The sequence below is a fragment of the Candidatus Omnitrophota bacterium genome, from assembly GCA_028716565.1.
GTDB lineage: Bacteria > Omnitrophota > Gorgyraeia > Pluralincolimonadales > Pluralincolimonadaceae > Pluralincolimonas.
In genome coordinates, this window is record JAQUPL010000001.1 from 286342 (window position 1) to 344012 (window position 57671).

At 52.5% G+C, this 57671-nt stretch carries 54 protein-coding genes, 2 tRNA genes and 1 riboswitch (2 of these 57 only partly in view); of the genes, 4 read left to right on the forward strand and 52 right to left on the reverse strand.

Annotation, left to right across the window (positions count from 1 at the left end):
* The 6 genes from alaS to PHO67_01560 all read right to left on the reverse strand — a co-directional run.
* Positions 1-1700 carry the 5' portion of an alanine--tRNA ligase gene (alaS, locus tag PHO67_01535; protein ID MDD5545829.1) on the reverse strand. It extends 964 nt beyond the left edge of the window, so 1700 of the gene's 2664 nt are visible here — the first part of the coding sequence; the start codon lies at positions 1698-1700; the stop codon falls past the left edge of the window.
* Positions 1675-2244, reverse strand: a complete 570-nt coding sequence (locus PHO67_01540; protein ID MDD5545830.1) for a regulatory protein RecX — start codon at positions 2242-2244, stop codon at positions 1675-1677. The genes alaS and PHO67_01540 overlap by 26 nt, the downstream gene beginning before the upstream one ends.
* Complete coding sequence (locus tag PHO67_01545; protein ID MDD5545831.1) at positions 2168-3604, reverse strand: Do family serine endopeptidase; 1437 nt, start codon at positions 3602-3604, stop codon at positions 2168-2170. The genes PHO67_01540 and PHO67_01545 overlap by 77 nt, the downstream gene beginning before the upstream one ends.
* A 24-nt stretch (positions 3605-3628) precedes the next feature.
* Positions 3629-4669 carry a recombinase RecA gene (gene recA, locus PHO67_01550; protein ID MDD5545832.1) on the reverse strand — a complete coding sequence of 347 codons (1041 nt, stop codon included), beginning with the start codon at positions 4667-4669 and terminating at the stop codon, positions 3629-3631.
* A gap of 127 nt (positions 4670-4796) precedes the next feature.
* A complete protein-coding gene (locus tag PHO67_01555) occupies positions 4797-5588 on the reverse strand; it encodes an amidohydrolase family protein (GenBank protein ID MDD5545833.1) in 792 nt (263 codons plus the stop codon).
* Positions 5585-8815, reverse strand: a complete 3231-nt coding sequence (locus PHO67_01560) for a discoidin domain-containing protein (GenBank protein MDD5545834.1) — start codon at positions 8813-8815, stop codon at positions 5585-5587. The genes PHO67_01555 and PHO67_01560 overlap by 4 nt, the downstream gene beginning before the upstream one ends.
* Before the next feature lie 91 nt (positions 8816-8906).
* Here PHO67_01560 and pabB point away from each other — a divergent pair, with 91 nt between their 5' ends.
* Both pabB and PHO67_01570 read left to right on the forward strand, forming a co-directional pair.
* Positions 8907-10784: an aminodeoxychorismate synthase component I gene (gene pabB / locus PHO67_01565; GenBank protein MDD5545835.1), complete on the forward strand. Its 1878-nt coding sequence runs from the start codon at positions 8907-8909 to the stop codon at positions 10782-10784.
* Between the two features lie 16 nt (positions 10785-10800).
* Entirely contained in the window at positions 10801-12033 is a 1233-nt protein-coding gene (locus tag PHO67_01570; protein MDD5545836.1) for a competence/damage-inducible protein A, read from the forward strand.
* On the opposite strand, the gene PHO67_01575 is transcribed toward PHO67_01570, so the two are convergent.
* Positions 12017-13543, reverse strand: a complete 1527-nt coding sequence (locus PHO67_01575) for a sensor domain-containing diguanylate cyclase (protein ID MDD5545837.1) — start codon at positions 13541-13543, stop codon at positions 12017-12019. The two genes, PHO67_01570 and PHO67_01575, sit on opposite strands and share 17 nt — an antisense overlap.
* Before the next feature lie 10 nt (positions 13544-13553).
* Positions 13554-14810 (reverse strand): extracellular solute-binding protein, encoded by a 1257-nt coding sequence (locus PHO67_01580; protein ID MDD5545838.1) that lies wholly within the window; start codon positions 14808-14810, stop codon positions 13554-13556.
* 59 nt (positions 14811-14869) lie between these two features.
* Between PHO67_01580 and thpR the strand changes: the two genes are divergently transcribed.
* Positions 14870-15463: an RNA 2',3'-cyclic phosphodiesterase gene (gene thpR / locus PHO67_01585; GenBank protein ID MDD5545839.1), complete on the forward strand. Its 594-nt coding sequence runs from the start codon at positions 14870-14872 to the stop codon at positions 15461-15463.
* On the opposite strand, the gene PHO67_01590 is transcribed toward thpR, so the two are convergent.
* From PHO67_01590 to PHO67_01725, 28 genes are all read right to left on the reverse strand, one after another.
* The gene (locus PHO67_01590; protein ID MDD5545840.1) at positions 15406-15864 is read right to left on the reverse strand and encodes a phosphatidylglycerophosphatase A; all 459 of its coding nucleotides are present in this window, start codon (positions 15862-15864) and stop codon (positions 15406-15408) included. The genes thpR and PHO67_01590 overlap by 58 nt on opposite strands.
* Entirely contained in the window at positions 15861-16433 is a 573-nt protein-coding gene (pgsA, locus tag PHO67_01595) for a CDP-diacylglycerol--glycerol-3-phosphate 3-phosphatidyltransferase (protein MDD5545841.1), read from the reverse strand. The genes PHO67_01590 and pgsA overlap by 4 nt, the downstream gene beginning before the upstream one ends.
* Positions 16430-17770: a 30S ribosomal protein S12 methylthiotransferase RimO gene (gene rimO, locus PHO67_01600; protein ID MDD5545842.1), complete on the reverse strand. Its 1341-nt coding sequence runs from the start codon at positions 17768-17770 to the stop codon at positions 16430-16432. Before rimO ends, pgsA begins: the two co-directional genes overlap by 4 nt.
* 11 nt (positions 17771-17781) lie before the next feature.
* A complete protein-coding gene (locus tag PHO67_01605; protein ID MDD5545843.1) occupies positions 17782-18531 on the reverse strand; it encodes a DUF4115 domain-containing protein in 750 nt (249 codons plus the stop codon).
* The gene (locus PHO67_01610; protein ID MDD5545844.1) at positions 18507-20798 is read right to left on the reverse strand and encodes a DNA translocase FtsK; all 2292 of its coding nucleotides are present in this window, start codon (positions 20796-20798) and stop codon (positions 18507-18509) included. The genes PHO67_01605 and PHO67_01610 overlap by 25 nt, the downstream gene beginning before the upstream one ends.
* Positions 20795-22981, reverse strand: a complete 2187-nt coding sequence (gene pnp, locus PHO67_01615) for a polyribonucleotide nucleotidyltransferase (protein ID MDD5545845.1) — start codon at positions 22979-22981, stop codon at positions 20795-20797. Before pnp ends, PHO67_01610 begins: the two co-directional genes overlap by 4 nt.
* Before the next feature lie 99 nt (positions 22982-23080).
* Positions 23081-23350, reverse strand: a complete 270-nt coding sequence (gene rpsO / locus PHO67_01620; protein ID MDD5545846.1) for a 30S ribosomal protein S15 — start codon at positions 23348-23350, stop codon at positions 23081-23083.
* A gap of 62 nt (positions 23351-23412) precedes the next feature.
* Positions 23413-24300: a bifunctional riboflavin kinase/FAD synthetase gene (locus tag PHO67_01625; protein ID MDD5545847.1), complete on the reverse strand. Its 888-nt coding sequence runs from the start codon at positions 24298-24300 to the stop codon at positions 23413-23415.
* Entirely contained in the window at positions 24297-24983 is a 687-nt protein-coding gene (gene truB / locus PHO67_01630) for a tRNA pseudouridine(55) synthase TruB (protein MDD5545848.1), read from the reverse strand. The genes PHO67_01625 and truB overlap by 4 nt, the downstream gene beginning before the upstream one ends.
* Positions 24976-25947, reverse strand: coding sequence for a bifunctional oligoribonuclease/PAP phosphatase NrnA (locus PHO67_01635; GenBank protein MDD5545849.1), 972 nt, complete (start codon positions 25945-25947; stop codon positions 24976-24978). Before PHO67_01635 ends, truB begins: the two co-directional genes overlap by 8 nt.
* A complete protein-coding gene (rbfA, locus tag PHO67_01640) occupies positions 25934-26299 on the reverse strand; it encodes a 30S ribosome-binding factor RbfA (GenBank protein MDD5545850.1) in 366 nt (121 codons plus the stop codon). Before rbfA ends, PHO67_01635 begins: the two co-directional genes overlap by 14 nt.
* Positions 26300-26333: 34 nt before the next feature.
* Positions 26334-29000, reverse strand: a complete 2667-nt coding sequence (locus PHO67_01645; protein ID MDD5545851.1) for a CBS domain-containing protein — start codon at positions 28998-29000, stop codon at positions 26334-26336.
* Positions 28997-29596 carry an acyloxyacyl hydrolase gene (locus PHO67_01650; protein ID MDD5545852.1) on the reverse strand — a complete coding sequence of 200 codons (600 nt, stop codon included), beginning with the start codon at positions 29594-29596 and terminating at the stop codon, positions 28997-28999. Before PHO67_01650 ends, PHO67_01645 begins: the two co-directional genes overlap by 4 nt.
* Positions 29597-29614: 18 nt before the next feature.
* The gene (locus PHO67_01655; protein ID MDD5545853.1) at positions 29615-29977 is read right to left on the reverse strand and encodes a TSUP family transporter; all 363 of its coding nucleotides are present in this window, start codon (positions 29975-29977) and stop codon (positions 29615-29617) included.
* Between the two features lie 49 nt (positions 29978-30026).
* A tRNA-Arg gene (locus PHO67_01660) sits at positions 30027-30103 on the reverse strand.
* A 207-nt stretch (positions 30104-30310) separates the two neighbouring features.
* Positions 30311-31198, reverse strand: coding sequence for a site-specific tyrosine recombinase XerD (xerD, locus tag PHO67_01665; GenBank protein ID MDD5545854.1), 888 nt, complete (start codon positions 31196-31198; stop codon positions 30311-30313).
* A gap of 3 nt (positions 31199-31201) precedes the next feature.
* A complete protein-coding gene (locus tag PHO67_01670; GenBank protein MDD5545855.1) occupies positions 31202-31819 on the reverse strand; it encodes an MBL fold metallo-hydrolase in 618 nt (205 codons plus the stop codon).
* On the reverse strand, positions 31816-32367 hold the full coding sequence (locus PHO67_01675; GenBank protein ID MDD5545856.1) for a hypothetical protein: 552 nt from the start codon (positions 32365-32367) through the stop codon (positions 31816-31818). The genes PHO67_01670 and PHO67_01675 overlap by 4 nt, the downstream gene beginning before the upstream one ends.
* A gap of 62 nt (positions 32368-32429) precedes the next feature.
* Positions 32430-34436: an NAD-dependent DNA ligase LigA gene (gene ligA / locus PHO67_01680; GenBank protein MDD5545857.1), complete on the reverse strand. Its 2007-nt coding sequence runs from the start codon at positions 34434-34436 to the stop codon at positions 32430-32432.
* 7 nt (positions 34437-34443) lie between these two features.
* The gene (locus PHO67_01685; GenBank protein MDD5545858.1) at positions 34444-34725 is read right to left on the reverse strand and encodes an acylphosphatase; all 282 of its coding nucleotides are present in this window, start codon (positions 34723-34725) and stop codon (positions 34444-34446) included.
* Positions 34726-34746: 21 nt separating this feature from the next.
* Positions 34747-34823: transfer RNA gene (locus PHO67_01690), tRNA-Pro, on the reverse strand.
* A complete protein-coding gene (locus PHO67_01695) occupies positions 34801-35304 on the reverse strand; it encodes a thermonuclease family protein (GenBank protein ID MDD5545859.1) in 504 nt (167 codons plus the stop codon). The genes PHO67_01690 and PHO67_01695 overlap by 23 nt, the downstream gene beginning before the upstream one ends.
* A 50-nt stretch (positions 35305-35354) precedes the next feature.
* A complete protein-coding gene (locus PHO67_01700; protein ID MDD5545860.1) occupies positions 35355-35993 on the reverse strand; it encodes a riboflavin synthase in 639 nt (212 codons plus the stop codon).
* Position 35994: 1 nt separating this feature from the next.
* Positions 35995-37032: a bifunctional diaminohydroxyphosphoribosylaminopyrimidine deaminase/5-amino-6-(5-phosphoribosylamino)uracil reductase RibD gene (gene ribD / locus PHO67_01705; GenBank protein MDD5545861.1), complete on the reverse strand. Its 1038-nt coding sequence runs from the start codon at positions 37030-37032 to the stop codon at positions 35995-35997.
* Positions 37005-37838: a PHP domain-containing protein gene (locus PHO67_01710; protein MDD5545862.1), complete on the reverse strand. Its 834-nt coding sequence runs from the start codon at positions 37836-37838 to the stop codon at positions 37005-37007. The genes ribD and PHO67_01710 overlap by 28 nt, the downstream gene beginning before the upstream one ends.
* Entirely contained in the window at positions 37822-38244 is a 423-nt protein-coding gene (gene nusB / locus PHO67_01715; protein MDD5545863.1) for a transcription antitermination factor NusB, read from the reverse strand. Before nusB ends, PHO67_01710 begins: the two co-directional genes overlap by 17 nt.
* A gap of 1 nt (position 38245) precedes the next feature.
* Positions 38246-38710, reverse strand: coding sequence for a 6,7-dimethyl-8-ribityllumazine synthase (gene ribE, locus PHO67_01720; GenBank protein ID MDD5545864.1), 465 nt, complete (start codon positions 38708-38710; stop codon positions 38246-38248).
* A gap of 18 nt (positions 38711-38728) precedes the next feature.
* Positions 38729-39928, reverse strand: a complete 1200-nt coding sequence (locus PHO67_01725; protein MDD5545865.1) for a bifunctional 3,4-dihydroxy-2-butanone-4-phosphate synthase/GTP cyclohydrolase II — start codon at positions 39926-39928, stop codon at positions 38729-38731.
* 113 nt (positions 39929-40041) lie between these two features.
* Positions 40042-40177, reverse strand: a riboswitch (FMN riboswitch).
* A 172-nt stretch (positions 40178-40349) separates the two neighbouring features.
* Here PHO67_01725 and PHO67_01730 point away from each other — a divergent pair.
* Entirely contained in the window at positions 40350-41519 is a 1170-nt protein-coding gene (locus PHO67_01730) for a sensor domain-containing diguanylate cyclase (GenBank protein ID MDD5545866.1), read from the forward strand.
* 2 nt (positions 41520-41521) lie between these two features.
* Here PHO67_01730 and smc read toward each other — a convergent pair whose 3' ends face one another.
* The 16 genes from smc to amrB form a co-directional block, all read right to left on the reverse strand.
* Positions 41522-45064, reverse strand: a complete 3543-nt coding sequence (gene smc / locus PHO67_01735; protein MDD5545867.1) for a chromosome segregation protein SMC — start codon at positions 45062-45064, stop codon at positions 41522-41524.
* Positions 45065-45196: 132 nt separating this feature from the next.
* Positions 45197-46996, reverse strand: a complete 1800-nt coding sequence (locus PHO67_01740) for a secretin N-terminal domain-containing protein (GenBank protein MDD5545868.1) — start codon at positions 46994-46996, stop codon at positions 45197-45199.
* A 12-nt stretch (positions 46997-47008) separates the two neighbouring features.
* On the reverse strand, positions 47009-47683 hold the full coding sequence (locus PHO67_01745; GenBank protein ID MDD5545869.1) for a type II secretion system protein N: 675 nt from the start codon (positions 47681-47683) through the stop codon (positions 47009-47011).
* The gene (locus PHO67_01750) at positions 47683-48498 is read right to left on the reverse strand and encodes an AAA family ATPase (protein MDD5545870.1); all 816 of its coding nucleotides are present in this window, start codon (positions 48496-48498) and stop codon (positions 47683-47685) included. Before PHO67_01750 ends, PHO67_01745 begins: the two co-directional genes overlap by 1 nt.
* Positions 48495-48740, reverse strand: coding sequence for a MerR family transcriptional regulator (locus tag PHO67_01755; GenBank protein ID MDD5545871.1), 246 nt, complete (start codon positions 48738-48740; stop codon positions 48495-48497). The genes PHO67_01750 and PHO67_01755 overlap by 4 nt, the downstream gene beginning before the upstream one ends.
* 71 nt (positions 48741-48811) lie before the next feature.
* The gene (gene pilO, locus PHO67_01760; protein ID MDD5545872.1) at positions 48812-49345 is read right to left on the reverse strand and encodes a type 4a pilus biogenesis protein PilO; all 534 of its coding nucleotides are present in this window, start codon (positions 49343-49345) and stop codon (positions 48812-48814) included.
* A complete protein-coding gene (pilM, locus tag PHO67_01765) occupies positions 49342-50775 on the reverse strand; it encodes a pilus assembly protein PilM (GenBank protein MDD5545873.1) in 1434 nt (477 codons plus the stop codon). The genes pilO and pilM overlap by 4 nt, the downstream gene beginning before the upstream one ends.
* Positions 50776-50778: 3 nt before the next feature.
* Positions 50779-51669: a type II secretion system protein GspK gene (locus tag PHO67_01770; protein MDD5545874.1), complete on the reverse strand. Its 891-nt coding sequence runs from the start codon at positions 51667-51669 to the stop codon at positions 50779-50781.
* 77 nt (positions 51670-51746) lie between these two features.
* Entirely contained in the window at positions 51747-52337 is a 591-nt protein-coding gene (locus tag PHO67_01775; protein MDD5545875.1) for a prepilin-type N-terminal cleavage/methylation domain-containing protein, read from the reverse strand.
* Positions 52334-52726 (reverse strand): type II secretion system protein, encoded by a 393-nt coding sequence (locus PHO67_01780; GenBank protein ID MDD5545876.1) that lies wholly within the window; start codon positions 52724-52726, stop codon positions 52334-52336. Before PHO67_01780 ends, PHO67_01775 begins: the two co-directional genes overlap by 4 nt.
* Positions 52707-53192 carry a prepilin-type N-terminal cleavage/methylation domain-containing protein gene (locus PHO67_01785; GenBank protein ID MDD5545877.1) on the reverse strand — a complete coding sequence of 162 codons (486 nt, stop codon included), beginning with the start codon at positions 53190-53192 and terminating at the stop codon, positions 52707-52709. The genes PHO67_01780 and PHO67_01785 overlap by 20 nt, the downstream gene beginning before the upstream one ends.
* Positions 53193-53202: 10 nt before the next feature.
* Entirely contained in the window at positions 53203-53610 is a 408-nt protein-coding gene (gene gspG / locus PHO67_01790) for a type II secretion system major pseudopilin GspG (GenBank protein ID MDD5545878.1), read from the reverse strand.
* A gap of 10 nt (positions 53611-53620) precedes the next feature.
* Positions 53621-54829: a type II secretion system F family protein gene (locus tag PHO67_01795; GenBank protein ID MDD5545879.1), complete on the reverse strand. Its 1209-nt coding sequence runs from the start codon at positions 54827-54829 to the stop codon at positions 53621-53623.
* Positions 54830-54848: 19 nt separating this feature from the next.
* A complete protein-coding gene (locus PHO67_01800) occupies positions 54849-56552 on the reverse strand; it encodes a GspE/PulE family protein (protein ID MDD5545880.1) in 1704 nt (567 codons plus the stop codon).
* Positions 56553-57281, reverse strand: coding sequence for a 16S rRNA (uracil(1498)-N(3))-methyltransferase (locus PHO67_01805; protein ID MDD5545881.1), 729 nt, complete (start codon positions 57279-57281; stop codon positions 56553-56555).
* Positions 57282-57283: 2 nt separating this feature from the next.
* Positions 57284-57671, reverse strand: partial view of an AmmeMemoRadiSam system protein B gene (gene amrB / locus PHO67_01810; GenBank protein ID MDD5545882.1) — the final stretch only. 1043 nt of this gene lie beyond the right edge of the window; only the last 388 of its 1431 coding nucleotides appear in the window; its start codon lies beyond the right edge, outside the window; its stop codon occupies positions 57284-57286.

Genomic DNA, 57671 nt, shown 5'->3' on the forward strand with positions numbered 1-57671 from the left:
GCCATCCGGCGGTGGATGTCGACCTTCGCATTTACCTTGTCGCCCGTCTTTGCACGCCCTTTTTCGAGCCTGCAGATATGCACCGGTATCTTTTCTATCAGTTTTGTATCTAAAACATCGGCCTTAAAATCATTGTTTTCGAGTACCCCTGTGTCTCCGACCTGGCCGCCGGTCTCACCGTAAAAAGGCGTAACATCGAGTATGACAGCGAACTCCGAAGGACCGGTCACTTCATTGGCCGGTTTATTATCTATTATTATGGCTTTTATGGCCGCGCTGGATTCTAATTTATCATATCCTATGAATTCAGACCTTACGCCGGAGCCCAAGACCGCGGCTGTCAGCGTCTCCGCGAATATATCTCCGGAGAGTTTTGTCGCGCCGCGGGATTTCTTGCGCTGCTCTTCCATTAACTTCTCATAACCTTCTAAGTCCAGTTTAAGCTGCCAATCTGCAGCATATTCTTTCATTAACTCGATTGATAATCCCTTTGTATCATGAAAATAAAAAATCATATCGCCAGGAATAGTATCTTTACAGTTTTTCTTTAGGATCGTTGCCTGTATCTTTAAATGTTCCCATAATTCATTACTTATTACATAAAACTTTTCTTCTTCTGATTTTATAATTAAACTGATATTTTCCCTACGCGATTCTATTTCAGAATAACCGCCTTTCATCACTCTTACAACAGGATCAACTAATTTATACAAAAAGGGCTTGTTAATATCAAAAAATTTCCCATGCACTAGAGACCGTCTTATAAGGTGCTTAACAACATAACCTCTTCCTGTATTAGATGGTAAAACGCCATCAGCAATACAGAATACTGTCGCCCTAATGTGATCGGCAATTGCATTTATGTGTTTTTTACCATCTTCATCCAATGCATATAATTTCCGATCATCGTCTTCTATCAATTCTAATATTGCTTTTATTATTGGCATGAAAATATCTGTTTCAAAATTCGTCTCGACGCCTTGTATGACAGAAGCTAGGCGCTCAAGCCCCATGCCTGTGTCTATATTTTTACTGGGCAGCGGCTCGAGCTTGTTCACCCCTACGCGGTTGAACTGCGTGAAGACGAGGTTCCATACCTCCACGTATCTCTTGCACTTGCCGCAGCCCGGCCCGCATTTGGGATCCCCGCAGCCGTACTTCTCGCCCCGGTCGACATATATCTCGGAACATGGGCCGCACGGCCCGTTCGGCCCGTCCTCAGGCGCGTTCGCCGGCCAGAAATTATCATGCGCGCCGAATCTTGTGATTTTTTCCTTAGGGACTTTTATCCTCTCCGACCATATCTTATAGGCCTCGTCGTCATCCTTATAGACCGAGACCCAAAGGTCCTTCTCTTTCATCCCGAGCTCTTTTGTAAGGAATTCCCAGGCCCAGGCGATCGCCTCTTCCTTGAAGTAATCGCCGAAAGAGAAATTGCCGAGCATCTCGAAGAAGGAATGGTGCGACGGGGTCTTGCCGACATTATCGAGGTCGCCGGTCCTCATGCACTTCTGGCAGCTCGCCGCCCGTTTCATATCCTTGCGCTTGCCGAGGAAATAATCCTTGAGCTGGTTCATCCCGGCGCCGGTAAATAGCAGCGACGGGTCGTCCTTCGGGACTAACGAGTCTGACGGGATGACAGGATGGCCTTTCGAGGCGAAAAATGAGAGGAATTTACTCCTCAGTTGGTCCGTAGTCATAATTTTCTTTGATTATCTTCCATATCGTGTTATAGGAGAACCCGCGCCTGCCCAGGAAATCGAGGAGCTTCTTCTTCGCCTTTTCTTTTTCGATCCCTTTCATGTGCGCCATCTTCCCGCGCACCAAAGGCATCGCTATCTCATATTCGTTGAACGAGCCGTTTAGTTCGCCGAATGCCGCGCATATGGTCTCGTCATCCACGCCCTTGGCTTTAAGCTCTCTGGTGATGAGGTTCCTGCCGGCCGGCTTGATATGCATCCTGTCGCCGATCCAAAGCCTGCAGAAGACCCTGTCGTCCAGAGACTTTTTTTCTATCAACTCGTCTATGACCCGGGCTATCATAAAGCCGCGATGGCCCTTCTGCTTGAGCCGCTGGGCCATCTCCTTGACGCTGCGGGGACGGAACCTTAATAACCTTAAGGCATCCGCCTTCGCCTTCTGCAATGCCTCTTCGTCCGCCTCGACTTTATTTTTGTCCGTTTTCTTTATGTTCCTCTTTCGCTTCTTCTTTGACCACGGCGTATCCGCGCGAGGTAAGGACAAGCGCATCGCCCTTTACCGATTTTACCGCGTCATCGTAGTCTTTAATGTTCTTTATAGGTTTTTTATTTATTTCCAGGATAACGTCGCCGCGCCTAAGGCCGGCTTCGTCCGACGGGCTGCCCGGCTCTACATTCGTCACTACGACGCCCTTCTCGGAAACCTTATATTTCTGTGAGCTCGCGGGCGTCAACTCCTGGGCTTCCAGTCCGCGCCAGTTACCCAATTCTGCTTCGGCATATTCTTTAAGCTCTTCCGGCCTCTGCGCGATCTCAATATCAAGCGCGACATCTCTCTTGTCCCTGAGGACGACGACCTTTACCTTCTTTCCTATCGGGGCCCTTCCTACGAGCTTCAATAACTCGCGGACATTCTCGACCGGTTTGCCGTCGAACGTCTTAATGATATCCCCGTTCTTCATCTTGCCTTTCTCTGCCGGGCTGCCGGGAAGTATCCTGGCAATCAGGACGCCCTTTGTTTCAGTAAGGCCGAATTGTTTCGCGAGGTCCTCATCGAGGTCCTGCACGTTCACGCCGAGCCAGCCGTAAAGGACTTTCCTGCCCGAGATGAGGTCGCTTAACACGCGTTTCGCAGTATTTATCGGGATGGCGAACCCTATGCCCTGGTAACCTCCTGTCGTGGATATTATCGCCACATTGATCCCTATGACCTTCCCTTCGATATCTACCAACGGGCCGCCGCTGTTTCCCGGGTTTATCGCCGCGTCGGTCTGTATGAGGTCGGAATAATCCTTATCTCCGTGCGTTCTTGGAAGGGAACGGTTGAGCGCGCTTATCACTCCTACCGTAAGCGTCGGCTTACCTGCTATGCCGAACGGATTGCCGACCGCTATCGCGAATTGGCCGATCCTCACGTTGTCTGAATCGTCCAACTCGAGGGCCTTGAGGTTCTTGGCGTTTATCTTCAATACCGCGAGGTCGGCCCTCTGGTCCTGGCCTTTTACCTTTGCGGGAAATTTCCTGCCGTCTGATAAAGTGACCTCGATCTTATCGGCGCCGGAGATGACATGCTGGTTAGTGAGGATATAACCGTCAGCGTCGATCACGAATCCGGAACCGAGCCCGCGCTGCTGGAACTCGCGCTCCGGGATATCCCCGAAGAAGTCCTTGAAGAACTGGCGGAACATCTCGTCGTTGCCCATCGGGCCCTGTCCGCCGCCCATCTTTGCCATATGGACAGTCGAGATGGAGACGACGGCCACGCCGGCCTTATCCGCCACTTCGGAGAAAGTATTCTCGAGCGATTTCGCGACGCTTAAGTCCTGGGGGTTTGCCGGGGCCTGCCCATTCAAGCCAAATGCCGAAACCGCAAATACTAATACAAACACAAACCGCTTAAACATTTGAATTCCCCCCTTCCTCATTGTTTATGCGATAGTTTTTTCTTTTATCTTTTTTTCCAGTTCGTGAAGGACTTTCGGGTTTTCCTTAAGGAATACCTTGGCGTTTTCCCTGCCCTGACCGAGCTTCTCGCCGTTGTAAATAATCCAGGAGCCTGATTTCTCGACGACGCCGAGGTTCGCGGCGAGGTCAATAATATCGCCGGTCCTTGAGATCCCTTCGTTATAGATTATGTCAAACTCGGCCTGGCGGAACGGCGGGGCGACCTTGTTCTTGACGACCTTGACCCTGACGTGGCTGCCGACAGACTGGTCGTTGATCTTTATGTTTTCGATGCGCCTAATATCGAGCCTGACCGACGCGTAAAATTTGAGCGCGCGCCCGCCTGGCGTCGTCTCGGGATTGCCGAACATCACGCCTATCTTCTCGCGGATCTGGTTGATGAATATGACCGAGGTCTTGGACTTGCTTATCGAAGATGTCAGTTTGCGCAGCGCCTGAGACATCAGCCTCGCTTGGAGCCCTACGTGCGAATCGCCCATCTCGCCTTCTATTTCGGCGCGGGGAACTAACGCCGCTACAGAATCGATAACGACCACGTCCACGGCACTGGACTTTACCAGCGTTTCACAGATCTCAAGCGCCTGCTCTCCGGAATCCGGCTGGGAAATGAGGAGGTCGTCGAGGTTTACGCCGAGTTTCTTGGCATATGTGGAATCGAATGCGTGTTCTGCGTCAATGAAAGCGGCGGTCCCGCCTTTCTTCTGCGCTTCGGCGATCACGCTCAATGAAAGCGTAGTCTTTCCGGATGATTCAGGGCCGTATATCTCGACAACTCGGCCCCTGGGTATGCCGCCTACGCCTATCGCCAGGTCAAGGGAAAGCGCGCCTGTCGGGATAGACTCTACCGCCGCGTGCGTCTCCTGGCCCAGCTTCATTATCGAACCTTTGCCGAACTGCTTCTCGATGTGCGCCAGCGCCAATTCGAGCGCCTTTGTGCGCTCGCCCTGCTCCTTCTGCGCCTCTTTTTCTTCCCTTTTTACTTCCTTTTCGTCCTTCTTTACCATATCCTTCTCTCCTCTATGTTGAAATGTGGTTAAGGTACTTCGCCTATAGTAATAGACGAAGCCTTGAGTGATTTTCTTTCAAAAATCTTTCGGTTGGCATCAAATTATTAGATTAATTATACTTTTTTCAGGCAGGTTTGTAAAGCAAAAGTTGAGCGTTCCGGAAAAGGATTTTTTCTTTAAGTTCTTCGGATATATCGAGTTCCCGCAAGAAGGCCATGTCCTTCTTCTGCTCGACAATCGGGAAATCAGTCCCGAAAATGAGCCGGTCCGGGCGATGTTTCAAAAGAAGCTGTTTTGCCTCAACGTCCGGCAGGAATCCGAAGAAGAAAGACGTATCGAGGTAGATATCCTTGCCCAAGAGGTGCTCTTTGACCTCATCCCACAGCCGGAACCCGCCGAAGTGCGCGCCGATGATCTTAAGACGCGGGAACCTCTCTTTGACCTTAGAGATCCGGGAAGGCGACGAGCGAACCTTCATTGTGCCTGAGAGTTCCTCTCCGCAATGGAATAGGACAGGTATACCGAGTTTCTCCATTTCTCCGTAGATAGGCAAGAGATGCTCATCATCGACGTAGAAATCCTGGAATTCCGGCTGGAACTTGATCCCGTCGCCCTTCTCGTTGATCCTTTTGAGCTCGTCTTTCCAGTTATCATACGCCGGGTGCATCGCGCAAAAGACCTTAAGCCTCTCGCTCCTGGTCTCAAAAAGCCAGTCGTTGATGGCGATGACTTGAGTCGGGCGGGTCGCCACGGCGCATATGACGCTTACGTCTACGCCGTTCTTATCCATATACTTTAGGAGGTTCCCGACGGTGGGATCGCAAACCATCTTCACCCCGAAAAGCCGCTCGAGGCTATCCCTTGCTTTCGCCGATACCTTCTCCGGCCAGGCGTGGGTGTGAAAATCGATTATCACTGCTTCGCTTTCATCTCCTCGATCTTGAGGTCCTTGAACTCTTTCGGCAAGACGAATTTTACGCCCTTAGGCGGTTTGGCGGTGCCGTAGATGAAGTATTTGATGGTGTCGCCCTCTTTCTTTATCACGTAGCAGATCTTGCCGTAGGGCGTAGGCAGGTCCTTGACCTCGATACCCTGGTCAAACCATTCCGGGGCCAGGCCTTCGCCGAGGATAAGTTTGCCGTTATCATCATAGACGAACATCGTCCGGACCGCGTCGATATAACCCGACCCGACCCATGTATGCGGCATGTCGCCGATATACGAAGGCGTGCGCGGTTTGGCGTATACGACCTCAGCCATATGGTTCCAAGCGTATGGCCTGGTCGAGTCTTTGGTGAAATACCTTAGCATGGTGAGACCGCGTTCGCGCTGGTCCATCCTGAAATAGGCGTTCGCCGAGCGGACCTCGTAAGGAGTGAATGTCCTCTCGTGGCCCGGCTCCATGCCTTTGCTAACGTCGTTATAATACCTGTCGAAAGTATTTTTCAGCAGGTCCTTCGGCATATATTCCAGTTCACCTGCCGCCACGATAGCGATGGCCGTCGAGGTCGAGTCGAAGTCGCCCTTCTCGACACATCCCGCGATATAATTAATCTTGTCGCGCCCAGCGACCAGTTTTATCGAATCGTAAAGGCACTTGCGGAAATCGTCGACTTCCTTCTGCATCCATTCAGCGCTTACCGTATCTCCCATCATGTTCGCGAGATAGACCCCGTCCTTGAAGCCTTTAAGCGCAAAGAAATCATCCCAGTAGCTTGTCATCGCGGGATAATAACCTTCGTGGCTGTTGGATTTGGGAAGTATCCCGTAATACGGCTGCTTCTTCGGGTCCTTCTTGAAATCGTCGCCCATAGTGCGGCGGCGCAGGCTGCGGGTAAATTCCAGGACCTTCACGACTTTCGGATAGACCTTCGGCAGGTATTCCTTGTCTCCCGAATAGTCCACATAGTTGCGGACCGCGAAGACGTACTCGCCTTGCGCGTCCCACTCGACGCCCTCGCCCGAGCCGTTATCATTATTGCCTACGGCATTATCTCCCTCGAAAATAATATACGGGACAAAACCGTTATCCGTAACTTTTGAGGAGAACGCGTCGAGCCATTCTTTTACCGGCTCAACAACGCCCACCTTCAGGAGCGCCGAGCTCGTCAAACAGCCGTCGCGCATCCATGAATGGCTGTAATTGCGCGAGCCGGGCTTTATCCACGGCCCGTCTTTATTTATGAGGATGTAGGCGATATTGGTCTTCATGACATCGATCAGGCGTTTCTCGGGAATATTGATAGTGAAGCGGTTTTCAAACCCGGCCCACATGGCCGCCTGTTTCTGGAGCTCGGTATCGAAATCCGCGATCGTCCCGTCACCCGGGAACCGGATGATGAAATCCTTTGCCTCTCCCGGTGCGGCTTTGAGCCCATAAGAAAACCCGGCCGAAGCTGTCCCTTCGCTGCTTTGCGCGGACGAGGAATCAGGCAATCCGCCCTTTTCCATGAAATCGATTATATCCCCTGAAGAATAAGGCACCGCCGCCATCTTTACTCCTGCCGTGCCCGAGGCCAATTTGGCCTGTCCGTTTATCAGCAGTCTGGGAGGCACGCATTCCGCTTTGTTGATCGGGCTGAATCCGCCGTATTGCCATATGGGGTTCAACTGCACCGGGCGCACCGCGAGGTCGAATAACCCGCTGAACGCCTTGTTCCCGGTATTCTTGAACCTGTACCTGACCTCCATCGTAGACCCGCCGGCCGAGATCGCCGTGACTTCAAGCGTCCAATCAGCGTGGTCCCACTTTACCGTCGGTATCGGCAGGTAATCTTCAAGCAGGCTCTGGGTTACTTTGCAATCATTAGCGGTGTAAAGTTTCTTGCCGTCGTAGATAAAGGGCATGACCGAGAAACCGCCCTTATATGGCTCAAAACTACCCGTCTCGCTCAAAAGTCCTTCGTCATTAGAATCCGGCGCGCCGACAACCGTCCAGAACTCCTGGATCCTGCGCAGCCACATCGGATAATAACCTGCCGGGGATTGTTTCGCGAGCGACTGGTAGATCTTTATCGGCGTCGCCTGCTCTTCTCCGCTCTTCGGCTCGAAACTCTTTAGGACGCATTCCTTCCCGGTCGCCGATGCGAGGCAGTTCACCCTGAATTCCCTGACAGGGCCGGCCTTAAAATAGATCCAGTTGTCTTTTGACGTATTCTTGTCAGTCTTGAATACTTCATTCCAGGCCTGTCCGTCAGCCGAGGCCTCAACGGTAAAGGATTTAGGGTAGTTCTCGTCCCATCTCAGGATGATACCGCCCAGGTTTATTTTTGCAGGCAGTTTTATATTGGTCTGTGCGCCGTTCCTGGAGACTACCGGCGGCTTATCCCCGTCGAGGAAAGTCACTTCCCAGAGGGAATTGCCCCAGCCGGTGCCGCGCTGGATGCAGTTAATCTTGAGCGCCGTCGCTACAACCGGGTCAAAATAGATTATGTCGGTGTTACCGTCGCCCTCGGTGGTCTCGTATACTTTCTTCCAGTTGCCTGAGGTGCCCTTAACTTCTATATTATATATCTCGGTAAAAGCATTCTCCCATTTAAGGACGACACCGCAAATGTTGTGGGGGGTGTCGAACTCGGCCTGCCACCACTGGTTGTCCTCGAAATTGCTCGACCAGCGCGACTGCATATTCCCGTCTATGGCCTTGTCGGCGCTGTAATCGTCCTGGCCGGACGATGAAGTCGCCTTTGCCTTTATCGGGTCAGGCGCGTTAAATTCTACCTCAAAAAAGGAGAAACCCCATTTGGTCGCCCGCTTGATAAGGTCAAGCTTCACGTAACGGGCTTTGACCGGAGTAAGCTTTATGATCTCGGTCCCGCCGGAACCGTTCTTCTTTTCATAGACTTTTTTCCATGAGGTCTTATCGTTGGAGACGAGGATGTCATAATCGCTCCCGTAGGCGGCTTCCCAGGTGAGAGTTATCTTCTTTATTTCGGTAGGTTGGCCGAGGTCGATGATCAACCATTGGTTATCTTCGAACGTGCTGGACCAACGTGTAGACGGGTCGCTGTCTATGGCGAACTGTGGATTGAGATTCTCTCCGCTTGAAGATGCGGATGCCTTCCATTCCGCGGCGTGGGAAAACTGGCTGAAACAGGCAAGAACCGACAAAACCAGGACAAAACCGAGCTTTTTACCGGACATCTTCCCTCCTAAAGTTGCATCCCCCTGAATGTTATACAATAATACATTAACATATCTCCCAATGCAAGCCATTTTGTGTTATCATTGCCCTATGGAAAAAACTCCCCTCAGGCTTTCTCTTTTGGATGAAGATTTCCTGGAAGAACGGGAATGTTTCATGCTCTTCGAGACGAGCCTTTTTGACGGCGAAAATTCGAAAAGCTACATCCTCTTCGACCCGGTCGATACCATAAAGGTTGACAGGTTCAGTAATGTCAAACGGGCGTTCGAGCGCATAGAGGAGTATTCGAAGGGACACTTTCTTGCCGGATATTTTTCGTATGAACTGGGATATTATTTCGAGAAAGCGTCTTTCGCCCCGAAAGATCCCTCTTCACGTCCGCTGATCCACCTGTGTATATTCAAAAATATGATGACCTTCGACCACAGAACAGGAATGTTATCGCCCCGTATGCCCGGCCTTTTCACGGAAGAGGCCGGCCGGCGCGATTTTCGCGTCGATAATCCGAGGTTCAACCTTACGAAGCATGCATACTTCCGTAAGATATCACGGATAAAAAAACATATTAAAAACGGCGACACCTACCAGGTCAATCTTACCGGGAAATACTCCTTCGGTTTCTCGGGCAGCGCCTTTTCTTTCTACCGGGACCTCAAGGAAAAACAGAACGTGCCGTATGGCGCCTTCTGCAAACTGGGCGGGGGATATCTCCTCTCGCTATCCCCCGAACTCTTCTTCAGGAGAGACGGCAATACCATATACTCCAGGCCGATGAAAGGGACGATCGGACGAGGCGCGAATATGAAGGAGGACCGCAGCAGGATATCGGAGCTTAAACACAACGCCAAGGAAGTCGCGGGAAACCTGATGATCGTCGACCTGATACGAAACGACCTGGGAAAGATCTCAAAGGCCGGCAGCGTCAAGGTATCTTCGCTCTTCGACGTAGAAAAATACAATACCCTTTTCCAGATGACCTCTACCATAAAAAGCGTTTTAAGGGACGACGTGACCTATTTCGATATATTCAGGAGCCTCTTTCCGGGGGGGTCTGTTACCGGCGCCCCCAAAATAAGGACGATGCAGATAATAAAGGATCTCGAGAAAGCCGACAGGAAGGTCTACTGCGGCGCGCTCGGCATCATCTTTCCAGGAAATAAAGCGGTCTTTAACCTGCCTATCAGGACGATATCCATATCGCGCGGGAAAGGCAGGGTCCTGAGCAAAGCGAAGGGCGAGATGGGCGTCGGCGGAGGGATAACAGTCGATTCCGACCCGGAGGAGGAATACCGCGAATGCGTCCTAAAGGCCAGGTTCCTCACGGAAAGGCACAGCCCTTTCTCTCTTATCGAGACGATGCTGTGGGACGGGAAATTCAAGTTCCTGGACCGGCATCTCGGAAGGATGCGCGATTCGGCCGCGTATTTCGGGTTCGTTTTTGACCGCGCGAAGATAACCGGTAAATTGAAAAGCGCCCGGAAGGCCTTTAAAAGGGGTTTTCAATACAGGGTGCGGGTCTTGATGCCTAAAGACGGCGAAGCAACTATAGAAGCCTCGAAGATCGAACGGAACCCGGGGCGCTCCGCAGCGCCTGTCGCGGTCTCGGGATCAAGGACTGATCCCGGCAACTTATTCCTCTACCACAAAACGACAAACAGGGGACTTTACGACGCTGAATATAAGCGTCATCGTGCGAAAGGATATTTCGACGTCATATTTCTTAATACGCAAGATGAAGTGACCGAGGGCGCCATAACAAACATTGTGGTAAAGAAAAACGGGAGATTTTACACTCCCCCTCTCTCCTCCGGCCTTCTGCCCGGCGTCTTCAGGGCATATTTGATAAAAACCGGCCGGGTGAAGGAGAAGAGGATATTTTTGGATGACCTGCGTAAAGCCGATAAGGTATTTCTTTGTAATTCGGTCCGGGGGCTCGTTGAAGTCAAATTGACTTCTCCCTGTCCTTAACCTATAATAGACCATTATGATAGCCGAAATAATCTCTATAGGCACCGAGATTCTCCTTGGGCAGATACTGAACACTAACCAACAGTGGCTCTCTTTGAAACTCGCCGAACTGGGGATAGATGTCTATCACCAGTCTACCGTAGGGGATAACCCGGAACGTTTGGGCCGCGCGATACGGCAGGGGATGCTCCGCTCGGATATCGTGATAACTACCGGCGGACTGGGCCCTACCGTAGACGATATCACCCTCGAGGCGATATCGCGCGCGATGCCGAAAAAACTCATCTTTCACAGTGCGATAGCCTCTAAAATAAAAGCTCATTTCGGGAGCCAATGCCTGAATATGCCTTCCGGAAACCTCAGGCAGGCGCACATCCCCGAAGGAGCGAAGATCTTCGGGAACGATGTCGGCACCGCCCCGGGCTTCCTCGTCGAACAGGACGGAAAAATGCTGATAGCCCTTCCCGGGCCGCCGCGCGAATTAAACCCGATGTTCGAAAGATACGCAATGCCTTACCTGAAAAAGAAAGCCGGACCTGGCCGGGTAATGAAGATCCGCACGATAAACATAACCGGCCTGGGCGAAGAGGCCGTAGACCTTAAAGTAAAAGACCTGTTAAAAAGCCCGCCGCCGGCCACTGTAGGCATTTACGCCAAACCGGCTTTGATAGAATTAAAGATAACGGCGAAGGCGAAAAATGAAAAAGCCGCGAAGACCCTGATAGACAGGATCGACAAAAAGATCTCCGCGCGGCTGAAAGGTTATGTATTCGGCCGCGATAATGAGACCCTAGAGGGCGCAGTGGGAAAGATCCTGGCCGCAAATGCAAAAACGCTCGCAATAGCCGAATCCTGCACCGGCGGGCTTATCTCGACCAGGATCACCGATATCCCTGGAAGCTCGAGATATTTCAGGATGGGGGTCGTCGCTTACTCGAACGACGCGAAGATATCCCAACTATGCGTCTCGCCCGGCACAATTTCAAAATATGGGGCAGTGAGCCGCCAAACTGCCATAGAAATGGCAAAAAACATCAGGGATATCTCAGGGGCGGATATCGGACTTTCTGTCACAGGGATCGCCGGGCCCGGCGGCGCCACAAAGGCAAAACCGGTCGGGCTTGTCTATATAACTCTCGCCATGCCGGGAAAGACTATCTGCAAGGTATTCCGTTTCAGGGGCGACCGGGAAATGATCAAATTCAGGAGTTCGCAGGCGGCGCTCGATCTTCTCAGAAGATATCTGTAGAGCCCTTCTTCCCTATATCCTTCACAAGGCAGACTTGGTCCTTCCCGTGTTGTTTTGCCCAGTATAAGGCGTCGTCCGCCTTCTTGAACAGCTGCTGCTGTGTTGTGCCGTCATCCGGATAGACGGCGATGCCCATACTTATGGTGAAAGAGATGGATTTACCGTCGACCTTTATCTCTTTGGCCTTGACCGCTTCCCTCAGCCTTTTTCCTACGGTGACGGCATTGCCTGTATCGGACCTGGCTAGAAGGACGACAAACTCATCCCCGCCGTACCTGCCTATCGCGTCCACGGGCCGGCCTTTGACATCGAAATTACGTATATGCACCTTTAGGATGTCCGCCAGCGAGGTTATTATCATGTCGCCCGCCTGATGGCCATAGAGGTCGTTATACCTCTTAAACCCGTCGATATCGATTATGATAAGGGCGAATTTCTCTTTGGACCTTACGGCCCTCTTTACTTCTTCATCGAGGCGAGCGAGAAAAAAATTATGCACATAGAGGCCGGTGAGGCTGTCGCGGATGGAAAGCTCTTTCACCTCTTCGTATAATCTAGCTTTTTCTATCGTGATCGCCGCCTGGTTCGCTAGTATATCGATACTCTCCCGCTCGTCTTTTGTTATCGGCTGCTGGCTGAAGATATTATCTACCACAAGCACGCCTATCCTGGCGTTCTTCACCATCATCGGGACGTAAAGGAACATGCCTTCTGTCCCCTGCGCCCCGGGAACCGGGGGTGGCCCTTCATCGAACAGGCTGTCAACTATCGTGTTAACGCCTCTTTCGATCCGGTAATGTTCCATTTCTATAGGCCTGGCGACTTTCCTGATATCGGCGCTGGCGACTCCTTTCAAGATATTCTCTTCCTTATCAATTAAATAGAGTTTTGCCCTGTCGAAATGCAGCACCTCGACAGCGCTCTTGAGGATTATCGAAAGCACGTGACTTAATTCCAGGGTGCTGGCCATGGCCTCGCTTATCTTGGAGAGGGCCAGGAGCATGCTTATCTTCCGCAGATTGGCGTGAAACACCTTTATGTGCCTTATACCCCTGCTGAATTCCCTGGCGTAGTCGCTTAGCATATTTTTTTCTTCGGGTGTTATCTTCTTCTTGCTGGCCAGTTTATCCGCCATAAGGAACCCAAGTTTATAATCCGCGGTAATCAGCGGCAGGCATATCTGCAGACCGTCGTCCCATATTGCGGAATCGCTCTTTCCGAGGAATACATCGACCAGCATCCCGCCGCCATCGTCCTTTACGGGTATCCTGCTCTCTCCGGCTATTATCCCCTTTCCCCTCATCCGTGCCTGATAGCATTCCAGCGAGTTTGTCGTCTCCTCGTAGAGGAATATATAGACGGCGTCGAAACCGATATCTTCGAGAATAGACTTAAGCCCCGCCTTGAGGGTTTGGTCCAGCCCGGTCTCAAGCTGGAAGAATACCCTTACCGAATCCTGCAGGATCCTGAGGTGATCTTGTAATTTTTCTCTTCCGATCTTCTCTTCCACCGAGCCCGTCCTATAATGATAAGATATAATTTACCTGGTCGGCGTATCTGCGCGCCTCGGAAGCCAGGTACTTTTCGTTATACTTCCGGGTTTTTATCGCGTCGATGAGGTTCCCGAAAAACTCGGTTATAATGAATTCGACCCCGCCCCAGAAATCTATCTGCCTGTAGCTCCTGCCGTATTCGCTGTAAGTCTGTTTCAGGACCTTCTCCTGATCGGTCTCCCCGCGGAAGATCTCGGAGAATGGCTCGATGCCCGCGGGCAGTGTGCCTATAGACTTATACAGGTTGACCTGCGATTCATTCGAGGTAAGGAATTTCATGAAGAGCCAGGCCTCATGTTTATTCGCCGAATAGTTCGATATCGCCAGGTTGCTTCCTCCCGCGAAACTGAAACGTCCGGCCGGCCCGGAAGGGAGAAAAGCCACCCCGAACTTATCGATTATCTCCGGCGACGCGCGATTTGAGGACGTCCCGAAGAAACCGGGGATGTAATCTGCGGCGACGAACGCGCCGGCTATGCACATGGCGTATTTTCCGGTAATAAAAAAATCATGCCCCGGATATGCCGGGACTTTCCTTTCCCGGACCGGCGCGTAATCCCTGTTCATCAGGTCGAAGTAGAACTTTATCCCCCTCAGGGCCTCTTCCTTGTCAAAGGCCGCGGCAAGGCCGTCTTTTGAGAGGTAATCCCCTCCTGACGACCATATCCAGGGGACGGTATCATGGACAAGCCCCTGGTCTTTTATGTCAGAAACGCCGAGGACCCCAATAGGCCCGTTGCCGTGGTCATACCCCTTGAGGACCGAGCATGTCTTTTCGAAAAGTTCCCATGTTGAGATATCGCCGGCTGAAAGATTGAACTTCTTGAACATATCTTTCCTGTAGAAGAGCATCCTGGTCTCGGCGCCCCACGGGATGGCGTGTATCAGCCTTGTCGTTTCGTCCTCACAGGTAGCCCACGAGACGGGATGGAATTTGTTCTTCAGCCTCTCTTCAGAGGCCTCTGAAGTAAGGTCAGCTAATGAGCCTACGGATGCGAGGGTCTTCGTCCAGGTATTCCCTATCTGGAAGATATCCGGCAGCTGCTTGGTCTTGGCCGCGAAAATTATTCTTTTCCACGCCTGGGTCCAGGGGATTATCGAGAGGTCTATCTTTATTCCGGGGTGGGTCCTCTCAAATTCTTCTATCTCTTTGTCCATCATCGGGCCCGTGTCGACGCCGCCTATGGGCATGACCCAGAATTTGAGAGATACGGGATTTTTCATATTTAAAATTATACCACCAGGTTGATTAAAGTCAACGCGTAATGTATAATCTCAGTCAAATGGGTGAGACTATAAGGGTTTTCATAGCGATAGAGATTCCTCCAGAGGCGCGCGATGAACTCATCTCAGTCCAGGCAACGCTCAAAAGATCCGGCGCCGATGTTAAGTGGGTCGAACCGGAGAATATCCACCTCTCACTCCGGTTCATCGGGGACGTAGGGCCGGATAAGGCGGAGGAGATAAAAAACCAGCTTGCCGTCGTCGCTTCCGCTTCCAAAGCATTTGAACTCACGATAAAAGGCATAGGAGCATTCCCCGACCTTGACCATCCCGGGGTCATATGGGCAGGCGTGGACCGGGGGGCCGCCGAATCGGCGCGGATCGCGGATGACCTGGAGGCTAAATTACGCGCCATAGGCATCGCCGGGGAAGAGAGGGAATTTCATCCTCACATAACGCTTGGGAGGGTCCGTAGCGGGAGGAACGGCGACAAATTGCGCGGGCTTGTCGAAACGGTCGGGTTTGAGGCTGGCCCGGCGATAAAAGCGGAATACCTTACGCTCTTCATGAGCCGGCTGACGCCACAGGGCTCTGTTTATACCGCGCTTTTGAAGGCCAAGATGGCTATAAGCCGGACCGAGAGGTTCGCGTAGGCAGCCGCAACCACATCATCCAGCACCACTCCCCACGGGCTCTCCATTTTTTCTATCCGTTTGATCGGGAAGGGTTTCGTTATGTCGAATACCCTGAACAATACGAAAGCAAGGGCGATCAACTCCGGCCTCATCGGTATGAACAGGAGCGCTATCATCATCCCTATCGCCTCGTCAATTACTATCCTCCTCGAATCCTTTTTTCCGAAGAGCTCCTCCGCGCCCCTTATAACCAGAAGCGCCGCCGCCGTCAATACCGATAAGGTTATGAACGTGACCGGAAGGCTGTAATTCACAAGAAGGAAAAGCAGCAGGCCGCACACAGAACCGGCCGTACCGGATACCTTGGGGATATAGCCCGCGTAGAAACACGTGCTCACAAGCCTGATGACGGTCTTCAATTGAACAGCTTCCTGTTCTTTATGAAAAAGGATATCCCGGACGTAAGCGTAAGCGCGACGGTAATGAGCATGACGAAGAATATCAGGTTAAGGAGCCACTTCTCGGTATCGACATTCCAGAAAGCGAGGGAAGTTCCGGCGTCCTTGAACATCAAGAATATGAGTATCATCGATACGGCTATCATCTGCGAGACGGTCTTGTGCTTTCCCGCTTCTTCCGCCTCGATGACTTTCCCCCTTGTAAGTGCGGCGATCCTCAACCCGGTGACCGTAACTTCCCTTGCCATTATTACCACTACCGTCCACGCCGGGATGAGCTCAAGCTCGACGAAAGCCAGGAAAGCCGACAGGACGAGGATCTTGTCGGCTATCGGGTCCATCAATTTCCCGAAATCGGTTATCTTGTTTTCTTTCCGGGCAAAATACCCGTCGAAATAATCGGTAAGGGATGCAGCCGCGAAGGTAAAGAATGCGAAATATTTCGCGCCCTGCCATTTGGCAAAAAGGAAATACATAAGGACGAAAGCCAGGAATATCCTGGAGATAGTTAGTTTGTTCGAAAGGTTCATTTAGCCAGTTCTTTCTCGCTGATCAGATCATATTCCAGAGCGCCCGTTATCCTCGCGGTCGCGAAATCCCCTACCCTGATGCCGGGACCATTTATGTATACCCCCCCGTCGATCTCCGGGGCATCCATATATGTCCGGCCCAGGTAATGCTTTCCGCCGGAGGCCTCCTTTTCGTCGATAAGGACCTCAAACCTGCGGCCTATGCATCTTTTGTTATTATCCGAAGAGATGCGGCGCTGTGCCTTCATCAACTCGTTCCACCGCGCTAATTTTTCTTTTTCGGGTATACGGCCATTCGAACCCGCTGCAGGAGTCCCCTCTTCCGCCGAATACACAAAAGCACCGAGCCGCTCAAATCTTGTCTCTTTAACAAAATCGAGAAGTTCTTTGAATTCCTTATCCGTCTCGCCCGGAAAACCCGCGATGACGGCGGTACGGATGGCTATCCCCGGGATGCGCCCGCGCAATCTTGCGATCAGGCCCCTGATCGACGCGCTTGACGTCCCCCTCCTCATCGCCTTAAGTATCCTGTCATTGATATGCTGGACAGGCAAGTCGATATATTTGCATATCCTTTCCTCGCCGGCTATGACCGAGATCAACCCGTCATTTAAATGTGCCGGATGCGCGTACATGAGCCGCATCCACCGCGCCCCTTTGAGCCGCGCGAGCCTTTTAAGCAATTCCGCAAGCGCGGGCCGGCGGTAAAGGTCGACGCCGTAGAGGGTGGTATCCTGCCCTATCAGATTTATCTCTTTTACACCCCTGCCTATAAGGTCCTGTGCCTCGGCGACGATCGATCCCATACCTCGGCTCCTGTGCCTGCCGCGTATCTTAGGTATGACACAGAAGGAGCATTTATGCGAACAGCCCTCGGAGATCTTTATGTAGGCGAAATGCCTTGGGGTAAGAGCCTGCCTGGGCGTTTTCCAGTCATAGAGGTATACGGGGTTACGTGTGACGCTGTAGATCCTCTTCCCGTCCATGATATCATTTATGATCCCGGGAAGCCTTGCGAAACCCTCGACGCCTATGAAACCGTCTATCTCGCCCATCTCTTTTTGCAGCGCCTTGCCGTATCTTTGCGGGAGGCAGCCCGCGACAAGTATCCCCTTTATTTTTCCGGAGTTCTTGAATTCGATGAGGTCGAGGATGGTCTCGATAGATTCTTTTTTGGCGTCTTCTATAAAAGAACAGGTATTGACTATTACTATATCCGCGCCGCGGGGGGATGCCGTTACCGCGAACCCGGAATCTTTAAGCGTGCCTAAAATTATCTCGGAATCTACCAGGTTCCTCGCGCAGCCCAATGAGATAAGCGATATCTTGGTCGGCATTTAGGATAGCGCTACTTGTGTAATCTCAGGCCTTTTATCACGCCTTTTCCCAACGGGGCCAGGGGTGTCCCGTTCATATCCGCTGTCAGCGCCTCGCCCTTGCTGGCTGAGACCTCGAAAGATTCCTTCGCCTCCCATTTCTCGCTCGATCCCTTCTTCAGGATGCCGTCGTATACGACGCTGCCGTCGACCCTTAACTTCAAATATACGTCAGCGCGCGCCTTAAGCGAGAGCATGAGGTTTTCGCCTTTCGGTATCCGCAGGGCCTGCGCTGCCGCGGCCTTAGGCGCCGGCTTAGCCGCCGGTTTCGGCTTTACCGACACTACAACCTTATTTTCGGCCTTAGGCCTTGATTTGAAGAACGCGATCGTCTTTGAGCCTGCAATGCCTATAAATTTAACGGTGAAGAAGATGACCAGCACGGCTATCGCTGCATAGATCATCTTTTTGAAGGGGAATTTGATTCCTGCGGGCGCCGTACCCCACCTATCATCCTTATTAAGGACAGAGATCTGCTCCTTGAACGCGGGCTTCTCCCCGGTAAAGCTCTCGGCCAGAGATGCGCCGTCAAGCCCCAGGTAATCGGCGTATTTCTTGATAAAGCTCTTTATATAGACCGGGCCTGATATAAATTCCTGCGCCCTGTCCGCCTCGATGGCGCTTAAGATCTTCCCGCTTATGCGGGTTTCTTTTTGCGCCTCATCGATCGATATCCCTTTTGATTCCCGCGCGTCCTTTATTCTCGACCCGATTGATTCCATTTCGCTTTTACCGCCTCCATGGTATCTATCAGTATATCACGGGGTTTCGAACCGTTATAAGGACCGACTATCCCTTCGGCTTCCATTGTGTCTACGAGGCGCGCGGCCCTTGTGTAGCCGAGCCCGAGACGGCGCTGGAGCATCGAGACCGAAGCCTGTTTGGTCTCCAACACCATCCTTACCGCTTCCTCGTACATCTCGTCCTTCTCGTATGTCTTGCCGTGGGATTTCTTTTCTTGTTCTTTCTGTATCTCTTCGTCGTATTCGGCCGTCCTCTGTTCCTTTATAAAACTTATGACCCTCTCTATCTCCCTGTCCTTGACAAGGCATGCCTGCGCGCGGGTCGGCTTCGCGTCTCCGGGGCGCATAAAAAGCATATCGCCTTTACCGAGCAGTTTATCCGCACCGTTCATGTCGAGGACGGTCCGCGAGTCGACCTTAGAGGCGACCTTGAAGGATATCCTTGCCGGGAAATTGGCTTTGATGACGCCGGTCACGACGTCGACCGAAGGCCTTTGCGTCGCGAGTATTATATGTATGCCCACCGCGCGGGAGAGCTGGGATAACCTTGTTATTGCGTTCTCAACCTCCTGCGGCGCGACGAGCATAAGGTCGGCCAGCTCATCGATTATCACCACTATATAAGGAAGGACTTCCGGCACTTCCTCCTGGTCCTTGAATTCGCCCTTGCTTAATTTTTCGTGGAAGAACTCGATATTCCTTACCGCCAGGCGCGCGAAGAGCCTGTAGCGCGAATCCATCTCGCTGACGACCCAGTTCAGGGCGCCGGAGACCTTCTTATGGTCGGTCACGACTGGGCACAAGAGATGCGGAAGGCCGTTGAACATCGCCAGCTCGACCATCTTCGGGTCGACCATCAGGAATTTCACTTCATCGGGAGAGGCGTTAAAGAGCATGGAACTTATTATGGAATTGACGCAGACAGTCTTGCCGGAACCGGTCGTTCCGGCGATCAACATATGCGGCATCTCGCCGAGGTCTGCGACGACAGGCGTCCCGGCAATATCCTTGCCCAGAGCGAGAGTAAGCTTGGATTTCGAATTCTGAAATTCGGATGACTGCAGTATCTCTTTGAGGTATACGAGCGAACTCGAGGAGTTCGGTACCTCAACGCCCACCCTCGCCTTTCCCGGGATAGGTGCCACTATCCTCACGCTCTGCGCCTTCATAGCCAGGGCAATATCGTCGGAGAGGCTCGTTATCTTCGTTACTTTTACGCCGGGCGCGGGCTCCAGCTCGTACCTGGTAATGACAGGGCCGCGCTCTACGGCCGTGATCTTTACCTCGATCCCGAAATCCGCCAGGGTCTCTTCGAGCACCTTGGCGCTCGCGTCCAGGTCGTCGCTTATCTTACGCTCTTCGAGCGGGGGCGGCGAATCAAGCAGGCTCATATCCGGCAGTTTATAATCACCTATGACCTGCTTAACCACCTTTACCTGGACCGGCTTCGGCTCTTCCTTCTTGATTATCTTTTTGATATCTATTATTGTGGTGCGTTCCCCTGCGGGGACCTTGCCCTGCTCTCGCAGGACCTTGGGTTCTTCCTTGGCGGCCTTCGCTCCATTGATCGCCGCTTTCTCTTTTATCTCCTTGCCCTTGGCTATATCAGCCTTTATCTGCTCAAAACTTCTCCTTAAAGGCGATTGGGCTTCGGCTTTCTCGAACCGTTTCTCTTTCGCCTGTCCCGGTTTCTTCTTGAAGACGATCGAGATGAGCTTCGAGACCGCGCTTGCGAGGGACATCACGATGGGAAATATAAGCAGCTCGGTCGCGAGGAGAATCGATAAAGCGCCGAGGACTATAACCATCACCCACGCGCCTACCGGTCCGAGATATCTCACGAAAAAGTTAGAGGAGAAGAGGCCGAGCAGGCCGCCCCAATGGACCTTGACCGCGTCGTTCTGGGGCGAAGAGGCGAGGCTCAATAAGGCGCTGCAAGCTATAAAAAGAAATAAGGTCCCGAGCAGCTTGAAATAAAACTTCTGCGGGACCTTATTTAAAAATTTGCCGAGCGACCATGTCAGCGTCAGCGCGGGTACTATATAAGCGCTGAACCCTGCCAGGGAGAAGAGTGCAAACGCGACTAACGCACCGAATATGCCGACATAGTTGTGGGTATATACGTTCGGATTAGACGTCAAAAACCAGAGGTCGTTCGGGTCATAGCTAACAAGGCTGACGAAGACAAGGACAGATAAGGCAAAGAGAAGAACGCCCCAAATCTCGTTTTTCCTCTCCTGCTTCACTTCTTATGATATCTCCTTTCGCCTCTTCCTTCCCCGTGCCCTCTCGATTCCCTCGGCTCGCGGGGTTCCCTGGGTTTTTCTTCCCCGGGAACGTAACCCGGCATGGCCTGCTTCCTGCTGAGGTTAAGCCTGTTCTGGTCGTCTATCTCCATGAGCTTTACCGGAAATTCATCGCCGAGTTTTACGACATCCTCGACGTTCTTGACGTACTGGTCCGACATCTCCGAGACGTGGACGAGGCCTTCCTGCCCGGGCAGTATCTCTACGAACGCGCCGAAAGGCATTATCCTCTTGACCTTGCCGTTATATATCTTGCCGACTTCCGGCATCTGGGTCAGGCTATTTATGATATCCAGCGCTTTCTGCAGCGCCTCACCGTCGGCTGATGCGACGTTCACCGTGCCGTCATCCTCTATATCAATCGTAACGCCGGTGTCCTCTATTATCTTGCGTATGACCTTGCCTCCCGGCCCTATGACATCCCTGATCTTGTCAGGGTTGATCTTGAAGGAGACGATGCGAGGCGCGTATTTTGAAAGCTCTGTTCTCGGCCCGGCAAGCGCCTGTTTTATCTTCTCAAGAATGATCATCCTCGCCTCTCTCGCCTGCTCGAGAGATTGTTTCACTATCTCTAGGTCTATACCGTCTATCTTCAGGTCCATTTGTACGGCGGTAACGCCCTTCTCTGTGCCGGTGACCTTAAAATCCATATCGCCGAAATGGTCCTCGAGACCGGCAATGTCCGTAAGGATCACGAAATTTTTGCCTTCCTTGACCAATCCGATTGCGATACCGCTGACAGGCGCCTTTATCGGGACACCCGCGTCCATCAAAGAGAGTGTACCGGCGCATACGGTCGCCATCGAGGAGGAACCGTTAGATTCCAGCACCTCGGAGACAACCCTTACCGTATAAGGGAATTCCTCTTTCGAGGGCATTATCGGTTTCAGGCCCCTTTCAGCCAAGGCCCCGTGCCCGATCTCGCGGCGTCCGGGTCCCCTTACCGGTTTTACCTCACCGACCGAGAACGGCGGGAAGCTGTAATGCAGCATGAACGATTTTGACGACTCGCCTTCGAGCGCGTCTATCGTCTGCTCGTCTGCAGACGTTCCGAGCGTGGTTACTGCAAGGCTCTGCGTCTGGCCCCTGGTAAATAATGCCGAACCGTGCGTCCTCGGGAGCACCCCCACTTCGCAGGTTATCTGGCGTATATCCTTAAATCCGCGGCCGTCCACCCTCTTTTTCTCCTGCAGGATGGTGCGCCTGACCTCCTCTTTCTCTACTTTTACCAAGGCACTCTTTACCTCCGCCTCGGTCAATTCGGAGCCCTCGACCACAAGCTGCGAGATAAGGTCCTTGGCTATCATGGACATCATCTCCTCTCTCTCTTCTTTGGTGGCCTTATTCTCGACTTCCTTTATCTTGCCCAGAGATAGATCCTTGACCTTCTTGTACAGCCCTTCGTCTATCTTCTTTATCGTATAATCCGTCCCCTTCGGACTGCCGCATTCGGCCTTCATCTTTTCCTGCAGTTCTATCGAAGCGATGAGGCTCTTGTGCCCGAACTCGATGGCTTTCAAAACTACGTCTTCCGGCAATTCGTTCATCCCGGATTCTATCATGACGATAGATTCTTTTGTCCCCACAACAACGATATCCAGGGAACTCTTCTCGAGCTCGGCGAACGTAGGATTGACTATAAATTCTCCCTCTATCATGCCGACCCTCGCGGCGCCGATAAAATAATTAAACGGGATATCCGATACGGCAAGCGCGCATGACGCACCGTTAAGCGCCAGTATATCCGGATCGTTCTCCCCGTCGTGCGACAGGACCAAAGCCATTACCTGGATCTCGTGCGAGATCCCGGCCGGGAAAAGCGGCCTTATCGGCCTGTCTATAAGGCGCGCGGTCAGGACTTCCTTTTCGGATGGCCTGCCTTCACGCTTAAAAAATCCACCGGGTATTTTTCCGGCGGCATAGTTCTTCTCCTGGTATTCGACGGTAAGGGGGACAAAATCTATGTCGGCGCCCTCCCTTGGCTGTTTCGATATTACGGCGGTTACCAGGACGACGGTCCCTCCGTATTGCACCATTACGGCGCCGTTCGCCTGTTTGGCCATCCTGCCTGTCTCAAAGATCAAATTCTCCCTGCCTAATTTTGTCTCTAATCTTTTACTCATTTTCTCTTTCTCTTTTTCTCTTTTCTTTTTATTAAACGTATACAACAAACCGCCTGCCTTCACCGGGTCCCGGAACACTCTCCGAAAAGGTGAAGGGACTTATTTCCTCAGGTCGAGCCTGTCCAGGATTTTCGTATAAGCCTCGGAACTCTCTCTCTTGAGGTATTCCAGAAGCTTGCGCCTTTGGCTGACAAGCTTGAGGAGACCCTGGCGGGAATGATGGTCTTTCTTGTGGATTTTGAAGTGGTCGGTCAGCATGTTGATCCTCTCCGTGAGGATGGCTATCTGGACCGGAGCCGAGCCTGTATCCTTGTCATTTTGCTTGAAGCTGTTTATCAGGCTCTTTTTCGCTTCTGTGGTAATCGTCATTAATTTGTTACCTCCTAATGTGTCAATATAGTATCACAGCAGGCCGGTTTTGTAAAGTATTATTAGCCGGTTTTTAAGATCTTTCTCGCGAGCTTATCGTCGCGCTTTATCTGGGCGATAAGCGCCTCATGGTCGCGGAATTTACGGACGCCGCGCAGGCGGCTGACGAATTCCACCTCTATATCCTCGTGATATATGAATTCGTGGAAATCAAAGATATGGACCTCGATGACCGGCTCGGTCTCGCCGAACGTCGACGGTTTTCCGATAAAAAGCGCGCCGCCGTATCTCCTGCGCCCGCGGCGGACCCGTACCGCGTAGACCCCGGCCGGCGGTATCGCCTCGTGGTGGGGATCGATATTCGCGGTGGGATACCCGAGGAGCCGTCCGCGCTTCTTCCCGCTTACGACGGTCCCGTAAATGCTGACCGGCCTTCCCAACATCCGCGCAGCCTCATTTAATTTCCCGTTTATTATATACCTGCGTATGGCGGACGAGGAGACGGTCTCGCGCCCTGCCCTGACCATAGGGACTACTTTTACCTCAAAACCGTATTCCCGGCCCAATTCCTTGAGCGCTGCCGCATTACCGGTGTTATCTTTCCCGAAGACAAAGTTACTTCCGATGAATACCTTTGAGGTATTGAATCCTGCGGAGAGTACCTTTCCGGCAAAATCCCGCGGAGAAAGTCTTGAGAATTTCCTGTCGAATTTGAGGACGCAGCACCTGTCCGCGCCGAGCGCGCAGATGAGCCTCAGGCGGTGGGAAGCCGACATTATCGAAGGGACGCTTATATGCGGACTTAGGACCTTAAGGGGATGCGGGTCGAATGTCACGATAACGCTTTCCGCCCGCCTCTTTTTGGCTTCGCGTATCGCCGCGCTTATTATCCTGCGGTGTCCTATATGGACGCCGTCGAAGATCCCTATGGCGAGGACCGTCTTTTTCATATTTTAACCAATCGCTCTTCCAATCCGGACCTTGAGATCGATTTCAGGCCGGTTATATCAATCGAATCCTTTAATGCGAATTCGCCGGATGCGGTGCGGCGCAGGCCTGAGAGATACCCCCCGCAGCCGAGCCTGTCGCCTATATCGTCGCACAGCTTCCTTATATATGTCCCCTTTGAGCACCTTACGGTAAAATGGACCAGCGGCAATTCGATCCCGCTTATCCTTAACTCCTTTATATTTATATTTCGCGGTTCGCGCGGCACCTCTACGCCTCTCCTTGCGAGCTGATAGAGCCTCTTGCCTTTGATCTGTATCGCGGAGAACATCGGAGGGACCTGCCCTGTCTCCCCTTCGAAACCCTTGAATACATCCCGTATCTTCTCCGCGGTTATGTGCGCATAACCGGTTTCGGCCAATACCTTTCCTTCCGCGTCTCCCGAATCGGTCTTCCTGCCCAGCGTCATTATCGCCTCATATTCCTTGTCGCCGCTCATGAATTTAGAAGAAAGTTTCGTCGCCTTTCCTGTCAGTATTACAAGGAGGCCCGTCGCAGCCGGGTCCAGCGTACCCGCGTGCCCCGCCTTTTTTATACCAAAATTGCGCCGTATAAGGTCGATCATATCGTGAGAGGTCATGCCTGCGGGCTTATCCACCAGCAGTATGCCGTCCGGGTCAGACATGCTTCGAGATCTCCGCCAGCACCCGCTTTTCGGCTTCCTTGTGCGCAGCCCTGATGCTGAAACCCGCCGCGGCCACATGCCCGCCGCCGCCGAATTTCATCGCTATCTTGTTGACATCAACGCCGTCCTTTCCCCTGATGCTGACCTTAATAAGCCCTTCATCCTTCGTCTCTTTGAACAGGAGCGCCACCTTACTGCCTCTTACGGCCCGGGGAAAACCGATGAAGTTCTCGGCGTCCTTGAGCTCGCCGCCGCTCTTCTTCAACATCTCCCTGGTTATCCACATCCAGACTATCTTGCCGTCGGCGCTCCTCTCCACGGTCGAAAGCGATCTGCCGAGGAGATGCGTGATCTCGAAGGTCTTCATCTCGAAGAGGCTTTCGTATATGAAATTCGTATCGAGCCCGTTCTTTATGAGCTCGGCCGCAACGATATGTGTTTTGGCCGATGTATTCGTATACCTAAATGAACCCGTGTCTATGAGGATCGCCGAATAGATATTTATCGCGTCATACTTAGACAATTTAAGGCCGAAGCGCTTAAATAGCTCAAATATCATCTCACCGGTGGCCGCGCCTTTTCCGTCCACCCAGTTGACGTTCCCGAAATAATCATTGCTTACGTGATGGTCGATGTTGACTATTTCCATATCCCGCGTGACCAGCTCGGCTACTTTCCCGGTCCGCTCGAGCGTAGGGCAGTCGACTATAAGCGCGCAATCGATATCCTTCAAAACTTTTTTGTTCAAGTTCCTGCATAATACGATAGATTTTATCCCGGGCATGAAATCACAGGATATCGGCGGCGGGTCCTGATCTATGATTATCGGGTCTTTGCCCAAGCGCTTTATAAGGCTGGCTAACGCGAGCTGGGAACCGATCGCGTCCGCTTCCGGGTCGACATGGCCCGAGATAAGGAACTTCTTGTGCCTGCGTATCGCGTTTACGACTTTAGGAAGGCTCATCTTTCTTCTCTTTCTCCTTATGTATCTTATCAAATATCTCGTTCAGGTGTATGCTGTATTCCGCAGATTCATCGAGCCTGAAGAGCAGTTCCGGGACGAACTTAAACCTCATCCTCTCGCCGAGGGTCTTGCGGATGAAACCTGAGGCCGAATTAAGGCCTTCGGCAGCATCTTCCTTCTCCTCTTTTCCGCCCAAAGAACTGAAATAGACCTTCGCGTTCCTTATATCCGGCGTAACCTCGACCCTCGTTACCGTGATAAAACCTATGCGAGGGTCTTTAAGTTCCTCGCTTATTATGACCGAGATAATCTCCCTCATCTCGCTCGCGATGCGTTCCGGACGTATCCCCATTATTGTATCTCCGTGTTGTAATTGCCGCCTGTTATCATCTATCCCCCTTGAAATGCGATACAGCAAACGCGACCTCTTCGCCCTTAGTTTTTACCTTCCCGTCGAGCTTGGCGCGAAGCGTCTTCCTGATGATCTCCTTAAAATGCGGCCCCGGCTCTATCCCCGCCTTCTTTAGGTCATCGCCGCGCAGGTCGAGCTTCACGAGCGCGTATTTGGTCATATAGGATGCTATCCGCCGCCTTGCCGCCTGCGAACGCGTCTTTGCCATGAGCGCGACCATAGCCTCATGCGAAAACCCGTCGAGATGCGCGCAGACCACGCTAGGCCTCAATTTTTCCTTTTTGGATAAAGCGGCCAAGATTTTTTCGGAGTTCTTTTTGTAGGAGATAAGTTTTGCCGCGTCGGCCTTCCTGAAGACGAAATCACCGCAGATCTTTTTTGTCCGGGCCGGGTCAAGTTCATCAAGGAGGACAGCCAGATATACAAGCCAGCGCTCGAGCGCGTGCTTCTTACCCGTATGCATATTATCGTACCATGCCAGCGCCTCGTCGGCGGCACTAAAAAGCTCTATATTTTTGCTTTTTAGTGTCAGGCCGGGGTCGATGAACCGCAATTCATTCAATTCCGAAAGCCGTTTGACCGCCTTAAGCGGTTTCTCCTCCGAGAGGATAGCTATAAGCTCCTCCCTTATCCTCTGTTTCTGAGTCCTGTCTACCATCTTCAGGCCGACTGCTTTTTTTATCAGGCTCTCCGTATGCGGCTCGATCCTGAAATCGAAGCGCTGCTCAAACCTGACGCCCCGGAAGATCCTTGTCGGGTCATCGACGAAACTCAGGTCGTGCAGGGCCCTTATAACGCCTTCCTTGAGGTCGATCCTGCCGTGGAACGGGTCGAGCAATTCCCCGAAATGCTGCCTGCCCAGCCTGAACGCCATCGCGTTTATCGTGAAATCCCGCCTGAAAAGGTCGTTCTCTATCGGTCCGAACTTTACCGTCGGGAGAGCGGCGGGCCTTTCGTATATCTCGGTCCTGGTCATGGCTATGTCTATCCTGAACTTCCCGCCGGAGGATTTTGAAGGCGCTATGCCGGCCGGGCACGGAAAGAATACTGTCGCGGTCCCGAACCTCTTGTGGTATACGTATACGCCGCAAAGCTCCTTCGAGAGCTTCTTTGCGTATTCTATCGCGTTGCCTTCTATGACTATATCGACATCAAAATTCGTTACCCCCAGCAGGAGGTCCCTTACAAACCCGCCGACCGCGAAAGCGGTAAATTCCATCTCTTCGGCAAGCCTGCCCGCCAGCCTCAACAACTCGGCCATCTTGCCCGGGAACGCCTTTTTTATCCTCGGTGTGAGGTTCACCGTGACGCGGGGTTCCTCTTTCAGGTCCCCGCCCGACGCTGCGGCAAAAAGCCTTCCGTGGAAAGCGCGCAGGATATCGGACCTCGTGACAAGGCCCAGAAGGTTGACACCGTCGAATACAGGCACGCAGCCCACTTCCTTCTGCTGGATCATGTCCTGTATCGCGTAAACCGAGGTATCCGGTTTCACGGGAAAGATCTTTCGCGACATATAGCCCTTGACGCGCGCGTGGCCGAAACCGAGAGATACCGCCCTGTCGAGGTCCTTAAGAGCGGCTATCCCTTCCAGCCGCCCGTTAACTTTAACGACCGCATATTCGGAGAGGGCCTTGGCCAGTTTTTCCCTAGCCGCGCTCACAGGCTCGTCTATATCCATCTCGACAGGTTTCCCGGTTACCAGTTCTCTTGCTTTTATATCGGAATGTATATGGGAGCGCAGGTATTCTATAAGTTTCGATTTTACCTCTGCCAGGCTCATATCCCTGATCACGGCGCCTGCGGCCGAAGGGTGCCCCCCTCCCCCGAACAGGGCCGCAATCTTCGCGACATTCACGAAAGGCAGGCCGCTGCGCGCGATGAACTGCACTTTATCCCTCGTCTGGACCATCACGAAGATGAGGTTGAAATTCTCGGCCTCTTCGAGCTTATGCGCCAGGAGGCTCAGGTCGTCGACGTACTGTTCGCTCGTTATCGCCGCGATCGCGACATGGACGCTGTTTATTACATGCACCTCTGTTGACTGGATAAGGAGGGCCAGCAGGCTAAGTTCCTTGTCGGTCAGCTCCCTCCTCAGGTACGACGATACGAGGTGCAGGTCCGCGCCCATAGAGACGAGGAAACTCACCATATCAATATCTTCCCTTGTGGTAGTAGGGAATGAGAGCGAACCGGTATCCTCGTATATGCCGAGCGCCATGATAGTGGCCTCAAGCGGCGAGATCTTTATCTCCCTGTCTTTTATCAGGTCTACAAGGATAGTAGTGGACGCTCCGGTCTTTCCGTAAATATCCTTGTCAGCTTTAATATCTTCGCCGGTCCTCGGGTGGTGGTCATAAATATGCACATCCACCCCTTTTTTCCCGGCGAGCTGCGCCATTTTTCCTATGCGGCTCTTGAGCCTCGTCTCCACGATTATAAGCCGCGTCACGTTCTCGAGCGAAGCGTCTTTTTCATACTCGATCTTGACGAGGTCGGAGCACAGGGACATAAACTCCCGCACGGCCCTCTCCTGCGAACCGGGGAGGACAAGCCGCGCGCCCGGGTAGAGCTTGCGCGCCGCGACCATCGACGCGAGCGCGTCGAAGTCGGCGTTGGCGTGCGTCGTTATAAGGTCCGTCAATAGAAGAGCGAGACTCCCGCCGTAACTGAATTAGTGTCGATGCCGCTGTTAGGCTTAGCTATGCCTAAGTTAGATATATGCCTGTAACGGTATCCGACGTTAAGGGCGATGTTATCTTTGACGAAGTAATAAAGACCTGCGCCCGCATGATCTACGAAATTTGCGTGGGAGCCCTGGTCCCTCGTCCTCTCGGATATATATATGCCGCCGGTGCCGCCCTCGATGTAGGGATAGAATTTAGAGGTAAGCGGGTAGGCGTATTTAAGGCCGAAGCTGCAACCGGCCTCATAATTGGATGAGGGCTTTATGACCGGGTTGGCAAAAGGCTCGACCATGAACAGGAACATGCCCGGTATCTTCCAGTTCAGGCATTTCTTGAGGTTGAAACCGAAACGCCCCGAGAGATATACATTATCGTATTTCCTGATCGTTTCGGTATCGGAGCCGCGCCCGACGTCAGCCGTGCCCCATCCTGAGAAGAAACCTATCTCTTTAAGGCAGGTATCGCTCTTTACCGCCTCATTGTCTTCGGCCCCGCAAGCGGGAGCGCACACCAACACCAACGCCGCAACGCTAATGACCAAATACTTCACCATCACTTTTCCCCCTTTCTATTATTTTCCGAAGATCATTTTCAATGATACTAGGAACATCACCGCGCCGAACAATTTCTGTAAAAACATATTTGAAAGCCCTACGGCCGCTTTCGCACCAAAAAATCCCCCGATGAAAAAACCGAGGCAGATGAAGAGCGCCGCTTTCATGTCCACATAACCATTTTTATAATACACCATGGCGGCGAGAAGGCCTATAGGAGGAAGCAATAAAGCCATCGTTGTGCCTTGCGCCTGTAACTGAGAGAACTTGAAGAGATATATAAGCGCCGGGATCAATAAAAGGCCGCCGCCTATGCCCATAAGGCCGCTCAGCGCGCCCGCTGCCAGGCCTAAGACCAGGTAAACCGCTATAGTTGCCATTTTACGCTCCTTGTTCTCATTTATAATTTCACTCTTTCCTTTTGATTACTGGTGCGCCTGGTGCGAATTGAACGCACAACCTTCAGCTCCGGAGGCTGACGCTCTATCCAATTGAGCTACAGGCGCGTAATATTTCAAAGTGAAAAATTTGGTCTTTTACCTTTACTTTGCGTCTCGGCGATTGGTTCACTCGGGCTTTTTTATTACTCGCCGCATATCGATAGCCGGCTCCGTCATAAACCGCCTCTTCGTTCACCGAATCGCCTCGCGCATAGCAGACCTACGCTTGACCCAAATTTTTCACAACCAAAAAATCCCTGCTCCTTCCGCACCTTACGGACGGGGGTGGAACTTCTGGTGGATCTGTTTCAACCGTTCCTTATTTATATGCGTATATATCTGCGTCGTCGAGATGTTCACGTGGCCGAGCAGTTCCTGGACTATCCTCAGGTCCGCGCCGTTCTGCAAAAGGTGCGTGGCGAACGAGTGCCTCAACGTATGGGGAGTCACCCTCTTTTTTATCCTGGCGTCCTTGACATAATGCTTTATGACCATCCAAAATGTCTGGCGCGACATCGGCTTGCCAAGGCGGGTCAAGAAGATCGCCCCTGAGTCGGCTTTCTTTAAAAATTTCGGCCTCGCCTTCTCCAGATATTTCTGGATAGCATCCCTGGCTTTGCTGCCCACCGGTATTATGCGCTCCTTCTGGCCTTTCCCGAGGCATTTTACGAATCCCATATCAATATGGATATCCGTCAGTTTCAGGTTAACGAGTTCGGAGACGCGCATCCCGGTCGCATACATCAGTTCGAGGGCGGCCTTATCGCGGAGCCCCTGCTTAAGGCGCGTGTTCGGGCTATCGAGTATCGCCTCGACCTCTTTCTCGTCCAGGACATCCGGCAGTGTCTTCCAGAGTTTCGGCGTCTCGATGACCGAGGTGACGTCCTCTTTAAGGAGGCGCTGGCTCGTCAGGTAACGGTGGAATACTTTTATCGCGACTAGGTTGCGCGCGATCGAGCTCGCGTTCAACTTGTCACTCTTCAGCCCCATCATGAAATCCTGGATATCCGGGCGTTTTACTTTATCCAGGCTATTTATGCCCTTCTTCTTCAGGTATCCGGCGTATTTATTCAGGTCGCGGCTGTACGACTCGAGCGTATTCTTGCTCAGGCCGCGCTCGACCGAAAGGTAATCCATGAATTCCTTGATAAAATCTTCCATCACTCAACCCGAGAAAAAAGGGTTATGTCCTTTCTCGTAGCCTATGGTAGTCGCGGGACCGTGGCCCGGGTAGACCTTCGTGGCGTCCGGCAAAGTGAAGAGTTTTTCTTTTATCGATCTCATAAGCACCGCTTCCGACCCGCCCGGAAGATCGGTCCTGCCGACGCCTTCGGCGAAGAGTGTGTCGCCTGTAAAGACCGCGTCTTCGCACCAGAGGCAGATCGAGCCCTGCGTATGGCCGGGCGTATGCAAGACTTCCAGGACCAGGTTGCCTACCTCTATAGTATCGCCATCCTCGAGCAGCCTGCTCGCCGGTGGGGAACAGACCGGGATACCGATCATCCCTGAGACATTCTTCATCGGGTTCGTCAGGCACTGCGCGTCGGAGGCATGTATGAATACCGGCAGCCCCATCTTGGAGTTAGCGCCGATATGGTCAGCGTGGCCGTGCGTGTTTATGACGCATTTCGGCGACAGGCCCAATTCGGCCACCTGCTGTTTTATATCCTTATCGTCCGCGCCCGGGTCTATTATCACGGCCTCCTTCGTCTCGGCGCAGCCGAATATATAACAATTTGCGGCGATAGGCCCCACCGGTAAAACCTTTAATATGTATTTCATTTTTTAGGCAGCGTCTGCTCCGTGATCTGGATCGGTTTGATGGGCTCCTCTTCCTTCAGGATGAACGCCTTGACCTCTGAAGGCTCGAATTTTCTCATTATCACTCTCCTACGGCTCTCGAGGTCGCTCCTTATGCTTGAGGCCTCCACCTTTCCGGGTTGGCCGAAGTCCACCTTCTTCTGCACGCCCTGATAGAACTTTATATACTTCGCAAGTTCTTCCTTCTTCGCGCCGGTAAGGAGGTCCTGCATCCTCTGCAGGTCTTCCACTGCCCTCGCCGCGGCAAGCCTCTCGCGCTTGTTGCTGCCCTGGTTATCAAGGCAATCCATAAGGTCCTCGGTCCACGTGCGCCAGTAATTATAATGGTTGCTGTATAAAACGGCGTTGGGATATATACCCTTGTAGTTCTGCGGCTGCAGGACCGGCGTGACCTTCTTGGGGCTCTGCTTTCTCGTGAACTTCTTCTTCAACGTCTCACAACCCGACATATTTATAACTGCCACCGCCACCGCTAAGATCAGGACGGCTTTTTTATAAGCGACTCTCATCTCTTCTCCTTTACCCTCTTCTTCTGAATAGATTAGGGTTTTACCCTCTTCATCCGGATAAATTAGGGTTTTATTATTTTCTCGAACTCCTTTTCATCGATTATCTTAACTCCGAGTTTCTTCGCCTTTTCATATTTTGAGCCCGGGCTCTCCCCGGCCACGACGAAATCCGTCTTCTTGCCGACGCTCGATGAAGCGGTACCGCCCAGGTCCCGGACAATCTGCTCTGCGCCGGTCCTTGAATAATCCTTAAGTTCTCCGGTAAATACGAACGACCTCCCTGCGAGCCTTGAAGATGAACCCGAAGGCGCCTCTTCTTCCATCTTTACTCCTGCCTTCGCCAGCTTCTCTATAACTTTTTTGGAGGCAGGGTTCCCGAAGAAGTCGCGGATAGACTCAGCGACCACCGGACCTATCTCCTGTACCACTGTCAACTCCTCGAGGGCCTGCTCCGACAATTTATATATCGAATGGAACCTCTTCGCGAGGACATCGGCTATATGTTCGCCCACGTGCCTTATCCCCAGCGCGAAGATCAGCCGGTTGAGACGGTTGTTCTTGCTCTTCTCTATGGCGTCCACAAGGTTCCGCGCCGACTTATCGCCCATCCTTTCAAGCGTGCGCAGTTTCTCAAATTTTAGGCAATAAATGTCCCCGTAATCCTTCACCAGTTTCTTGTCGACCAGTTGGTCGACCATCGCCTCGCCGAGCCCTTCTATGTCCATCGCGCCCCGCGAAGAGAAATGGATAAGGCTCTCTTTTAGCTGCGCAGGACAGAAGACGTTCTCGCACCGAAAAGCCACTTCCTCTTCCTCGCGCTTCGTCGGCGCTCCGCATGCCGGGCATCTCTTCGGGATCACGAATTTCTTCTCTTTTCCTGTCCGTCTTGATTTCACCACCTCGACGACCTGCGGTATTATCTCTCCCGCCTTCTCTATTATAACCGTATCGCCTATCCTCACGTCTTTCCGTTCTATTTCGTCCTGGTTATGGAGTGAGGCGTGCGTAACGGTAGTGCCGGCGACAAAGACCGGTTTCAGCACCGCCACCGGGGTCAGCGCGCCGGTCCGGCCGACCTGGACTTTTATATCCAGCAACTTTGTCTCAACGCGTTCCGCGGGATACTTATAGGCGATCATCCATCTCGGCGACTTGGATGTCTCGCCTAACTTCTTCTGCTGGGCGAAAGAATCGACCTTGACGACCATCCCGTCGATATCATATTCCAGTTCCCCGCGTTTCTCCTGCCAGATATCGCAGAATTTAAGCGCCTCGCCGATATCGCCGCATTTTTTATAATCAGGATTGACCCTGAAACCGAGCGTCTTTAGCTTATCCAAAAGCTGGTGCTGCGAATTGAAATGCGCGCCTTCCGCGTATCCGAAGCTGTGAATGAATATATCGAGCCCTCGTTTCGCGACTATCCTGGGGTCGAGGAGCTTGAGCGACCCTGCCGCCGCGTTTCGGGGATTCGCGAAAAGTTCTTCTCCTGTTTTTTCCTTTTCTTTGTTTATCTTCTCGAAGCTCTTATGCTTCATATATACTTCCCCGCGGACTTCCATGAATTCCGGGATCTCCGTACCCTTCTGCGGCGCCAATACAAGCGGGATGGACCTGATCGTCTTCAGGTTCACTGTGATATCATCGCCTTTGAAACCGTCGCCGCGCGTCGCTCCGCGGATAAATTTGCCTTTTTTATAGGTCAGGGCCACGGAAACCCCGTCTATCTTCAACTCTACAACGTATTCATGATCTTCCCCGCCCAGGTTCTTCTTGACCCGCTCATCGAACTCGCGCAACTCTCCATGGTTATAGGTGTTATCCATGCTGAGAATCCTGGCCTTGTGCTCGACGACCGCGAAACCGCCTACCGGCTCGCCGGCGACGCGCTGTGTCGGGGAATCCGGGGTGATCGATCCGGGGTCCTCTTTCTCGAGTTTCTCCAGTTTCTTGAGGAGGGTGTCATATTCCTGGTCGGAGATCTTGGGATTGTTCTCGACGTAATAGAGGTGGTCGTGGTGGCGGATCTCTTCTCGAAGTCTTTCTATCTGTTCTCTGACTTCGCTCATATTCACCTTATTCCGAAAATTTGATGCCGAAATCTTTAAACTCCCCGGACGGATGCTCCCACGATACATCCGCGTCGACGATAAAATGCGCCATCTCTCCGGCAATGCCGGTGAGCAGATCCTTCAAGGCCGGCTCTTCCCCCTCTGCGATGACTTCGACCCTGCCATCCCTGAGGTTACTGACCCAGCCGTTTACCTTAAGTCTCCGAGCAAGCACTTCGGCGGTGAACCTGAAACCTACCCCCTGGACCCTGCCGGAGTAAAATACATGGATTCTTTTGGATGCCATAGGGATGCACCGGGATAAGTATGGTCGGGGCGGACAGACTTGAACTGTCGACCTCTTCGTCCCGAACGAAGCGCTCTACCAAACTGAGCCACGCCCCGACTTGATACCCCAAAGCCCGCGCTTCTCTTTTCTTGCCTCTTCCTGAAGCGCCTTAAACTTATCGACGTATTTCACGTTAGGGGGATAAGTGGCTATTACCGCATAACCCCCCTTAACCAATTCAGCGTTGACAAATATATCGCCGGCGTAGACGTAAGCGAGGATCCTCCCGTACTTGTCGGTCCTTCCTACGTCGTACTCCAGCTTGACGGTCTTTCCCCTGACAAGCCTTTCATTCTCCCTTTTGGCCTCGGTATAATACGGCATGCGCCTCTCGGGAGTATCCATGCCTATGTATCTTACGTGCCTGCCGTCCTCCAATACTACGGTATCGCCGTCAATTACTCTGGCGACGCGCAGCTCTTCCGCCTGTACGGATTTTACCGCTTCGGCCTTTGCGGAACCGCAGGTAGATATTAATGATGCGGAAACAGCAAGGGCAAAAAATATGGCCGCAACGGGCCTTACCCTACTTAACATAATGATAGATTTTATCACGACTGGAGGAGATAGTCAATAAATTGGTGGGTCTAAATAAAGCCTTTATCCTTGAGGAATTCCTCGGTGATATTTGAAGGTTTTTCCCGGCCGGGATATTTCGCAGCGTATTTCCCGAGCATATCGGTCTCGAGGTTGACCTTATCTCCGGCCTTTCTCGAGCCCAGCGTTGTAGCCCGGGCCGTATGCGGGATTACATAAACGGAAAACGAACCGTCGTTTAATTCCGCCACAGTCAGGCTTACGCCGTCTACGGCTACCGAACCTTTAAGGACGATCCCATCGAGGATATCTCCGGCGGCTTTTATCTCAAGTAATATCTCGCCCTTGCCTTCTTTCTTTGACTTTATTATGCCGGTGCCGTCTACATGGCCGGTCACGAAGTGGCCGCTTACCTTACCGCCGCTCACGAGCGCCCCTTCGAGATTTACTTTCTCGCCTTTTTTCAGGTCACCGAGGCAGGTATTCTTCAGGGTCTCTCGTATCGCCTCTACGGAAAAATTGCCTTTCCCGGTCGCGACGACGGTCAGGCAGGCGCCGTTCACTGAGACGGAATCTCCCTTCTTCAGGCCTTCGAGCACCTTACCCGCCTTGACCGTAAATACCGAGGGCTCACTTGACCTGTCTATCTTCTCAACGACCCCTAATTCTTCTATTATCCCGGTAAACATTTTAGTTTATCACGTACCCTTCTGCCAGAAAATCATCACCGATCTTACGGAAAGAAATTTTTTTAAGCCTTATGGCCTTGCCGGCTTTACCGACACCTTTCCCCTCGACCGACGTCGTCGACTTGCGCCCGCCGATTATTTTAGGCGCTATAAAGAAATATACTTTATCCACCACCCCTGCATCCAGCGCCGAGGCAACCGTCTCGCCGCCTCCCTCAATCAATACGCTGGTTATCTGCCTTTTTGCCAATTCGACGAGCAGTGACTTTATGTCCACGCGTCCGTCTCTTTTTTTAGTCGCCGCTATTACCACGTCCCCGCCTTTACTGTTAAATATTCGCGCCTTATCCGGGATCCTTGTCCTGCCTGCCAGGATGACGCGCAAGGGCTGTTTAGCCCTCTTACCTTTCACCCTAGCCGTCAATAAAGGGTCATCTTTTAAGACCGTCCCCGCCCCCACCATCACCGCGTCATGCTCGCTTCTCAGCTTATGGACGAATTCCCGCGCCTTATCGCCGGTTATCCATTTTGAATCGCCGGCCCGCGTCGCTATCTTCCCGTCAAGGCTTTGGGCGATTTTGACCGCGACAAAAGGCATCTTCTTGGTTATATATTTAATGAAATCCTCGTTCAGTTCGCGGGCCTCGGCATCCAGAAATCCCACGGAGGTCTTTATGCCGCGGATCCTTAATATTCTCAACCCCCTGCCGTTATTTACGGGGTTAGGGTCTTTGATCGCCGCCACGACCCGCTTTATCCCGGACCGGATTATCGCGTCTGTGCACGGCGGCGTCCTGCCGAAGCGGCTGCATGGCTCAAGCGAGATATACATCGTCGCGCCTTCCGCCTCTTTGCCTGCCTGGCGCAGGGCGTATATCTCGGCGTGCGGCCCGCCGGCGAATTTATGGTAACCGGAGCCGACTATCCTGCCGCGTTTTACTATTACCGCGCCGACGCACGGATTCGGGCTGGTCATCCCTTTGGCCTTTTTAGCGAGTTCCAGGGCTATCTTTATATATTTTTCGTCTTCGCTGCGCATCTTTTAAGTTCCTCGACGATCGTATACGGTACTTTGACCGTGCCCATAAGCATATGGCCTTTGTTAACTCCGTGGCAATCCGAGCCGCCGCTGACCAGGAGCCCGTATTCCTTCGCGAGTTCAAGATACTTTTTCGTGACCTGTTTCGAATGCTCGGAATGATAGGCCTCGATCCCGTCCAGCCCGTATTTTACGAATTTCGGGATGAGCGCATCGCCGCCCATCAAATTAGGGTGAGCGTAGACCGCGACGGCTCCGACCCTCTTCAGTTCGGCAATGGCGTCCTTCGCCGTTATATCATAATGCGCCACATAACAGGGCCCCTTGTCCCCTATGAACCGCTTGAACGCCTCCTGGATCGAGGAGACGTAACCCCCTTCCTCAAGCACAGCTGCCACATGCAGCCTGCCGACCGAGCCCGGGCCGCTCAATTCAAATACGCGGGTGGGATCCAGGTTTACATTATATTTTTTAAGTTTTTCTACCATCCGGTATACCCTGTCTACCCTGTTCTTCCGGATGGACTCCAGCCTCCCGAGAAACTTCTTGTCTTTTATGTCCGGATAAAACCCCAGAAGATGGACCTCATGGCCTTTCTCCTGGGCGGACATCTCGACCCCGGGGATTATTTCCAGCCCGGTTTTTTTAGCGGCCTTCATCGCGGACCCGATGCCGTCGACGCAGTCATGGTCGGTTATCGCTATGCACGAGAGCCCTACCTTGACGGCATTCTCGACGACCTCCTGGGGCGTAAAAGTCCCGTCGGAGAGATGCGTATGGACGTGGAGGTCAGCCGTTCTTTCCACCGGGTGCCTCTTCCTTGTTGATCTTGTCAAGGATGCCGTTCACAAATTTCCCGGATTCGGTATCCCCGAATTTCTTGGCGAGGTCGACGGCCTCGTTTATGGACACCTTCGGGGGTATGTCTTCGCAAAAGAGCAGCTCATAAGCAGCCATCCTGAGGACGTTGCGGTCGATGACAGCCATCCTGCTGAGTTTCCAATTGCTGGCATATTTCGAGATCATTTCGTCGATCTTCTTTTTGTTCCTGATCGCACCGATGACGATCTTAGCGGCGAAATCCGATACCTCAGGCTCCGTCTCTATGTTCTTCCAGAAATCCACCAGGATCTTGTCCTCGGGGTCGTTCCTGACGTCGATCTGGTATAATATCTGGAGCGCGTATTCGCGCGCCTGCGTGCGTTTTCTCATCTTAGATGTTTTCTAAGAGGTTAGCCATCTCTATAGCGGATATCGCAGCGTCGCGGCCCTTGTTCCCGTCCTTGGTCCCGGCCCGCTCGATAGCCTGCTCGAGGTTTTCGGCGGTTATGACGCCGAATATCACCGGTATGCCCGTATCAAGCGATACCTTCGCGACGCCCTTCGCCGCTTCACCGGCCACATACTCGAAATGCGGGGTCGAGCCCTTTATGACAGCACCGATGCATATCACAGCATCGAATTTCTTCGACTTCGCGATCTTATTCGCCACGACCGGTATCTCGAATGCGCCCGGCACCCATATGGCTTCGATCTCGCTGTCCTTCGCGCCGTGCCGCATCAAGGTATCGATAGCCCCCTCCAGAAGGCGTTTCGAGATGAAATCGTTGAACCTTGAGACGACTATCGCGAATTTCTTTCCTTTCGCGATCAACTGCCCTTCGACTGTCTTTACCATCTTCATCCTCCTTCTCTTTTAACGGATCCCTTTTAACACGTGTCCCATTTTCTCTTTCTTTACCCTTAAATACCGCAGGTTCCTCGGGTTCGAGGGCATCTCGATAGGGACGCGCTCGACAACTTTTAACCCGTATCCCTCGAGGCCGACTATCTTCTGCGGGTTATTGGTGATGAGGCGTATCTTTTTTATGCCGAGGTCTGCCAGTATCTGGGCGCCGGTGCCGTAATCACGCAGGTCGGCTTCGAAACCGAGCGCCTTATTCGCCTCGACAGTGTCCATCCCTTTATCCTGCAGCGCGTACGCTTTTATCTTGTTCTCAAGCCCTATCCCCCGGCCTTCCTGCCTCATATACAGGAGAACGCCGCGGCCTTCCCTCTTTATCATGGACAAAGCCTGCCTGAGCTGCCCTCCGCAATCGCAGCGCAGGGAACCAAATACGTCGCCTGTCAGGCACTCCGAATGGACCCTGACCAAAACCGGCCTCTCCGATATTTTTCCCAACACAAGCGCGACATGCACTTTCTTATCGATAATTGATTCGTAAAGCCGGAGCCTGAACTCGCCGTATCCGGTCGGCAGGGTGGTCTCTTCTATCTCTTGGACAAGCTTTTCGGCGGCCATGCGGTATTTAATAAGGGCCGCTATGGAACAGATCCTGAGTTTATGCTTCCGGGCGAATTTTATAAGCTGGGATGTCCTGGCCATCGTCCCGTCGTCATTCATTATCTCGCAGATGACGCCGGCCGCCTTCAGCCTCGCCAATTTAGCAAGGTCTACCGCAGCTTCAGTATGGCCGGTCCTGACGAGCACCCCGCCCTCTTTCGCCCTCAACGGGAAGATATGGCCGGGCCGGCTGAAATCCACTGGCTTCGACCTGGGATTTACGAGCGCCTTTATCGTCTTTGACCTGTCTTGGGCGGATATGCCGGTAGTGACGCCTTCCTTCGCGTCGATCGACATCGTCCACGCGGTGTTAAAATTACCGCCGCCGGTCTCGGATAGCACCTCTATCCCCAGCTCGCGAAGGCGTTTCTCTTCCATGGGGACGCATATTAGGCCGCGGCCGTATTTCGCCATGAAATTTATCGCCTCGGGCGTGACGAATTCCGCGGCCATAAGCAGGTCCCCCTCGTTCTCGCGGTCCTCGTCGTCGATGACGATGATCATCCTGCCCTTTTTGATATCCTCTATTGCTTCTTTGATCGTGTTGAACATTATATTCTTTCCATCCTGTAGCCTGAACGGCTACGGGATATTTTCCTTCGGAAAATAAAAAACCCGAAGATCTCTCTTCGGGTCAAAATACGCGATATGGCGGCATAAAAACCGCTTATCTTCTCCCATCTAGACTTTGACTATTGGCTCCGTGGTTACAACGGATCTGTCCCATCCTTAAAACATATGGATTTGGGACTCGCAGGCTTTAACTGCCAGTGGGGAATTTCACCCCTCCCGAAGATGTAATAATTTTATACTATATACCGCTTATTGTCAAGCGGTATGGTTCATGCGGGTGACTGCCGACGGAGCCCTTGCCCGCGAACCATAGTGAGCGGGCGAGGTGCTCGGCAGGCAGGACCCGTTCACATGGGTCTTATTGACAAGCCGGGGGTTATAGGGTATCATTAATCCCGTTATGGAAAAAAAGAACGTACAGGAAAGGCTTGACAGGATACGCGCTGAATTGGCGATCTTCTATGAGATCGGCAACGCGATGCGCTCTACCCTCAATCTTGAGGAGATCCTCTTTATCATATTGACCGGAGTGACCTCCCACGCGGGCCTCGGCTTCAACAGGGCCATGCTCTTCCTTGTGAACGAGCAGGAGAACACTCTCGAGGGAAAGATGGGTTTAGGCCCCCATTCCGGCGAAGAGGCCGGCCTCATCTGGAGCAGGATATCTTCCCAGCAGATGTCGCTCGAAGACCTCATATCGGCCTATACCTTCTATAAAAAGGGCGGGTCAGACCTCGACAAGGCAGTAAGGGGCATAAAGATCCCCTTACGCGAGGATGCCGGAGTTCTTGCCGTGACCGTTCTTGAAGGTATGAGCATGGAGGTAACCACGGACGAGGCTCGTCATAAGACAGCCAACGACCCTGTCCTGCAATTCTTAAGGACCGAGTATTTCGTGACCGTCCCGCTCAAGGCAAAGGATAAAGTTGTAGGAGTGATACTGGCGGACAACCTATTCACGAAGAAACCCATACTCAAGGACGACATAAGGACTTTGACGATGTTCGCGAACCATGCCGGCCTCGCGATCGAAAATTCACGGCTTTATGAGCAAACGGTTTACGAATCCAATACCGATACTCTCACGCGGCTCTGGAACCACGGATATTTCCAATTCCTCCTGACCGAGGAACTGAAGAAGGCTTACGAGAGCAAGTCCCCCCTCTCCATGGTCATGTTCGACATAGATAATTTCAAGAACTATAACGACACGATGGGGCACCAGATGGGAGACCAGATCCTCCGTGAGGTAGCGAGGATATTAAAGACCGTCTGCGACGGGAAGGGTTTTGTGGCACGCTACGGCGGCGAGGAGTTCGCCGTGATACTTCCCAACCAGGGTAAAAACCCCGCTTATACTATCGCGGAAAACCTCAGGATGGCGATAGAAAACTTCGAGTTTAAAGGACAGCAAGTCCAACCTACCAAGAACCTTACCATAAGCGCGGGCCTCTCTACCTACCCAGAAGACGCGCCCGATAAAGAAAAGCTGATCTACTTAGCTGATATGGCGCTGTATGAAGCGAAGAGGACCGGCAAAAACAAAGTCTGCGCCTATAGGTCCAGATGACCTTAAGCTGTCTTCGCCTCCAGCTCTTGTGAAAACTTAACCGAAACGATCTTCGATACACCCGACTCCTCCATAGTGATGCCATACATTACGTCGGCCACCGAAATCGTCTTCTTGTTATGTGTTATTATTATGAACTGCGAAGTCTTCACGAAATCCTTCAGCACTCTGCAGAACCTGTCTATATTAGCCTCGTCGAGCGCCGCGTCCATCTCGTCCATCACGCAGAACGGGCTGGGTTTCACCTTAAATATGGAGAAGAGGAGCGCTATCGCGGTCATTGAACGCTCGCCTCCGGATAGCAGCGATATGGATTGAGGCTTCTTACCCGGGGGCCGCGCGATTATCTCGATGCCGCTCTCGAGGATATCCTCCTGGTCGATGAGCAGAAGTTCAGCGTCGCCTCCGCCGAAGAGCAGCCTGAACATATCCCTGAATTCGGCCTGTATCTTTTGGAATGTCTCGAGGAACATCTCTCGGGTCGTCCTGTTGAGCTTGTTTATCGCCTTATGCAGGTCATCTTTAGCCAGGACGAGGTCCTGCTGCTGGGTTGTCAGGAAGTTATACCTCTCCTGCAGTTCCTGGTGCTCTTCTATCGCGACAAGATTTACCGGTCCCATGCCTTCTAGCTTGGAGCGCAGGGCCTCCATCTTGTCGTTCATCTCGTCCCAATTTATGTCTTCGGGTATGGCCGCTTGCTCAAGGTCGGTCTCGACTTTATAGACCTGGATCAGCCTGTCGCGCAGGCTGTTCTTCCTGTAATTGAACTCGGTGGTCTTGACCTCAAGGGTGTGCAGGCGACCGCTCAATTCATTAAAGGACTTCTGGGCCTCCTTTGACTCGTTCTCTACGCGGGATATGGAATCGCCTGCAGTTTTCCTTTCATCCAATATCTGGCGCGAATCGGATTCCGCCGCTATCCTGGCGCTGACGAGCTCCTCATTCCTCTTGGCAAGCTGTTCCGATTCGACCATCAATTCCGAGATCCTCATCTTGGAATCCCTGATCTCTTTCTCTTTCGAGGCCAGACCGGTTTTTTCGTCTTCGAAAGACCTCGCCATCATGGAGAGGGCGTTGGTTACCGAGACCTCCTTGTCCTTAAGCATGTCCAACTCAGTCTTGCTCTGGGTTATAAGGACAAGCGTATCCTCCCTCTCTTTCAGCTTGAGGGTTATCGTATCCTGGTTCGACTTGATCGTATCCTGGACTTTCGCGTCTTCGTCGTCGAGCAAGGCGAGCTCTTTCTTAAGCTCCTCCTCCTTGGTCACGTAGGTGTCTATCTCGGAGTTCACCTCCCCGAGTTCAAGGTTCAACAGCGACTCCTCCTCGTTAAGCTTGTTCATGGCTTCTTCAAGGCCGGCTTTTTCGCTGATCTTGTTGGCGTTATCTATCTGAATCTTATGTATATCTTCGGCGACAGCCTTCGTCTCTGCCTGGAGCGAGTCCCTGAGTTGCTTCTTCTCCTGGAGGCCGCGTTCGAGGGCCGCGGACTTCGCCTTCAGGTTTTCTATTGTTATCCTCAATTCCTTTATCTTGGCGTCCCTTCCTATCAGGCCGAAACCTTCCGCCTTCTGGACCTTGCCTCCGGCCGAAAGCCCTTTCTCCACGACTTCGCCGTTCTTGGTTATGAGCCTGACATGGTCCTGCCGCCCGGCTATCGAGCCGAACGCGGACTCCAGGTCATCCGCAAGGTAAGTATCGCGCAACATGAATTCGATGACGCACTTTACGCTTCCTTCCGCCTTTATGTAATTTATGAGGTCTGTCCTTGATCCTGAACGGGAGACGCCTTCCAGCGGTATGAATGTGGCGCGGCCGAGCGAACCTTCGTCCAGGAATTTGATGAGCCTTTTCGCGGTCTCATTATCTTTGACGATAACGGCCTGTACCAGGTCCCCTAAAGCCGCCTCTATAGCATTATCGTAACCCTGGAAAGGTTCGATCAGGTCGGCAACTATGCCCACTACCCCCTGAGATATGGGCGAACCCTTCTCCACTTCTTTCAGGACACTCTTTACTCCGAGCGAGAAACCCTCATATTTGGCCTTGAGGTCTTCAAGGAAAGTGAGCCGCGATTGCGCCGCGGTCAATTCCGAACTGAGGCCCTGGAATTCGACCTCGAGGTTAGTTATCTCTTCACTTAGCGAGCTTAAGTCCCCCTCGGCCTGGGCTTTTTTCCAGTTAAGGTTCTCTATATCCTTGGATATCCTTTCCACGAAGGCCACCAGCTCACCGAGTTTCTGGCCGGAGGCGGCCCTTTCCTCATCGACCTTCCTCTTCTCTACTTCTATCCTTCTCTGGCGCGCGCCCAGGTGCTGGGTGTGCGCGACTAATTTCGTCAATTCGTTGCGGGCCTTCGTCTGACCCGCCGCAATATCCACGACGTAGAGTTTCGCCTTTTCTATGTTCTGCTGGCAGGTCTTTATAGTTTCGGCGATGGCCTCAAGATATTTGGTCTTTTCTTCTATCTCAGACTTCTTATTTTCCTCGTTGCTCCTGAAAAGGCCGGCCTCGGAATTCAGGCGGCCTACTTCGTTCTCCAGGCTGGAAAGCCTTTCGCGGTTACCGGCGATATCTTTTTCCAGCCCCGCGATCCTGGAATTGATCTCGTTAGACCTTTCGGAATTATAGGATATTTTGTCCTTATTCCTTTCGACCTGGCCTTCTATATTGACCGCATTGGCCTTCGCGTCCGACAACCGCTGGTCGACCTTCGCCAGGTCGTCGCGCAGCGAAGCCAGTTTCGTATCCAGCCCCGAGATGACGGAATTAAGTTCAGACTCCTTCGCCGCCAGGGAATCCCTGTCGGACGATATACTGCCTTCTTCCTGCCTTATCTTCTTGAATTCCGCCGCAGCGGTCCATACCTCCATCTCCTTCAGCTTCTCGAAATCTTCCTTATATTTCCTGGCTTTATTGGCCTGGCGCTCGATGGAATTTATCTGGCGCTTTACTTCGGTTATCACGTCGCTTACCCTGAGGAGGTTCGCCTCTGTCTGCTCAAGTTTTCTCAAGGCTTCTTTCTTCTTGGCCTTGTACCTGGTAATGCCGGCGGCCTCCTCGAATACATAGCGCCTCTCTTCCGGGCGCGAGTCTAATAATTCGGCTATCCTGTTCTGTTCCATGAGGGAATAGGTGGACGTGCCGATGCCGGTCCCCATTAAAAGCTCGTTGATATCTTTTAGCCTTACGGGAGTCTTGTTTATGAAATATTCGCTCTCTCCTGAACGGAATACTCTCCTTGTTATTGTGACTTCGTCATATTCCGTAGGGAGGATCTTGGGCTGGTTTACTATCGTGAGGGATACTTCCGCGAATCCAAGGGCTTCTTTTCCGTCGGTGCCGCTGAAGATGACGTCTTCCATCTTTGTACCGCGGATCTCCCTGGCCGAGGTCTCTCCGAGGACCCACTTGATCGAGTCAGAGATGTTCGATTTACCGCAGCCGTTAGGGCCGACTATCGCCGTTACTCCCGGCTCAAAATTCAGCTCGGTCTTGTTAGCGAACGACTTGAAGCCAAAAAGTTCCAGGTTCTTAAAATGCAAATTGGCACCCTCCCTTCCGACAGTTGAACACCCAAAATTGTTCTCGGTCGGGGAGTGCCAAGATTATTTTGTTATCTTTGTTCCGAATTGTTAGTTAAAAAATAACATATATCGCGTATTTTGTCAATAGATTTATTCGAACGATAGCGTTATTTTGAAGGCCTTCGTCCCTTTCCCCAAGTCTTTCGGAAAAGGCGGAAAAGGAGTCGAATCTTTGACGCTTTTTATGGCCAAGTCGGCCAACGCCGGCTCTGCTTTATTTATTATTACCGGCTCGCCGAAAAGCGAACCGTCATCGAAAAGGGAAAAAGCCACTACGGCGTTTCCGGTAAGCTTCTCCTGCGGCATCGACCGCAGCGCGGTATTAAGGATCTTCGTCCTCACCATCTGGTTATACAGGTCGAGGTTGACTATCCTGTCCCGGACACTTCCATAGTAGTCGGAATAGGATGAATCTTTCATATTCGGGATCGGCTGCGACGTATCTCCCGATATAATCGTGGGCGTAAGGAAAATGACCAACTCGGTCTTTTTTGTCTCGTCTACGACATTCCTGAAAGCCGCGCCGAAAAAGGGAATATCGCCGAGGATCGGAAGCTTGTTGACTGTCCTTATTTTGGTATCTTCTATGAGCCCTCCCATCACGATAGTCACACCGTCCTTTACCACTACGCTCGTCTCGGCCTCGGAGGTCTTTACTATAGGCACGCCGTCCGGGGACGCCGTGGTCTTGATCCTGCTGCCGACCGAACTGACCACAGGCCTTATCTTCATCGATACATAGCCGTCTTTGTTCACGGACGGGGTCACGTAAAGCTGTATACCGACATCTACGAAATTTACCGACTCCGCGGTGGTTACCGCTCCGGCAGCCGGCGTCGTGGTAGTACCGGTAATATAGGCCTCTTTCGTGCCCACCATTATCTTTGCCTCCTGGCCGTCGAGCGCGGTAATGCGCGGGCTGGAGATGATCTTGGTATTCCCTACCAACTTAAGGGCCTGGATGACTGAATTGAAGGTATTGCCGTCCCCGAAGCCCGTGCTTATCGTCAAGGTGCCGCCTGAGGTCAGGTTGGCGGTAAGCTTCTGGTCGACAGTGACTTTCTTTAAGATCGTCTGCCAATCTATCCCGGTGGTCAACTTGTCATCTAACTCCACCTGGACTATCTTGGCATCGATGAGGACTTGCCGGGTCTTTTCATCAAAAGCATTTATTATCCTCTCGATGTCCGCCACCTTCCCGGGCAGGTCGGTCACAACCACGGTATTCGTGCGTTCGTCAAACCGGACCGAACCCAGTCCTTTCGTGATCATATCCTGTATCTTGGGGTTCAATTTATCGCTCTTAGCGTAATCCAGCGTGAAGACCTTCGTGACCGTAGGGGAATCGAGCGAGGCGACCATCTCCTTCATCTGCTCGAGCCTTCCGGCGCTATCCATCAATATAAGGGAGTTCGAACCTTCATCCACTATGACCCTCCCTATGGTCGTCTTGACCTGCGTGACGGCTTTAGCCACTTCTACCGCCTTCGCGTAATTAAGCTTGATAGTGACCAATTCTTTCTTATCCTTGAAATGCTCTCCGTACATCGCCTCGTATTCCCGGCCGGTCATGACGTTCACGATATCATTGCGCACGTCGTAGGCCAGGTCGTTCGAGAGGAGTATTATCTCGAAGGCGTCCCAGACATCGACATCTTTCAGGAAGATAGTGACCTTGCCGGTCACGCTCTTCGACGCGATGATGTTCATGCCGGTCCTCTGCGATATTATCTTAAGGGTGTCGATTATGTCTATCCCCTTCAGGTCGAGCGTGATCTTCTGCGCGGAGATAGGGGACTGGGCGAAGGAACCGGCCGCGAAGGAGATGAAAATAAAGCATGCCAGAAACCCCGTGAGATACCTTGAAAACTTCATATTGACCCTGTCCATGGCATTCTCCTCTTATAAGGTAAGTTCGAGCACTTCACCGTTTATCGACAAAATTACCTTGTCCGACTGTATATCCTCAACCCTTATATTGTCCAACGAATCGCCCTTGTAAAGGAAATATGATTTCTTGTTCTTCCCGTCCTCCAGGATCACCTGGGGTTTATCACCGGCTATTATCCCCTTCAGCGTAAAATCCTTTAACTTGTCGAAGGAGGCCTGGGCAGGCCTTGCCGCGGGAGCGGCCTGGACCGGGGAGGCCTTAAAAAGATCTTTCGACGCCAGCAGCGCCGGATTATCCTGGATCTCAACGGATACGGAAGATGGATCTGCCTGGACCGGGGAGGCAGATCCTATTTGCGGTTCCTGGCGCACGGCTGCCCCCTTGGCGGGCTCGGGTATATAGGCCGGACGTTTCAGGTTGAAACTTATGACGTCGATCAAAAGGACGGCGGCGATGACAATAAGGACGGTTATCAGGGTTATGTTTATAAATTTGACGTGATCTCCGCTTTTAAGCTGCGGTGGCGCAGTCCTGCGGTCCTGACCGGCAGGAGCCGGACCGGCCTCACGCTCGCCCGGGACGGAACTCTCCCTCTCCTGGAGCGGAGCGGACCTATTCTTAGGTTTCTTTTCGCCGCGGATGAGCCTCAAAAGTTTTTCTTCCGGGCTTGTGAATTCCTCGGGCATTAACTTACCTCCCTGCCTATCACAGCCTGGACGATTTCGCGGTCTATGGCGGTCCTCTCGTCCATTATGACGGTCTCCACGCAATCGTGGCAGAGCAAGGCTATCTTCCTCGGATATCCCTGCGTATGTTCATATATATATTTTATCGCGTCGTCCGTAAAGAGCGGGGCCTGGGCCGAATAACCCGCCTGTTTCAGCCTGAACTCTATCATCTGTTTTGTCTCAGCCTCGTCCAGGGGATTTATCAGGTATTTAAGGGCGATCCTGTCCATGAAATTCTTTATCTTCCTTATCCTGGGCAGCAGCTCGACCTGGCCCAGTATGACAAGCTGCAGGAGCTTGTATTCATTGGTCTCGTAGTTCAATAATATCCTAAGGAGTTCGAGTTGGTTGGCGTCAAGCTTTTGGCCTTCGTCTATGAGGAGGATTATCGTCTTGTTCTCGTCGACGCCTTTTTGGAAGAGGTATTTTTCTATGGCATCCTTGAATTCAAGAGTCGACCTGAATGCCGGTTTGATCCCGAACATCTTCGCGAGGTTTGCGAGGAATTGGAATTCCGTCTTATAACTGGGGTCGAGGATCATGTGGAATATGAAATTATCGTCCCCGTGGAATGATTGCAACAATGTCCGCGAGAGCGTCGTCTTTCCCGTCCCTACGTCGCCCAGGACCACGCTCAGGCCGCGCCTCAACCTTATCGTGATCTCCAGCCTGTTGAGGGCCGATTCATGCGATTGGGAACGGAAGAAAAAGGCGGGGTCCGGACTTGTCGAAAACGGTTCTTTCTCAAGGGCAAGCGCTTTATAATAGCTCAACTTGAGGCCCTTCCGGGTTCCAGTAGTTCGAGGATCTTCTTTATCGGGTATTTATCCCGTCTTAAACTTATTATCCTGTTCAGCCTGTTTATAGTAGATTCATCAAAATATCTGAAATTCGTCTCAGGGCTCCTGCCTACCTCAGAGATAAGCCTTATTTTGAGATAATATTTCACCGTTTCTATGGAAAGTCCGGTCAATCTTGCTAAATCTTTAACTAAATATAGGTTATGAGCGCTCATCTTCTACTCCCTACTCAGGGAGCAGTATATAAAATCATACTTATCTTGTCAAGTATTTTTTGAAGAAAGGGTTAATGGATAGCTATTTTGGAAATTACGATACCGCACCTGAGGATGTTAGAGCGGGCCTGTTTCGGATTCAGCGATAATCTATCGATAGCCAGCAGATGAGCGGAATTCTGCACTTTTCGCATAAAATCTGATATCTGTATCATGTCCCCTTCCAGCTCGAGGCCGGCGTAAAACTTCCTGTAAAGGCTGAATTTTTTCGTGGGCAGGGGTTTTATCTCGTTTATGTGGACTCCGGTCGTATTCGCGAGGGATTCGATCTCGGTGAGGAATTTAGCCATCTCCTCTTCCGCCGAACCGGCCATCCTGAGGGCCGACGCGGCTTTTTCATAATCGCCGGTTATCGGCCCTGTCCTGCCGATGAGGCGCTCGCTCTTTTCCAGTTTGAGGGTGTCCGCGGCTATCTCATCGTTAAGCCGCTTCCATTTTGTCGAGACCGGTTTTAAGATGAACGCCTGGGCGGCCCATGCGACTATCACCGCCAACGTAAGATAAAAAAGCTTGCTCTCCCGGCCGCTGAGGTTTAATAATGTCATTTGGCCGCCTTTCCGGATAACGGGCAGGATATCTCGAAATCCACGAATTCGGCTTGCGGGGTCTTTCTCTTTGCGGCGTATTTCACTTCGACGTTCTCAAAATACGGCGAGTCGTCGAGCAGCTTGACGAACCTGAACACCTCGGACAAAGCTGATGACGTCCCCTTTATGTCCACCCTCCCCTCATCGTATTTATACAGCGCGAGGTTTATCGAAGGGGGCGCGATCCTGTAGAATTCGTTCAATATCAAAAGCGGCCGCGCCCTTTGTGATGATTCGGACCTGACGATATCGGCTAACTCCTTCTTCCTGCCTATCTCCTGCGCCGACGGGGCCGTCTTCTTCAGCCTCAGTTCGAGCACTCTCAATAATTCTTCCTTTTGGTGCAGTTTGTTCACGACCACGAGAGATAGAAGTATAAGGACAGCCGCGGCCAGCGAAAGGGAGACCATAGCCTCGTTCCTCCTTATCTTCACCGACCTGGCAACCTTAAATCTCCCGGGCAACAGGTCTACCCTGTCCGGTCCGGCCGCATTGCCTATAAGGGAGGCGAACGAACCTGTTGAGGTGAAAGGCCTGGATCTTTCAGGTACCCCGGAAGGGAACACCTTGAACGCGTCCCTGAATTCAACCTTTATCCCCATCGCGTTTTCAAGCGATTCCTTGTGCGCTTCCATCCCGGGCAAATAACCGGTAAAGACAGCCTTTACGGGTTTCAAGGTCAAGGATTCCTTTTCGAATGTCACCAGGGTCCTTGTTATTTCTTCCTTAAGCCTTTCGATGTAATCCGCGCCCCCGCCGGAGCCGAAAGTGAGTCCGCGTGTATATATTACCTTCTCTTTATCGGCGATCACGATGTCCGTGGCCGACTTATCGCATTCCACGACGATAACAGGCGCCGCGCCCGCCCCGGCCATGAAATCCGGGTCCATCCTTAGCCAGTTGAGGATACCGATAGAGCTCAGCGTCACCTTCGAAGGGGAGAATCCGCAGGACCTCATCACCTCAAGCGGCCTCTCGACCATATCTTTGTGGCAGATGACAAGCATCACCTTCGAATAGCCCTCGGCCGTCGTCTCTATCGGGCTGACGCCGTATGTTATCTCCTCTTTTGGATAGGGTATCTGTTTTATCGCCTGGAACCCGGCCATCTCTTCTATCTCCGCCGGGTCATGGGACGGAAGGCTCAGCGTTTTGGTCGTCACGGATTGCCTGGGTATTACGAGGACTGTCTCTTTGGGTTTTATGTTAAAGTTTTTGAGGATCTTGCTTAACGCCTCTGAAGCCGCTTTGACGTCATTCGACGGCACCGCTTCGCTGACGCAGGCCTCTATCGCCGCGGCCGGGCCGCTCACCGATATCTGGATGACTTTTATCTCAGATTCGCGTATCTCGATCGCCGTCTTAGTCTTGTCGGTAAATAATCCCATCTCCTATTCCTCGTTCCAGTAGAGAACGCTTCCGCCCGTTACCGAGATGACACAGGTAACGGTTTTTACCGCCCTGCCGCCCGAAGCGTAACCTTTCGATATCACCCTGTAATAATTGGAACCGCAAGATACGAGCGCCTTGTTCGCTTCCGTCAGCGACGTAATATTCGCGCCTGACAGGAAATCGATGAAGTCATTCTTGTCGACGAAATGCGTATTATCCGGCGTATCCGGGCCGATCCTGGCGGCAATTATAGTCTCGGCCTCGGGTTGCGAAAAACCCAGCGCCATAAGTACAGGCAACGGGGCTGTATTCACATTTATCTGGCAGCCCGTGCCGGTTATCGGGTATACAGTGATATATCCCTTTATCTTATCGAAGAGCTCGCGGTTTACGCCCTTGACCAACAAGACCTCATCTATCGAGTCAAAAGGGAGATCCTTTTTCTTGTATCCCTCTCCAGTGTAATCATATTCATTATATTCCTGGGAACCGTCCTTGCGGATATCGTCTTCGTCGCGCCAATCTTCTATACTAGCCGCGATCTCGCCGGCGTCTCCTGTAAGGTCAAAATACTCGATAAGCCGCTTGATGACATCCCCGGGCGCGTTATTGATATTTATACGCGCTTCCTCGTCCTGGACGCCGTAAAAGACCCGTTTATCGGAAGAGGGATAACTTACGGTAAAGGTACCGGCCTCCCCTATCTTGATATCCTTAAAAAGCGGGTTGGCTTCCTCATCATTGCATGACCATTGCTCGTTCAAGGTATCCATAGTGTGGTTCTTCTTGCTGAGGATGACGGCCGCCGCGCGTTCTACACCGGCCTCGGAAAGGTACAGGGCAGCCGCGCTGTCCCTGTTAAAACCGGTAAGTTTCAGTTCAAGCCCCATCCTGCCGCCTATCCCAATTGAGAGTATAGCCAAAATCGCCAAAATCCACAAGGTTATAATAAGGATGGCGCCCTTCTTCAAGGAATAATCACCTCTTCGTCTTTCAGTATTCCTGTAGGTATCAATACCGTCCGGGTGACCGTAAGCGGTTCCGCCGAACCATCGGGGGTATACGTCAATAACACCTTGACGCCGAACGGAACTTCTTTATAATCTTCCTGCCAGGAATCACCCCATACAGGTCTTCCGTCTTTTTTGTATAAATACTGGAATTTAATGACTGACATCCCGGACGCCAACCGGGACCTCACCCCGGGGCCGCCCGAGGCGTTATCCTTATAGGTCTGCAATACCCTGTATACCGCTTTCTCCCCTTCGTCAAACTCGTATGTCACCCTGAATAGGCCGTTAACCGCCCTGCAGAAAGAGAGGGAATCCGCGCTCCCGGAAAATACTATCACCTGAGAATTGACGGCGTTCTTTAATTCGCGCGAGAGCATGCCCAAAAGATACCGGGCCTCCTGCCTGCTGCGGTAACTCCCCTCACCCTTCTGCCAGGCGCAGATGCCCACATTAAAGGAAAGATATATCGAGATAGAGACGATGGAGAATATCAGCATCGCTATCAATAATTCGATAAATGTGAACCCTGCGCGGCACTTTCTCATTCTACGCCTGCCTGGCCCTTAAGGTAAGTGCCTATTTCGATCTTCTCGTTGCGTTCCTTATTCGTCCAGGATATTATGGTAATGACCTGGTTAAGAGTATCCCCGTCACTTATCTTCGTTATCTTTGTTTCCAGGCTGTACGGCGTCCCGGATATCTGGGTGGATGACTCGGACGCGGCGACACCCCCGGCCAATTCCTCCTCTATCTCGAGGCCGGCAATCTTGTCCTGCACCAAGAGCGACGCCTTAAAATACTCCTGCGCTATCTTCGAGGCGCGCAGGGATGATGTGAAAGAGCGCAATATGACCGCCAGGCCTATCGCGATGACGGCGATGCTCGCCACCACCTCGAGGAGGAGGTATCCCTTCCTATTCCGTCTGCTTGACATTGACATAGCCTGTCCCCGGGTCTACCGATACCGAATATTTCCCGCCGTATTTCCCCTTGATCTCGAAATCAGCCCTGTCCGACGTCCCGTCCGGATAGAAGACTATCTTGGCCTTGCCCTCCTTCAGGTCAATCAGGACGGAATCGGGTATCGACTTCACCTTCCCGGTCACCCACTGGTCGACGTCAACCCCGTAAGGGTCTCGGAATACGAGGTGGTCTTCTGTCAGGACGCGTTTCTGCGGCAGGTCGAAATCCACGCTCGCCTCGGCGCTACCGCTTATCGCCTTCGCCTGGGCATACATCGCCAGGGAAGTAAGATCAGAGACGAAATTCTGAAGGACCAGGGAATCGAACGATCTCCTGAACTGCGGGACCGCGACTGCCGCCAGAATAGCCAGGAGCGTTATAATGAATATCAATTCTATGAACGTAAACCCTCGGTGGCAGCGGCGTTGAAACGCCATGGATAATTGCCTACTGCTGCCCGGAGACGGGTTGTTTATTGGAGATGGTGTCGCTGCCCGCGACGCCGCTCCTGCCGTAACTCATCAAGTCGTAATCTTTCTTGTCGGTGCTAGGCTTATAGACGTAGTCGCGGCCCCACGGGTCAACCGGCCTCTTCTTAAGATATGGGCCGTTCCACGATTTCAGGTCTCCCGGTTTGACGAGCAGGTCGTCTAATTTATCGGGATATTGCCCGTTATCAAGTTCATACATGTCCAGGGCCGTGGCTATACTAGTATTTATATCCGACATGGCGACCTGCCTCCTGGCGTCCTCCGACCTCCCGACGAACCTCGGCAATACCATCGACGCCAAGATCCCGATTATCACCACTACAAGCAATATCTCTACGAAAGTGAACCCGCTCCTCGCGCGCATGATCCCTCCTTTATTTTACCATAAGGTTCAATTGGAATATCGGCAGGAGCATCGCGACCACTATAAAAGCCACGACCGCTCCCATGCCCAGTATCATAAGAGGCTCTATAAGCGACGTCATTATCTTAATAAGCCTGTCGGCGTAATGTTCATACGAATCCCCGATGCGGTAAAGCGAAACCTCGAGCGAGCCGCCCTCCTCCCCGACGGATATCATGTTCTTCACGAAGGCCGGGAAGTGCGGGCTGTTCTTTATCGCCCCGGAGAATGAGAGGCCATCTTTTATCGACTTCCCTATCCTCTCGAACTCTTGCCTCAGCACCTCGTTGGTCGCTGTCGCGGATATTACCTCGATAGAATGGAGTATGGGGACACCGTTATCGAGAAGAGTGGCGAGCGATTTGCAGAGCCTTCCCACCTCGACCTTTTTGAGGAAATCCCCGAGAAGCGGCAGGCCCAGTAAAAACCTGTCGACCTGTGTCTTTCCCTGCTTTGTGGAGTTTACCCTTACGACCAGGAAAAATATGATAGCGGCAGCCAGGACCATCAGCCACCAGAATTGAGCGAAGAAATCGCTTATCCCTACGAGTATCCTTGTGGGGAGCGGAAGGGACTGCCCGAATTCGGAAAATATCACCGTCAACCGCGGGATGACGAACGACAGGAGGACAAAGACCGTCAAGACACCGACCGAGAGGACGAGCGCCGGATAGGCCATGGCAGCCTGGATCTTGCTCTTTACGTCCTCCTCTTTCTCGTAATGGTCGGAGAGCCTCTTGAGGATCTTCTCCAACACGCCTCCCACCTCGCCCGCGCTTATCATGCTCACGAAAAAATCGGAGAATATCCTGGGATGCTTGGCGAACGCGCCTGAGAGAGAGGCGCCGGCCTTCACTTGGACTATCACATCCTGCAGAGCGGACTTTAACGCCTTGTTCTCTATCTGGTCGGATAGGACGCCGAGGGCGTTTATCAGGGTAAGGCCGGAACCCAAAAGGTCGGAGAACTGCTGCGTGAAAACAGCCATATCCCTGGTGCCGACGCGGTTCATGAACGCAAACCCTGCCTCTCCGCCGCGCGCCTCCTGCCTATCCACCCTGAGGGGATACAATCCCATCTGCGATAATTTGGAGACGGCTATATATTCGGTGTCGGCCTCTATATAGCCTTCCGCGACGTCGCCGATCCCCTTCTTAGCCCTGTAAAAAAATCTCGCCAATCGAAACTCCGTCCCCGTGTTACATATTCGGGATATCTTCCTTCGGCGTTACCCTCATTACTTCGCCGGCCGTCGTCAAACCCTTTAAGATCTTCTCGATGCCCGCGTTGCGCAGCGTCCTCATCCCGAGGGCTACGGCCTTTCTTCCTATCTGGTCGGCCGATTTGTGGTTGAGCACCATCTCGCGTATCTCCTCGTTCAATACGAGGAACTCATGTATGGCGGTCCTTCCGCGGTAGCCGGTAAATTTGCACGCCTCGCATCCTTTCCCCTCGTATATCTCGGCGCCCTTCGGCGCGTCCTTCATGCCGAGCTCCTGCAGGACCACTTTCGCGTCTTTCGCCGGCCGTTTGCATTTCGGGCAGATAAGGCGGACTAGCCTCTGGGCGATGACGCACTCGACCGACGAAGCCACGAGATACGGCTCGATGCCCATATCAAGGAGTCGCGTCGTCGCGCCGGCCGCGTCGTTGGTGTGCAAGGTCGAAAAGACGAGATGTCCGGTGAGGGCTACCCTTATCGCTATCTCCGCGGTCTCGACGTCCCTTATCTCTCCCACCATCATCACGTCCGGGTCGTGCCTGAGCATCGACCTCAGCCCCTTGGCGAAAGTCAGTTCGACCTTATTATGGACCTGGATCTGCGTGATCCCCTTAAGGTGGTATTCTATAGGGTCTTCGATAGTAAGTATCTTAAGTTCCCTGTTATTGATCTTCGATAGGCAGGCGTAAAGCGTCGTCGTCTTCCCTGAACCGGTCGGGCCGGTCAAAAGTATTATGCCGTGCGGCTTTTTTATCATCTCGTTCAGTATCTTGAGGTCGAAATCGGCCAAGCCAAGGTCCTCAAGGCTGTAAAGCATCTTCGCGAAGAGAAGCCTTATGCCTACGCTTTCGCCGTAAGGCGTCGGCAATATCGAAACCCTCAGATCGAGGTCCTCCTGGCCTACTTTCACCTTCATCCTGCCGTCCTGGGGCAGGCGGTGTTCGGCGATATTGAGGTTCGACATTATCTTGATCCTGGAGATTATCGCGGACTGGAAATACTTGATATTCGGGGGGATCGCGGCGTCGTATAAAACGCCGTCTATCCTGTAGCGGACCTTCAGTTCGTCCTCGTAAGGCTCTATATGGATGTCGGTCGCCCGGTCGTGGTAGGCCTGCTGGATTATCTGGTTCACGAATTTTATTATAGAGGCGTCCTCGACAAGCTCCTCGGCCTCCTCGACGGCAAGGGACGGCCCGCCTGAGGCGGCGGTCTCTGCCATGATGCTTTCGATCGTGTCGGCGCCGATGCCGTAATACTTCTTGACAGCTTCTATGATATCCTTCTCACCGCCGAGAAGCGGCCTGACTTCGCAGCCTAAAATGAGTTTTATGTCGTCGAGGGTGTGCAGGTCGAGCGGGTCGGTCACGACTATGGAGAGGATGCCGTCCTTCTCTTCCAGGGGCATCAACTTATAATGGACCGCGAACCTCGCCGGGACTTTCTCCGCTACCGGTTTGGGTATATTCCTTTCCTTGAGCTTTACGTAGGGTATGCCGAGCTGCCTGGAGAGGACGGTCAGGACCTTCTCCTCGGCGGCGAAACCGAGGTCGGCGATTATCTGGCAAATAAATTTCCCGGACTTCTTCTGTTCATTAAGGCACATCTCCAGCTGTTCCGGAGTGATCACCTTATCGATTATCAGCATCTCGCCTATGAGAATGCCGTCCTTAATAGCCATCTACCACCTCAATTCATAATTTAAGACCGAAAGCGCGCAGATAGCCGCGGTCTCTGACCTGAGGACCTCCGGGCCGAGCGAGACCGGCACGGCGCCCGCGGTTTTCGCGTCATTTATTTCCTTATCCGTAAAATCCCCTTCCGGGCCGATCAAGACAGCGGCCGATCTTACCTTCCTGCCTCCCAAAACTTCTTTTAGGGCCTTCGTATTCCCGGAAAGGCAGGGTATTATCTTGATCTCCGCGTCGTTTAAAATTTTCAAGGCATCCCCGAACCCTGTTACCGGCATTACCTCCGGTATCGTGGTCCTGCCGCATTGTTTGGCGGCAACGAGGGCTATCTTCCTCCAACGTTCCGTCTTAGAATTTTCCTTTTTCGCGTCCGACCGGACAACGGTCCGTCCTGTCGTGACCGGAATTATCTTCGCGGCCCCCAGCTCCGTCGCTTTTTCGATGATCAGGTCCATCTTGTCCGATTTCGGGAGCGCCTGGACCAGTATCAGCCTGCAGCCTTCGTCCTTCCTTTCGACCGTCTTTTCTACCGCGACGGTCATCTGCTCCTTATCGACGTCCAATATGACGCCGTGGTATTCCTTGCCTGTCCCGTCAAAGACCGCTATCCCGTCTCCGGCAGCGAGGCGCATGACATCCCTGGCGTGATGGAGCTCGTCGCCGCGGATAATGATCTTTCCTCCTGCCACGCATTCCGGCGGCACATAAAATCTGCTCAAGGTTATTCCTCTCCGAAGACCTGCGCGGTGAAGCTATACAATTCCGTCTTCTTGTCTTTCCAGGCATCTGCCGGAAGTCCGGCCTTATGCGCGCAGAGGTTGGAAAGGAACTCGTCCCTGGACCAGCCTGTCTCCGTCGCCACCTGCGGCAGGAAGACGCCGCTATTAAAACCGCGCTTTACTATCACACCGTGTGTGCCCATCTTTATCTCGGTTATCTCCTGGACGCGTTTCGGCTGGGAAAGGACCGATATCTCTATCTTTATATCCTTGAGCTCACCGGGGGAGACCGGTTCGAATCTCGGGTCGTGCGAAGAGGATTGCACCGCCATATCGCGGACCGTCATCCAAAGGGGCTGGGTCCCGATTATGTTGCCGATGCACCCCCTG

Coding starts and splice junctions, on each gene's coding strand:
- PHO67_01545 (MDD5545831.1), bottom strand. CDS start 3,604: ATGTTTAAGCGGTTTGTGTTTGTATTAGTATTTGCGGTTTCGGCATTT.
- recA (MDD5545832.1), bottom strand. CDS start 4,669: ATGGTAAAGAAGGACGAAAAGGAAGTAAAAAGGGAAGAAAAAGAGGCG.
- PHO67_01560 (MDD5545834.1), bottom strand. CDS start 8,815: ATGTCCGGTAAAAAGCTCGGTTTTGTCCTGGTTTTGTCGGTTCTTGCC.
- pabB (MDD5545835.1), top strand. CDS start 8,907: ATGGAAAAAACTCCCCTCAGGCTTTCTCTTTTGGATGAAGATTTCCTG.
- PHO67_01570 (MDD5545836.1), top strand. CDS start 10,801: ATGATAGCCGAAATAATCTCTATAGGCACCGAGATTCTCCTTGGGCAG.
- PHO67_01580 (MDD5545838.1), bottom strand. CDS start 14,810: ATGAAAAATCCCGTATCTCTCAAATTCTGGGTCATGCCCATAGGCGGC.
- thpR (MDD5545839.1), top strand. CDS start 14,870: ATGGGTGAGACTATAAGGGTTTTCATAGCGATAGAGATTCCTCCAGAG.
- pgsA (MDD5545841.1), bottom strand. CDS start 16,433: ATGAACCTTTCGAACAAACTAACTATCTCCAGGATATTCCTGGCTTTC.
- rimO (MDD5545842.1), bottom strand. CDS start 17,770: ATGCCGACCAAGATATCGCTTATCTCATTGGGCTGCGCGAGGAACCTG.
- PHO67_01605 (MDD5545843.1), bottom strand. CDS start 18,531: ATGGAATCAATCGGGTCGAGAATAAAGGACGCGCGGGAATCAAAAGGG.
- pnp (MDD5545845.1), bottom strand. CDS start 22,981: ATGAGTAAAAGATTAGAGACAAAATTAGGCAGGGAGAATTTGATCTTT.
- rpsO (MDD5545846.1), bottom strand. CDS start 23,350: ATGACGATTACCACAGAAGCGAAAAAGAGCCTGATAAACAGCTTCAAG.
- PHO67_01625 (MDD5545847.1), bottom strand. CDS start 24,300: ATGAAAAAGACGGTCCTCGCCATAGGGATCTTCGACGGCGTCCATATA.
- truB (MDD5545848.1), bottom strand. CDS start 24,983: ATGTCTGACCCGGACGGCATACTGCTGGTGGATAAGCCCGCAGGCATG.
- PHO67_01635 (MDD5545849.1), bottom strand. CDS start 25,947: ATGAGCCTTCCTAAAGTCGTAAACGCGATACGCAGGCACAAGAAGTTC.
- rbfA (MDD5545850.1), bottom strand. CDS start 26,299: ATGGGGATACGTCCGGAACGCATCGCGAGCGAGATGAGGGAGATTATC.
- PHO67_01650 (MDD5545852.1), bottom strand. CDS start 29,596: ATGGTGAAGTATTTGGTCATTAGCGTTGCGGCGTTGGTGTTGGTGTGC.
- PHO67_01655 (MDD5545853.1), bottom strand. CDS start 29,977: ATGGCAACTATAGCGGTTTACCTGGTCTTAGGCCTGGCAGCGGGCGCG.
- xerD (MDD5545854.1), bottom strand. CDS start 31,198: ATGGAAGATTTTATCAAGGAATTCATGGATTACCTTTCGGTCGAGCGC.
- PHO67_01670 (MDD5545855.1), bottom strand. CDS start 31,819: ATGAAATACATATTAAAGGTTTTACCGGTGGGGCCTATCGCCGCAAAT.
- PHO67_01675 (MDD5545856.1), bottom strand. CDS start 32,367: ATGAGAGTCGCTTATAAAAAAGCCGTCCTGATCTTAGCGGTGGCGGTG.
- ligA (MDD5545857.1), bottom strand. CDS start 34,436: ATGAGCGAAGTCAGAGAACAGATAGAAAGACTTCGAGAAGAGATCCGC.
- PHO67_01685 (MDD5545858.1), bottom strand. CDS start 34,725: ATGGCATCCAAAAGAATCCATGTATTTTACTCCGGCAGGGTCCAGGGG.
- PHO67_01695 (MDD5545859.1), bottom strand. CDS start 35,304: ATGTTAAGTAGGGTAAGGCCCGTTGCGGCCATATTTTTTGCCCTTGCT.
- PHO67_01700 (MDD5545860.1), bottom strand. CDS start 35,993: ATGTTTACCGGGATAATAGAAGAATTAGGGGTCGTTGAGAAGATAGAC.
- ribD (MDD5545861.1), bottom strand. CDS start 37,032: ATGCGCAGCGAAGACGAAAAATATATAAAGATAGCCCTGGAACTCGCT.
- nusB (MDD5545863.1), bottom strand. CDS start 38,244: ATGAGAAAACGCACGCAGGCGCGCGAATACGCGCTCCAGATATTATAC.
- ribE (MDD5545864.1), bottom strand. CDS start 38,710: ATGGTAAAGACAGTCGAAGGGCAGTTGATCGCGAAAGGAAAGAAATTC.
- PHO67_01725 (MDD5545865.1), bottom strand. CDS start 39,928: ATGTTCAACACGATCAAAGAAGCAATAGAGGATATCAAAAAGGGCAGG.
- PHO67_01730 (MDD5545866.1), top strand. CDS start 40,350: ATGGAAAAAAAGAACGTACAGGAAAGGCTTGACAGGATACGCGCTGAA.
- PHO67_01740 (MDD5545868.1), bottom strand. CDS start 46,996: ATGGACAGGGTCAATATGAAGTTTTCAAGGTATCTCACGGGGTTTCTG.
- PHO67_01745 (MDD5545869.1), bottom strand. CDS start 47,683: ATGCCCGAGGAATTCACAAGCCCGGAAGAAAAACTTTTGAGGCTCATC.
- PHO67_01755 (MDD5545871.1), bottom strand. CDS start 48,740: ATGAGCGCTCATAACCTATATTTAGTTAAAGATTTAGCAAGATTGACC.
- pilO (MDD5545872.1), bottom strand. CDS start 49,345: ATGACATTATTAAACCTCAGCGGCCGGGAGAGCAAGCTTTTTTATCTT.
- pilM (MDD5545873.1), bottom strand. CDS start 50,775: ATGGGATTATTTACCGACAAGACTAAGACGGCGATCGAGATACGCGAA.
- PHO67_01770 (MDD5545874.1), bottom strand. CDS start 51,669: ATGGGGCTTGAACTGAAACTTACCGGTTTTAACAGGGACAGCGCGGCT.
- PHO67_01775 (MDD5545875.1), bottom strand. CDS start 52,337: ATGAGAAAGTGCCGCGCAGGGTTCACATTTATCGAATTATTGATAGCG.
- PHO67_01780 (MDD5545876.1), bottom strand. CDS start 52,726: ATGTCAAGCAGACGGAATAGGAAGGGATACCTCCTCCTCGAGGTGGTG.
- PHO67_01785 (MDD5545877.1), bottom strand. CDS start 53,192: ATGGCGTTTCAACGCCGCTGCCACCGAGGGTTTACGTTCATAGAATTG.
- gspG (MDD5545878.1), bottom strand. CDS start 53,610: ATGCGCGCGAGGAGCGGGTTCACTTTCGTAGAGATATTGCTTGTAGTG.
- PHO67_01800 (MDD5545880.1), bottom strand. CDS start 56,552: ATGGCTATTAAGGACGGCATTCTCATAGGCGAGATGCTGATAATCGAT.